General features: G+C 31.0%; 56 protein-coding genes and 2 tRNA genes (1 of these 58 running past the window's edge). 19 read left to right on the forward strand and 39 right to left on the reverse strand.

Features of this window, described 5'->3' with window-relative positions; translation table 11 throughout:
* Window positions 1-221: 221 nt before the first annotated feature.
* The 3 genes from V8G69_RS14855 to V8G69_RS14865 all read right to left on the reverse strand — a co-directional run bounded on the left by V8G69_RS14855 (window position 222) and on the right by V8G69_RS14865 (window position 3492).
* The gene (locus V8G69_RS14855; protein ID WP_394882885.1) at window positions 222-1919 is read right to left on the reverse strand and encodes a reverse transcriptase domain-containing protein; all 1698 of its coding nucleotides are present in this window, start codon (window positions 1917-1919) and stop codon (window positions 222-224) included.
* Window position 1920: 1 nt separating this feature from the next.
* Window positions 1921-2856, reverse strand: coding sequence for a hypothetical protein (locus tag V8G69_RS14860; protein ID WP_394882886.1), 936 nt, complete (start codon window positions 2854-2856; stop codon window positions 1921-1923).
* Between the two features lie 264 nt (window positions 2857-3120).
* A complete protein-coding gene (locus V8G69_RS14865) occupies window positions 3121-3492 on the reverse strand; it encodes a hypothetical protein (protein ID WP_394882887.1) in 372 nt (123 codons plus the stop codon).
* A gap of 33 nt (window positions 3493-3525) precedes the next feature.
* On the opposite strand from V8G69_RS14865, the gene V8G69_RS14870 reads away from it, so the two are divergent.
* Window positions 3526-3756 carry a hypothetical protein gene (locus V8G69_RS14870; RefSeq protein ID WP_394882889.1) on the forward strand — a complete coding sequence of 77 codons (231 nt, stop codon included), beginning with the start codon at window positions 3526-3528 and terminating at the stop codon, window positions 3754-3756.
* Here the strand turns inward: V8G69_RS14870 and V8G69_RS14875 are convergent.
* Both V8G69_RS14875 and V8G69_RS14880 read right to left on the reverse strand, forming a co-directional pair.
* Window positions 3744-3911: a hypothetical protein gene (locus tag V8G69_RS14875; RefSeq protein WP_394882890.1), complete on the reverse strand. Its 168-nt coding sequence runs from the start codon at window positions 3909-3911 to the stop codon at window positions 3744-3746. The genes V8G69_RS14870 and V8G69_RS14875 overlap by 13 nt on opposite strands.
* A gap of 167 nt (window positions 3912-4078) precedes the next feature.
* Complete coding sequence (locus V8G69_RS14880; protein WP_394882892.1) at window positions 4079-5218, reverse strand: tyrosine-type recombinase/integrase; 1140 nt, start codon at window positions 5216-5218, stop codon at window positions 4079-4081.
* 89 nt (window positions 5219-5307) lie between these two features.
* Here V8G69_RS14880 and V8G69_RS14885 point away from each other — a divergent pair, with 89 nt between their 5' ends.
* Entirely contained in the window at window positions 5308-5688 is a 381-nt protein-coding gene (locus tag V8G69_RS14885; RefSeq protein WP_394882893.1) for a hypothetical protein, read from the forward strand.
* An 11-nt stretch (window positions 5689-5699) separates the two neighbouring features.
* Here V8G69_RS14885 and V8G69_RS14890 read toward each other — a convergent pair whose 3' ends face one another.
* The 4 genes from V8G69_RS14890 to V8G69_RS14905 all read right to left on the reverse strand — a co-directional run bounded on the left by V8G69_RS14890 (window position 5700) and on the right by V8G69_RS14905 (window position 8320).
* The gene (locus V8G69_RS14890; protein ID WP_394882894.1) at window positions 5700-6122 is read right to left on the reverse strand and encodes a hypothetical protein; all 423 of its coding nucleotides are present in this window, start codon (window positions 6120-6122) and stop codon (window positions 5700-5702) included.
* Window positions 6123-6169: 47 nt separating this feature from the next.
* Entirely contained in the window at window positions 6170-6868 is a 699-nt protein-coding gene (locus V8G69_RS14895; RefSeq protein WP_394882896.1) for a hypothetical protein, read from the reverse strand.
* Window positions 6861-8192, reverse strand: a complete 1332-nt coding sequence (locus V8G69_RS14900; protein ID WP_394882897.1) for a tyrosine-type recombinase/integrase — start codon at window positions 8190-8192, stop codon at window positions 6861-6863. Before V8G69_RS14900 ends, V8G69_RS14895 begins: the two co-directional genes overlap by 8 nt.
* Window positions 8193-8246: 54 nt before the next feature.
* Window positions 8247-8320 (reverse strand) — tRNA-Met (locus tag V8G69_RS14905).
* Window positions 8321-8453: 133 nt separating this feature from the next.
* On the opposite strand from V8G69_RS14905, the gene V8G69_RS14910 reads away from it, so the two are divergent.
* Complete coding sequence (locus V8G69_RS14910; protein WP_394882898.1) at window positions 8454-8846, forward strand: START-like domain-containing protein; 393 nt, start codon at window positions 8454-8456, stop codon at window positions 8844-8846.
* 68 nt (window positions 8847-8914) lie between these two features.
* Window positions 8915-9757: an aminotransferase class IV gene (locus V8G69_RS14915; RefSeq protein WP_394882899.1), complete on the forward strand. Its 843-nt coding sequence runs from the start codon at window positions 8915-8917 to the stop codon at window positions 9755-9757.
* On the opposite strand, the gene V8G69_RS14920 is transcribed toward V8G69_RS14915, so the two are convergent.
* The 5 genes from V8G69_RS14920 to V8G69_RS14940 form a co-directional block, all read right to left on the reverse strand.
* The gene (locus tag V8G69_RS14920; RefSeq protein WP_394882900.1) at window positions 9754-10314 is read right to left on the reverse strand and encodes a YqgE/AlgH family protein; all 561 of its coding nucleotides are present in this window, start codon (window positions 10312-10314) and stop codon (window positions 9754-9756) included. The genes V8G69_RS14915 and V8G69_RS14920 overlap by 4 nt on opposite strands.
* A gap of 122 nt (window positions 10315-10436) precedes the next feature.
* Window positions 10437-10709: an HU family DNA-binding protein gene (locus V8G69_RS14925; protein WP_394882901.1), complete on the reverse strand. Its 273-nt coding sequence runs from the start codon at window positions 10707-10709 to the stop codon at window positions 10437-10439.
* Between the two features lie 191 nt (window positions 10710-10900).
* On the reverse strand, window positions 10901-11848 hold the full coding sequence (gene fmt, locus V8G69_RS14930; RefSeq protein ID WP_394882903.1) for a methionyl-tRNA formyltransferase: 948 nt from the start codon (window positions 11846-11848) through the stop codon (window positions 10901-10903).
* A complete protein-coding gene (locus V8G69_RS14935; protein WP_394882904.1) occupies window positions 11845-13749 on the reverse strand; it encodes an ATP-dependent DNA helicase RecQ in 1905 nt (634 codons plus the stop codon). Before V8G69_RS14935 ends, fmt begins: the two co-directional genes overlap by 4 nt.
* Window positions 13749-14291 carry an AAA family ATPase gene (locus tag V8G69_RS14940; protein ID WP_394882905.1) on the reverse strand — a complete coding sequence of 181 codons (543 nt, stop codon included), beginning with the start codon at window positions 14289-14291 and terminating at the stop codon, window positions 13749-13751. Before V8G69_RS14940 ends, V8G69_RS14935 begins: the two co-directional genes overlap by 1 nt.
* Window positions 14292-14380: 89 nt before the next feature.
* On the opposite strand from V8G69_RS14940, the gene V8G69_RS14945 reads away from it, so the two are divergent.
* The 3 genes from V8G69_RS14945 to murA all read left to right on the forward strand — a co-directional run bounded on the left by V8G69_RS14945 (window position 14381) and on the right by murA (window position 16712).
* Window positions 14381-14674, forward strand: coding sequence for a DUF493 family protein (locus tag V8G69_RS14945; protein WP_394882906.1), 294 nt, complete (start codon window positions 14381-14383; stop codon window positions 14672-14674).
* Window positions 14675-14742: 68 nt separating this feature from the next.
* Window positions 14743-15387, forward strand: coding sequence for a DUF4290 domain-containing protein (locus V8G69_RS14950; protein ID WP_394882907.1), 645 nt, complete (start codon window positions 14743-14745; stop codon window positions 15385-15387).
* Window positions 15388-15401: 14 nt separating this feature from the next.
* Window positions 15402-16712, forward strand: a complete 1311-nt coding sequence (gene murA / locus V8G69_RS14955; protein WP_394882908.1) for a UDP-N-acetylglucosamine 1-carboxyvinyltransferase — start codon at window positions 15402-15404, stop codon at window positions 16710-16712.
* 3 nt (window positions 16713-16715) lie between these two features.
* Here murA and V8G69_RS14960 read toward each other — a convergent pair whose 3' ends face one another.
* The 6 genes from V8G69_RS14960 to V8G69_RS14985 all read right to left on the reverse strand — a co-directional run bounded on the left by V8G69_RS14960 (window position 16716) and on the right by V8G69_RS14985 (window position 20678).
* Window positions 16716-17639 (reverse strand): TIGR01212 family radical SAM protein, encoded by a 924-nt coding sequence (locus V8G69_RS14960; RefSeq protein WP_394882909.1) that lies wholly within the window; start codon window positions 17637-17639, stop codon window positions 16716-16718.
* A gap of 115 nt (window positions 17640-17754) precedes the next feature.
* Complete coding sequence (locus V8G69_RS14965) at window positions 17755-19059, reverse strand: cryptochrome/photolyase family protein (RefSeq protein ID WP_394882910.1); 1305 nt, start codon at window positions 19057-19059, stop codon at window positions 17755-17757.
* Complete coding sequence (locus V8G69_RS14970) at window positions 19056-19523, reverse strand: SRPBCC family protein (protein ID WP_394882911.1); 468 nt, start codon at window positions 19521-19523, stop codon at window positions 19056-19058. Before V8G69_RS14970 ends, V8G69_RS14965 begins: the two co-directional genes overlap by 4 nt.
* A gap of 3 nt (window positions 19524-19526) precedes the next feature.
* A complete protein-coding gene (locus V8G69_RS14975) occupies window positions 19527-19988 on the reverse strand; it encodes a TspO/MBR family protein (RefSeq protein ID WP_394882913.1) in 462 nt (153 codons plus the stop codon).
* On the reverse strand, window positions 19988-20158 hold the full coding sequence (locus V8G69_RS14980; RefSeq protein WP_394882914.1) for a Lacal_2735 family protein: 171 nt from the start codon (window positions 20156-20158) through the stop codon (window positions 19988-19990). The genes V8G69_RS14975 and V8G69_RS14980 overlap by 1 nt, the downstream gene beginning before the upstream one ends.
* Window positions 20159-20162: 4 nt before the next feature.
* On the reverse strand, window positions 20163-20678 hold the full coding sequence (locus V8G69_RS14985; RefSeq protein WP_394882994.1) for a glutathione peroxidase: 516 nt from the start codon (window positions 20676-20678) through the stop codon (window positions 20163-20165).
* A 297-nt stretch (window positions 20679-20975) separates the two neighbouring features.
* Here V8G69_RS14985 and V8G69_RS14990 point away from each other — a divergent pair, with 297 nt between their 5' ends.
* Window positions 20976-22589 carry a thiamine pyrophosphate-dependent enzyme gene (locus V8G69_RS14990; RefSeq protein ID WP_394882915.1) on the forward strand — a complete coding sequence of 538 codons (1614 nt, stop codon included), beginning with the start codon at window positions 20976-20978 and terminating at the stop codon, window positions 22587-22589.
* Between the two features lie 9 nt (window positions 22590-22598).
* The gene (locus V8G69_RS14995) at window positions 22599-23198 is read left to right on the forward strand and encodes an indolepyruvate oxidoreductase subunit beta (RefSeq protein WP_394882917.1); all 600 of its coding nucleotides are present in this window, start codon (window positions 22599-22601) and stop codon (window positions 23196-23198) included.
* Window positions 23199-23211: 13 nt separating this feature from the next.
* On the opposite strand, the gene V8G69_RS15000 is transcribed toward V8G69_RS14995, so the two are convergent.
* Window positions 23212-24429: a PLP-dependent aminotransferase family protein gene (locus V8G69_RS15000; protein ID WP_394882918.1), complete on the reverse strand. Its 1218-nt coding sequence runs from the start codon at window positions 24427-24429 to the stop codon at window positions 23212-23214.
* A 123-nt stretch (window positions 24430-24552) separates the two neighbouring features.
* Here V8G69_RS15000 and V8G69_RS15005 point away from each other — a divergent pair, with 123 nt between their 5' ends.
* Both V8G69_RS15005 and V8G69_RS15010 read left to right on the forward strand, forming a co-directional pair.
* A complete protein-coding gene (locus tag V8G69_RS15005; protein WP_394882919.1) occupies window positions 24553-26610 on the forward strand; it encodes an acetate--CoA ligase family protein in 2058 nt (685 codons plus the stop codon).
* A 202-nt stretch (window positions 26611-26812) separates the two neighbouring features.
* A complete protein-coding gene (locus tag V8G69_RS15010; protein ID WP_394882920.1) occupies window positions 26813-27661 on the forward strand; it encodes a DUF2911 domain-containing protein in 849 nt (282 codons plus the stop codon).
* 157 nt (window positions 27662-27818) lie between these two features.
* Here the strand turns inward: V8G69_RS15010 and V8G69_RS15015 are convergent, their stop codons facing one another.
* The 13 genes from V8G69_RS15015 to V8G69_RS15075 all read right to left on the reverse strand — a co-directional run bounded on the left by V8G69_RS15015 (window position 27819) and on the right by V8G69_RS15075 (window position 41526).
* A complete protein-coding gene (locus V8G69_RS15015; RefSeq protein WP_394882921.1) occupies window positions 27819-28019 on the reverse strand; it encodes a helix-turn-helix transcriptional regulator in 201 nt (66 codons plus the stop codon).
* Entirely contained in the window at window positions 28009-28479 is a 471-nt protein-coding gene (locus V8G69_RS15020; RefSeq protein WP_394882922.1) for a hypothetical protein, read from the reverse strand. Before V8G69_RS15020 ends, V8G69_RS15015 begins: the two co-directional genes overlap by 11 nt.
* Before the next feature lie 94 nt (window positions 28480-28573).
* On the reverse strand, window positions 28574-29563 hold the full coding sequence (locus V8G69_RS15025) for a Gfo/Idh/MocA family protein (protein WP_394882923.1): 990 nt from the start codon (window positions 29561-29563) through the stop codon (window positions 28574-28576).
* Window positions 29541-31256, reverse strand: coding sequence for a sodium:solute symporter (locus V8G69_RS15030; protein ID WP_394882924.1), 1716 nt, complete (start codon window positions 31254-31256; stop codon window positions 29541-29543). Before V8G69_RS15030 ends, V8G69_RS15025 begins: the two co-directional genes overlap by 23 nt.
* Window positions 31257-31371: 115 nt before the next feature.
* Window positions 31372-33903, reverse strand: a complete 2532-nt coding sequence (locus tag V8G69_RS15035) for a PIG-L family deacetylase (RefSeq protein WP_394882925.1) — start codon at window positions 33901-33903, stop codon at window positions 31372-31374.
* Window positions 33904-34178: 275 nt separating this feature from the next.
* The gene (locus V8G69_RS15040; protein WP_394882926.1) at window positions 34179-34868 is read right to left on the reverse strand and encodes a hypothetical protein; all 690 of its coding nucleotides are present in this window, start codon (window positions 34866-34868) and stop codon (window positions 34179-34181) included.
* Window positions 34869-35031: 163 nt separating this feature from the next.
* Window positions 35032-36906: a helix-turn-helix domain-containing protein gene (locus tag V8G69_RS15045; RefSeq protein WP_394882927.1), complete on the reverse strand. Its 1875-nt coding sequence runs from the start codon at window positions 36904-36906 to the stop codon at window positions 35032-35034.
* A 150-nt stretch (window positions 36907-37056) separates the two neighbouring features.
* Window positions 37057-38124 (reverse strand): magnesium/cobalt transporter CorA, encoded by a 1068-nt coding sequence (gene corA / locus V8G69_RS15050; protein ID WP_394882928.1) that lies wholly within the window; start codon window positions 38122-38124, stop codon window positions 37057-37059.
* 29 nt (window positions 38125-38153) lie between these two features.
* The gene (locus V8G69_RS15055; RefSeq protein ID WP_394882929.1) at window positions 38154-38684 is read right to left on the reverse strand and encodes a mechanosensitive ion channel domain-containing protein; all 531 of its coding nucleotides are present in this window, start codon (window positions 38682-38684) and stop codon (window positions 38154-38156) included.
* A gap of 45 nt (window positions 38685-38729) precedes the next feature.
* Entirely contained in the window at window positions 38730-39317 is a 588-nt protein-coding gene (locus V8G69_RS15060) for a Maf-like protein (RefSeq protein WP_394882930.1), read from the reverse strand.
* Window positions 39317-40234: a geranylgeranylglycerol-phosphate geranylgeranyltransferase gene (locus V8G69_RS15065; RefSeq protein WP_394882932.1), complete on the reverse strand. Its 918-nt coding sequence runs from the start codon at window positions 40232-40234 to the stop codon at window positions 39317-39319. The genes V8G69_RS15060 and V8G69_RS15065 overlap by 1 nt, the downstream gene beginning before the upstream one ends.
* Window positions 40235-40250: 16 nt before the next feature.
* Entirely contained in the window at window positions 40251-40778 is a 528-nt protein-coding gene (locus V8G69_RS15070; protein ID WP_394882933.1) for a KdsC family phosphatase, read from the reverse strand.
* A complete protein-coding gene (locus V8G69_RS15075) occupies window positions 40759-41526 on the reverse strand; it encodes a Rossmann-like and DUF2520 domain-containing protein (RefSeq protein WP_394882934.1) in 768 nt (255 codons plus the stop codon). Before V8G69_RS15075 ends, V8G69_RS15070 begins: the two co-directional genes overlap by 20 nt.
* A 59-nt stretch (window positions 41527-41585) precedes the next feature.
* Here V8G69_RS15075 and V8G69_RS15080 point away from each other — a divergent pair, with 59 nt between their 5' ends.
* From V8G69_RS15080 to V8G69_RS15090, 3 genes are all read left to right on the forward strand, one after another.
* Entirely contained in the window at window positions 41586-41975 is a 390-nt protein-coding gene (locus tag V8G69_RS15080) for a group III truncated hemoglobin (RefSeq protein WP_394882935.1), read from the forward strand.
* A 102-nt stretch (window positions 41976-42077) separates the two neighbouring features.
* A complete protein-coding gene (ccsA, locus tag V8G69_RS15085; RefSeq protein WP_394882936.1) occupies window positions 42078-45266 on the forward strand; it encodes a cytochrome c biogenesis protein CcsA in 3189 nt (1062 codons plus the stop codon).
* Between the two features lie 102 nt (window positions 45267-45368).
* Window positions 45369-45947 carry a TMEM175 family protein gene (locus tag V8G69_RS15090; RefSeq protein WP_394882937.1) on the forward strand — a complete coding sequence of 193 codons (579 nt, stop codon included), beginning with the start codon at window positions 45369-45371 and terminating at the stop codon, window positions 45945-45947.
* Between the two features lie 9 nt (window positions 45948-45956).
* Here V8G69_RS15090 and V8G69_RS15095 read toward each other — a convergent pair whose 3' ends face one another.
* The 3 genes from V8G69_RS15095 to pckA all read right to left on the reverse strand — a co-directional run bounded on the left by V8G69_RS15095 (window position 45957) and on the right by pckA (window position 48328).
* Window positions 45957-46394: a DUF2490 domain-containing protein gene (locus V8G69_RS15095; protein ID WP_394882995.1), complete on the reverse strand. Its 438-nt coding sequence runs from the start codon at window positions 46392-46394 to the stop codon at window positions 45957-45959.
* A gap of 14 nt (window positions 46395-46408) precedes the next feature.
* Window positions 46409-46627: a hypothetical protein gene (locus V8G69_RS15100; protein ID WP_394882938.1), complete on the reverse strand. Its 219-nt coding sequence runs from the start codon at window positions 46625-46627 to the stop codon at window positions 46409-46411.
* Between the two features lie 69 nt (window positions 46628-46696).
* Window positions 46697-48328, reverse strand: a complete 1632-nt coding sequence (pckA, locus tag V8G69_RS15105; RefSeq protein WP_394882939.1) for a phosphoenolpyruvate carboxykinase (ATP) — start codon at window positions 48326-48328, stop codon at window positions 46697-46699.
* A gap of 373 nt (window positions 48329-48701) precedes the next feature.
* On the opposite strand from pckA, the gene bshB1 reads away from it, so the two are divergent.
* Entirely contained in the window at window positions 48702-49421 is a 720-nt protein-coding gene (gene bshB1, locus V8G69_RS15110; protein WP_394882940.1) for a bacillithiol biosynthesis deacetylase BshB1, read from the forward strand.
* 161 nt (window positions 49422-49582) lie between these two features.
* Window positions 49583-49658: transfer RNA gene (locus V8G69_RS15115), tRNA-His, on the forward strand.
* 77 nt (window positions 49659-49735) lie between these two features.
* Here V8G69_RS15115 and pheT read toward each other — a convergent pair.
* Window positions 49736-52162: a phenylalanine--tRNA ligase subunit beta gene (gene pheT, locus V8G69_RS15120; RefSeq protein ID WP_394882942.1), complete on the reverse strand. Its 2427-nt coding sequence runs from the start codon at window positions 52160-52162 to the stop codon at window positions 49736-49738.
* A 124-nt stretch (window positions 52163-52286) separates the two neighbouring features.
* Between pheT and V8G69_RS15125 the strand changes: the two genes are divergently transcribed.
* Both V8G69_RS15125 and V8G69_RS15130 read left to right on the forward strand, forming a co-directional pair.
* Complete coding sequence (locus V8G69_RS15125) at window positions 52287-53498, forward strand: peroxiredoxin family protein (protein ID WP_394882943.1); 1212 nt, start codon at window positions 52287-52289, stop codon at window positions 53496-53498.
* 129 nt (window positions 53499-53627) lie between these two features.
* Window positions 53628-54719, forward strand: a complete 1092-nt coding sequence (locus tag V8G69_RS15130; RefSeq protein WP_394882945.1) for a DUF2911 domain-containing protein — start codon at window positions 53628-53630, stop codon at window positions 54717-54719.
* Window positions 54720-54786: 67 nt separating this feature from the next.
* On the opposite strand, the gene recG is transcribed toward V8G69_RS15130, so the two are convergent.
* On the reverse strand, window positions 54787-56889 hold the full coding sequence (gene recG, locus V8G69_RS15135; protein ID WP_394882946.1) for an ATP-dependent DNA helicase RecG: 2103 nt from the start codon (window positions 56887-56889) through the stop codon (window positions 54787-54789).
* A gap of 211 nt (window positions 56890-57100) precedes the next feature.
* Between recG and V8G69_RS15140 the strand changes: the two genes are divergently transcribed.
* Window positions 57101-57671, forward strand: the beginning of a protein-coding gene (locus V8G69_RS15140; protein ID WP_394882947.1) for a histidinol-phosphatase HisJ family protein. Its footprint extends 1118 nt past the window's final position; 571 of the gene's 1689 nt are visible here — the first part of the coding sequence; its start codon is at window positions 57101-57103; its stop codon lies off the right edge, out of view.

Genomic DNA, 57671 nt, shown 5'->3' on the forward strand with positions numbered 1-57671 from the left:
ATTCCAGAATTTTGAGAGTTTCGATTTATTTTCTTCCATAATCATGGTTGACTAAATTAAATAACTGCTAACGGTTAATATATGAAAAGTAGGCGATTTCGAAGCACGAAACTTTCGGTTAAACACAAAGTTCGATACTAGCCAAATCCCTTGAATTTTTTACTAATGCGCCTATTTTTTATATATATTGTTGTATGCCGTTTTTTATTATTCAAATGCGATTAAAAATAATAACTTGATACTGAACCTGCATTTAGTACATCAAATGAAAGAGATTCATTTTCGTCAAATAAAGTAGTTAACATTGCTTCATGCTTTGAATCATCTCTTCCATGTAACGAAATAAGTTGTCTTAAATAAGTGCTGTCCGTCTCTAAAGCACTGTCTATATCTCCTGAAGCAAAATCATAGAATGAATTTTTGATTTCAGTTGGCTCAGTAAATTCAATTTTTATACCATGAAACTTGAAAATTGATAAAGCAAAAATTACATCTTTGTCAGAAGGGTCTAATTTACATTTTAATGATGCTTCATTTTGTTTAATAACTTGAGCAACTGCTTGAGAAGCGTTTGTTCCAAGTTTAACAATTGTTGAAATATCTCTTGTTATAATAGTTTTTATAATTTCATATTGGATTAGTAATTCTGGTATTTCTACTAAATTCTCCAAAATCACTTTTAAATCTTTTTCTTTTGCTAGATATATTAACCTTCCAACCAGATATTTTATTCTAGTAATTCTTGTTTTACTTTCTAGTTCATTTGAAACTTGCATTTTGATTGCTTTAATAAAAAGTTCAAAATATTTGTTTCTTAGGTTTTCTGTGTATTCAATTATATCCTCTATTGTAGTTTTTTCAGATTTTATATTTCTTTTCAACCATTCAAAAAATTTAAAAGAAGTGAATGCTGACTTTACTTCTCTAGAATAATCTAGAATCTCGAGCCTAACTTCCATTTCGTTAAATATTTTTTTTAATTGATTGATTTTTTCTGGTTGATATATTGCTATCTTTTTTATTGAACCGATTAATTTAGGCCATTTCCATGATAGGTTAGGGTCAATTCCGCTTTCGTTTTCAAGCCATTCATGAGTTGTAAGTCTAAAAAATTTTGATTCGTCGTGCAAATCCAAACCTAAATTATTCATCTTTTGATGAAGTTCTTTTGAAAATAATTCTATCTCCTTTTTATTACCCATAATAACAATGTCGTCAACATACCTCCAATACCTATTTAGTGTAGTTGTTTTCATAAAGCTGTCAATCTCTTTGAGATACAAATTCGCTAATAAATGGCAGAACATAGGACCAATTAATAATCCAGGGTTTTTTACCTCTTTTTGTTCAATCTTATATTTGTTTATGAATTTTTTGCCAAGTTCAAGATAAAGACTAGGAATATTAGAATCACTACAAGCTTTTATCCATATTTTCTCAATTGTAGAAAGGTTTATAGAAGGATAAAAAGATTTTACATCTAGATATAATACTTCTTCATTTGTTTTATCTCTGCATGCCTGTTGTATTGACAAGAAGCGTTTATTTAATCCGTTGGTATAATGCTTATAAATTGATTCATTAGTATCATTTAGTAAATAACTGTATACAGCTGAATTTGTATAAAAAGAATCGTGTTTAGCGCATTCTGATATTAAAACCGATTCAGATATTATATCATTCGGTGATGGGATGTGTATTTCTCGAAATTTTATTTCATTATTAATAAAGCACTTAAAGTGTTTAATTTTTAAAAAATCAGAAGATTCATTCTTTAACGTAAGATTTGTTGCTACTTCCCTTGCCCAAAGATCTGTCTGACTACTCTTAGAATCTAAATAATATCGTAAAGACAAATATGCTATGATATCTCTTTTACGATATTGATTTAATGATTTTAATGCAATATTGTTTGACATGCTATACTCGTTCGATATTAAACTTTACAACTGCCACACTGGTTCTTTGAGTTTCATTTCTTAGTCCATGCTCAAATTTTGCATTCGAAGTCTCAATTTTAATAGTCTCTTTAGCTCCCATTAAATATTTGAAAGTACTTTTAAACCAATTTACTGTCCTAGGCCAAAATTGATTAATTACAATATTTAACTGAGGCTCTAACCAAATAGCGATAGTCGACTTTCCTGAAAAATGCCTAAAAATCTCTTCAAATTTATCTTGAACTTCTTTCCATTTTTTATCCTGTTCAAGAAATCCAGTAAAATTGGCTAATAAAAGTATTTTATCTGTTGAATTTTGACTAAAAAGAGTAATTTCTTTAATAAGTTGAGAAGTTGAATCTGCTTCTCTAACGTTCCATTCTTCAAACTTTAATTCTACTTCAATAAAATAGTGCTTCAAATATGGGTTTATTTCATCAAAAGATTCTTGAAATATTTGAATTGCTGTTTTCGAAATTTCACCTGCAAGAATCTTCACCTTTAAAGGAAGTTTAGGAAGAATGTTTTCTTCGCGAAGTTGGGCTATGTTACTAAGTAGTGATAGGGAAGCAGCTCCTGTTCCAGAAGGAATATCTGCGATGAATACATCATTTCCAGCTAAGGATTTAACAAAGGCATTTGAAACTTCTTTGAGGTCGTCTTTTGGGTCAAGAAAAGTAAGTTGAAACCTTGCGCAGGATCCGTTATAGCGAAATGAATAATGTTTATGCGTTGCTTCTTCATCAATACCCCCTGTTTCTCCATCGCCTATTTCTTCAGTAGCACTTTTTAGTAAATTTCTTTGATTCAATATAGATTTCCAGCATTTCACTAAAGAATGTGGTAATACTAAAGTTTCATCATCTTTTCTCCATAGTGAAACAGGAATGTCTTCTTGTTTAATTAATCTACTCATACTAGTAAATGTTCCATTTTAAGTCAAACTTGATTATCATATATTAGTATTTTGTAGTAATGGCATACAACGTGATTGTATAAGATTAGTTGCGTGAACTGAATATTAACCTTAAAAATAAGCAATACAAAAGAATCACGCAATAGGTTTCAAAATAGGGAACAACCAGCAATTAATTTTATATGGTGTTGTGTGGCGTTTTTATGTCTAATAACATTCAAGACAAGCATGATTTATTTTATATAAGTCAGCAATTAAATGACATTAAAGAGATTCAAGTTCTTTGTCAGCGTATATTAAAGCGTTCAAAAAAGCGAGAAAATTCAGGTCAACCGACAAGAATTTCCCTTGTAGAAGCGATGAACGATGCGATTGAGGAAGAGCTTTCAAGTAAGACATCGTAACTCTGTGTAATTTTTCGAGTTCATCTTTTGTTTTGTAGATTGTTATATTTCCAATCTTAATATTATAAAAGAACTCGAAATCAGATTCCGATAAAACCTTTTTTAGTTTGTCTTTTGATTCAATATATTCGGTTATACTCATCGATGGTATTTTTTCCATACCACGAACAGTTGTATTATTGCCGTCTATTTTAGATTCAAGTTGTTTTAAGTCTTGTTTGGTTATTTTCATTTGATGTTTTATTTAGTTGCACGATATTCTTTTATGCGTTACAATAGTATGTCTGTTGGTATTGAAATATTAAAGTCAAAGCAGCAAGAGGTAAATCAAGCTATTAAGTCAGTTTATGATATTCAGTTTCCGAAAATTGATTCGTTTGCTACTGAAGGACATAAATTACATTATCACTTTGTTCTACACGATTTAATCAAAAGAGCAAAGATTGAACAGGATAATTTGGAAAATATTGAAATATTGGAAAATCAGTCCAAATAAACGACTGGTAATTCTTGATTTGCATCCAATAAAATATTGGTTACTGTATAATCTCTATTTTCTACTGGATAATAATCTCCGACACGAATACTATCTCCGATTGTATGATTGTCAATTTCTTTGTTTTCTTTTGGGATGTAAAGTTTACATTTCATAAAATAAATTTTTAATTATTAAGTGTCTTAAATGGCACACAACTTAGTTATATGAGTTATTGAGTGACCTATAATGTTCCAAATTGGAGGGATATGGATGGTTTTTATAATATTTTATCATTCTTATTAAATTAGAGTAAGTATTCTGAGCTAATATAATAACTTTCTTACAAATTATCAAAAGGATTTTTAATGTTAATTAAGTTAGTTGTAGAAACATGGGTGTATATCATGGTGGTTTTAGGGCTATTATGCCCTAAAAGTTCTTGTATATATCTTATATCCGTTCCACTTTCTAATAAATGGGTTGCAAAGCTATGGCGTAAAGTATGCAATGTGGCATACTTTTTTATACCTGCCATTGCCAATGATTTCTTAATAACTTGCCTGGCACTTACTTGTGTGTAGGGTTCGTTAAAACGTCCTTCAAATAATAATTTTTTTGGATTGTAATGGTTCATGTATGCTTTTAACATGGGTATTAATCCATTTGATAATAATGTGAACCTGTCTTTTCTTCCTTTAGCAGATTCAATATGTATAAGTCCACGCTCAAAATCGATGTCCTTGGGTTGTAAATTTAAAGCTTCACCAATACGTAAACCTGCTGAATATATTAAGCACAACATGGTTTTGTGCTTTAAATTTTGTGTTGCATCGAAAATCGCTTTCACTTCAGCTTTGCTCAAAACATTTGGTAGTTTCTTGTCTTTATCAGGACGTTTAATGTCGATACTTTCTATATCAATATTTTTAAAATCCAAAAAGTGTTTGATACCACTTATACATTGGTTTTGGTAAGAAACAGATTTTTTAGGAGCAAATATAAAATCGTAGTTAAATTGCTCAATGCTTCTGGCAGAGATTGAAGTTATGTTTTTTAGATTTATATAGCGTAAAAATAGTGCTGTGACTTCAACGTAAGTGTCAACCGTGTTTGGGCTAAACCGTTTTTGTTCCAGCCATTTTTTAAATTTTATAATTTGTATTTTTTGTTCATCAATTAAAGATGGCAATTTATTTATTATTACTGGTTTTTGGGAAACAGGAGTGTTGAGTTGTTTTGTGGTAACCTTAAACGCATCATAATTAACAAACCAGCCTTGTTTCCTGAAATATGTAAATAGTTCGTTTATTCGCTCTTTATAATATGTGGTGTAAAACGTTTTATATGATTTGCTCCATTTAACATCAGGGAAAGACATAACATAATTTTTTACGGTTTCATTGTAATCAAAATCGATAGCTATGTATTGATTTTGATTATGCCAAAGAGGTTTTATTGTAATGAATGTATTGGTTTTCATAAGTTTTTTATCAATATTAAAGAATTGTTTTTAAATTGTCGTATGCTATACGAATAGGATACGCATAAAGTTCACTTAATATAAGATTTATGAGAATTTATAAAGAATGTTTGTATTGCAATAAGGAATTAAAAGGGAGGACTGATAAGAAGTTTTGCGACCCACAATGTAAAAGTGCCTACCAATACCAGCAGTCACAGGAGCACCCTGAGCGCTTTTATAATAGGGTAGATAATCAATTAAAATTAAATAGGAGACTGTTGAAGAATTTTAATAAAGCAGGAAAAGCAACTATTAGAACAGAGCAACTCCATTCAGAGGGTTTTAATCCGAACTATTTTACTCATTATTGGAAAAACCAAAAAGGAGATGTATACCTCTTTGTTTATGAATTTGGTTTTTTAAAAAGGTCAGAAAATAACATTGAAAAATATATTTTAGTACAATGGCAAGAGTATATGAACCATTAGTAAAACAATATTTATATATAAACCACATTTCCAGTTTCAATATCGTAGAAAGGAGATTGGTTAAACATATTTTTGTCCGCATTGTTAACAGGAAAATAGCGTTGGCCCATTATCAATGCCTTCAATTCATCTATATCTTGTCTTCTTGCTGGCTTTTTATGTTCTGGAGTTAATGCACTTTTTCCAAGGTCATATAATGCATTCCCAGTTAAAGTATTTTTAACTCCACCTAATGTCATTGCATTTTCATCAGGTACATTTACAACCTCTCCTAATTCATTTTTTTGCTTTTCTGTTACTTTTGTAACCGTAATCTTGGGCTGTTTCAATTGCCAGTACCTGCTTCTGCAAGAGTTGCTGCAAAACTTTTGTGCACCACGTCTTTTTGGTATATAATCAACACCACAATGGGTGCATATTTCGGTTTTTTTCATTTTATGCGTAAATTAAACGTTCAATTTACGTACAATATCCAAATTATTTACAACATATTGACATTAAAAACCTGTTTTAAAATCATTTTTTCTGCATCTTGCTCTGTTACAAGGGGTTGTTTTATTGTTTTTTGTGGCGTTCTATTGGTGGCATTATCAGGGCCAACAACCAATGTTGCATTTTGGTTGTGGCCTTGATCCTGTCTGTTTATTTCTTTTAAGGTTGATTTGATGATCTCTTCAACATTTAATGGGCTCTTGTTTGCATCTATGCTATTTTTATGAAACTGTTTTACAAAAACATTGACGTGCTTGTCAAAATGGTTCAATTGGATCAGGAACAGACCTTTTATGGTTTCATCAATGTAGTTGGCCTGTTCAATGTTTTCATACATCCAACGGGATATGTACTTCAGGCATTCTATCTGCTCCAGATATTTTTCAAGGATGAAGTTAAACCCAGAAGAACTGGTTATGTTTTGTCTGTCCAATAGCCTATAGATATTGTTTTCCAATTTGGAGCCTTTAAGAACGATCTTGTTGTTATTGGTTCCTTTTTCATATATTATAGGTCCTTTATAGGTATCAAATAACATGATCTTGTTAAAGTACTTTTCAATTTCCAGATTTTTGAAGTTATCTATGACACTATCTGGGATATTTTTGTTTGGTATAAAAAAGATAAACTCTTCCCATAGGTTGGGAAGCAGGCTATTGAAAAACGTCTCTAAGGGGGGGCTATCCATTTTTCTTTTTATTTCTAATATCATTTGAATAATCACCAGGTATGTAGGCATCGATGTCCCTTAGATAGCTTTCCAATGCAATCATTGTGGCATGTCCGGTTATTTCCATCAGTTCACTTTTGGCCTCAAAAGGTGAGGACCCTTTCAAGAGTGATCTATAGAGTTTGGTGATGAAGGTATGCCTGAAACTGTACAGACTGTAATTTTTATCCAGCCCAAAATGGTCCTTGACCACTATCTTGAACCGATGGGTAAAGTGGTTTCTCTTGCTATCTGAACTGGCATCCCATGTTCCGCCTATTTTGTTTTTGGAGAATAAGGGCAACTTGCTGTCCATTTGGGAGAGGTCTGGAAGCTCATCCAGTAAAATGCTCGGTATCCTTTTGGTCTTTAACGTTTTGTTCTTGGCCTTGAAAACGACCGTCTGCTCGTTTATGTTGATATCACCTATGTTGAGCCTGCAGACTTCTTTTGGGCGTAAAAAGTTATAGGAAATGAACTTGATGAAAAGTAACAATATGGGATCCTTTTCTTCCAGATAGCTGAATATCTCTTCTTGTTGGATGTCGGTATATTTTTTGTGCATCTGTGGGATGGCCCTCAGTACCGGGATCTTCTTCATATGGTTATGCTCGATGACCTCATTGTCTTCCAGCACTTGTAGGATACTGCTAAGATCTGCCCTAAAATTGTTTCTGTAACGGGGCGATGAACTGGTAAGGACACTGTTGAGAAAATCCATGAGCACTTTTTTGCTTACCGCTTGTATGGTCTTTATTTTAGGGTGTTCGGATGCCAACCATTTTAAAAGGCTGTTTACCTTATATTGGTAGTCCTGCAACGTGCGATGGCTGACCAGTTTTTTCTTTAGCTTTAGGCCATAATCAAAAGCTTCCTTTAGTGCCATGCCAGGTGCTTCTTCTGGTTCTGGCACCGTTTTGGGTTCTTCTGCCTTTATGGTCTTGGTTACTGGAACTTTTTCATTTTCCTTTTGGTTCAGTCGAAGGTAGAGTGCGGTATTGTCCTCAAATGGGTTGTAGCCTTGCCTTAAAAGTTTTAGCAATATCCTTCTATAGATCACCAAAACTGAAAGCCTTTCCTCTTTTGTTTTAAATCTATTGGCTTTGCCATAAAATGGCGTGACCCGCTTCATCCTACCTTTTTGGGGATCGAAAAAGGAAAAATAGACGTACCAGCGTTGTTTTAAATCGCCACCTGCGTTATAGATCTTTGGTTCGGAATAGTTTCTTTTTATTGACAAATCGTATGCAGTTTTGTATGCACTTTCGTATTCAAATGTAATAAATTTCTTTAAATTGGACATAAAAAAACGGTTTAGTGAAGGCTAAACCGCTGTCTTTATGTGTCTTATGTTTTGTAGCGAGAGCGGGGCACGATCCCGCGACCTCCGGGTTATGAATCCGACGCTCTAACCAGCTGAGCTACCTCGCCATAATTTAAGGCTGCAAATATAAAAACAATATTATTGCCTACAAAACTAAAGTTGTGTAAAATATTATTAATTTTTGTTGTTAAACTTATCAATTTATGTATATATTGAGCATCATAAATTTTAATGATACTTATGGACGAAAAAATTAAATTTGAAATAGAATTTCCAATACATTCATCACCTCAACTATTATATCAATATATATCAACGCCATCTGGTTTGTCTGAATGGTTTTCAGATAATGTAAACTCTCGCGGTGAATTATTTACTTTTATTTGGGATGATAGCGAAGAGCAAGCTAAATTATTAAACAAAAAAAGTGGTGAACGAGTAAAATTCAGATGGTTAATTGACGAAGAAGAAGAACTCTCTACTTATTTTGAACTTAGAATTCAAGTAGATGAAATAACAAAAGATGTTTCATTAATGATAGTAGATTTTGCTTACGAAGATGAAATTGATGAAGCTAAAATGTTATGGGAAAATCAAATTTCTAGTTTAAAGCAAGTTTTAGGTTCAGCTTAGATGATATAATTATACTTTAATTTATATTTGTCCTTATCCTAATTTCGGTTGGGCTAAGGATTTTTTTTATGGTTAATTTTAATGGAAACATAACAGACAACAATAATTTTTTATCTGTAAACAATAGAGGTTTTAATTATGGTGATGCCCTTTTTGAAACAATAAAAACATCTTACGGAAAAATACTTTTTTGGGAAGATCATTATTTCAGGCTCATGGCATCTATGCGTATTTTGCGTATGGAAATACCTATGAATTTCACTATGCAGTTTTTAGAACATCAAATACAGGAAACACTTAAATCTAACCAGTTAGAGAACAATTCAGCTAGAGTGAAATTATTGATTTTCAGAAATGAAGGCGGATTGTATTTACCAGAAGTAAATGAGGTAAGTTTTTTAATTAAAACCTCCAAATTAGAAGATGATTTTTATTTTTTAAATAATACTCACTATGAAGTTGATTTGTTTAAAGACTTTTATGTTTCCCCATGCTTATTGTCAACTTTAAAAACCAATAATAAAGCGATTAATGTTGTTGGAAGTATTTTTGCTAAAGAAAATAACCTGCAGAATTGTTTATTATTAAACACAGAGAAGCAAGTAATTGAAGCATTAAATGGAAATATGTTTTTGGTTAAGGATAATACCATTAAAACCCCGCCTTTAACAGATGGTTGTTTAAAAGGTGTTATGAGAAAACAAATTATAAATATTTTAAAAGAATTACCAGATTACGATTTAATCGAAGAATCAATTTCTCCATTTGAACTTCAAAAAGCTGATGAGTTATGGGTGACAAATGTGATTATTGGAATTCTGCCAGTAACAAATTATAGGAAAAAGACTTATGATAATAAAGTTGCTAAATTATTATTGCAAAAGTTGAATGTGAAATTGAGATTGAATTAATTATAATTAGGGTTTTCAGGAGCGTTAGACCAAATGCTATATTCTCCACCAAATTCTAACATTTTTTCTTTCCAAAAAGTCTCATAGTCTTTTTCTATAATGTTTTTCTTGTAAACATTTTCGGTGACAACCCAAGAATTTGATTTAAGCTCTGTTTCTAACTGATTTGATTTCCAACCTGAATACCCAAGAAAAAAACGAATATCATGTTCGTTTATTTCGTTATTAGCTATTAATTCAGCTACTTTATTAAAATCTCCACCCCAATAAATACCAAAGGAAATTTCAATACTATCAGGTATTAATTGTGGAATTTTATGAATGAAATATAAATTATCTTGCTCAACAGGGCCACCATTGTAAACCTTAAAATTTGCTTCAACCTCAGGAACCAAATCATTAATAGTATATTCTAATGGCTTATTTAGAATAAAACCAATAGAACCATCTTCATTATGATCTGCTAGTAAAACAATTGACCGATTAAAAGAAACATCACCAATAATAGAAGGCTCTGCAATCAGTAAATCACCTTTTTTTGGCTTTGTTATAATCATATAAAAACAATTAGTTTTTTAAAGCTAATATTTATTTATTAAAAAAACAATAGTTTCACGCTTTTTTAAAAGAAAAATGCCTTCTTGTTGGAAGGCATTTTTAAATATGAAATAAAGTAAATTTAGTTTATTGCTCTAGATAAATCTGCACCAGCTTTAAACTTAACTACTTTTTTAGCTTTAATTTTGATAGTAGCTCCAGTTTGAGGGTTTCTTCCTTCTCTTGCAGCTCTTTTAGAAACTGACCAAGAACCAAAACCTACTAGAGAAACTCTGTTACCTTTTTGTAAAGCACCTTCGATATCGATTAATAACGATTCCAACGCTTTTTTTGCAGCGGCTTTAGTGATTCCAGCATTTTCTGCCATTCCGTCAATTAAATCTGTTTTGTTCATAATATAAAATTTAATTATTAATAATTTGTTTGTTAAACATTTCTGTTAAATCCTATACAAATTTATACGGATTATGAAATCATGCAAGTAATAGCAAGGGAAATGCAGGTTTCTGTTGATAACTTCTGACATTTGTTAATAAAGCATATGTAATTTATCGATAATTTAAAAATATCAATAAAATTAAGGGTTTACAGCATTTTTGAACTGCTTTCAAATTGATATCCATTTAAGAGTGATTTAATATCCATATTACGCTTTCCAGGTAGCAGCATTTCTTTAATTATTATGAAACCATTTTTTGCGGCAACTTTTACTTCTTGCTTTGAAGAAATAACGGTTCCAATATCAAAATTATGTTGAAAAACTTCTTTATCGGCTTTTAAAATTTTAACCGATAATTCTTCATTTTTATTAATTAACGTGCACCATGCACTAGGATATGGGCTTAAACCTCGAATTTTATTATAAATCGTATCTAGTGAATCTTCCCAGTTAATTTTACAATTGTCCTTATTTAGTTTATAGGCTGTTTTTATATTTTCCGGATCTATCTGTGGAGTGGTTTTTACCGAACCATTTTTAATTAATGAAACTGTTTGAAGCACTAATTTGCTTCCAAGATTCATAAGCTTGTCATGTAAGCTACCAGCATTTTCTTCTGAGTCAATTAAAACCTCTTCTTGTAGAATCATTTCTCCGGTATCTATTTTGTCATCAATAAAAAAGGTTGAAACACCTGTTTTTGTTTCTCCATTAATAATTGCCCAGTTTATGGGTGCAGCACCACGATAATTTGGTAATAGAGACGCATGTAAATTAAATGTACCCAATTCTGGCATTTGCCAAACAGCTTTTGGTAACATTCTAAATGCAACAACAATTTGAAGATTTGCATTAAGGTTTTTCAAGGTTTTTAAAAAATCTTCATCTTTTAAATTAGTTGGTTGAAGTATATTTAAGTTTTTGGAAGATGCGTATTGTTTTACAGCACTTTCATGCAGTTTACGTCCACGTCCTGCGGGCTTGTCGGGAGCAGTAATAACACCAACAATGTTGTAATTATTTTCAACTAGTGCTTTTAGAATGGTTACAGCAAAATCTGGTGTTCCCATGAAAACAATTCTTAAATCTTTCATTTGTGGAAAAGTTTATATGTGTTTGTTTTTGTAACTGAAATAATTTGATGTTCTAATAACAATTGCAATACTTTTTTAATGTCATCTTCAGAACAATCTAATTTTGAAATGATGTTTCTTGATGAAAGGTCGCCATATTCTAATAATTCAATAACACGATTTCTTAAAGTTTTTAAATCTTGAGGGTTTTTGGCTTTTTTTGTGTTAGTACAAACAGAACAAATACCACAAGGCTTTACATTTTTTTCTCCAAAATAGGTGAGAAGTTGTATGCTTTTGCAAATACTATCATTTTTAATATAATCAATCACCGCATTTACTTGAAACTGTTTTAAATTGTTTTGTTGTTCAATAACAGAAGCTATTCTGTTAATGGTTTTATCGTCTTCACGAGGTTGAATAAAAGTAACTTGAGCATCTGTTTTTGATAAATTCAAAGAAATGATGTCGTCTTTTTCAAGTTGCTTTAATGTTGAAATAATTACAGGTTCAGTAGTTGACGCTTTTTCTGCAATGCGAAGTGTGTTTATTTTAGTGTCGTGTTCAAAAATGCCTCCATACATTCGAAGTAATGTTTTTACAATGAGCTCAACATTTTTATGGGTTTCCAAATAATGAAACACCACTTGGTTTGAAGCTATAATTTGAACAGAAACCTGATTGTGAAATTGTCTGGATAAACTTATTACGCTTGTTCTGTCTAATAAAAGCAAGGCATTATAACATAAAATACTACTAAAATTATATACTTTACAAAAGCTGTTAAAATCAAAATCATAAGTAGTAAATTCACCTTCGCCATAAGAGATTTGAAAATAGTTGCAAAGTTTTCTATAAACCTGCTTAATGAAATCTACACCAGGTAAAACTCCCAAAAACTGATTTTTAACTAACAGTTCATCACTATTATTTTTTAAAATAACTGCAAATGCTTTGTCTCCATTTCTACCAGCACGACCAGCTTCTTGGAAATAACTTTCCATGCTTTCTGGCAAGTTAAAATGAATGACGGTTTTAACATCTGGTTTATCTATACCCATACCAAAAGCATTTGTTGCTACCATAACTTGCTTTTGGTTGTCTAACCACAGTTGCATGTAAGAGTCTTTTTCAGCATTTGTAAGACCTCCATGATAATAGGTTGATGTAATTCCTTTCTTTTCTAAAAATGAGCTAATTTCGAGTGTTAATTTTCTGCTTCTAACATAAATTATTGATGAAGCTGTGTATTTTTTTAAGATGCTTTCAATACGATAAAACTTATCGTCTTCATGCAATACCAAGTACGCTAAATTGGGTCGTGAAAATGATTGTTTAAAAACTTTAGGCTTAATAAAATCTAACTCACTAATAATATCTTCAACCACTTTTGGTGTTGCAGATGCTGTAAGTGCAACTACATTAACGCTAGGTTGTAATTGTCTTAACAGTGTAATATTTTTATAAGCTGGCCTAAAATCGTTTCCCCATTGCGATATACAATGCGCTTCATCAACAGCAATTAAATTAACATTCATTTGCTTAATGCGTTCTTGAACCAATTCTTGCTGTAAGCGTTCTGGAGATAGATATAAAAATTTGTAATTGCCATAAATGCAATTATCTAACATAGTATCTAACTGCTGAAGAGAAATGCCACTGGTAAGAGCCATCGCCTTAATGCCTTGGTCTTGAAGTTTCTGCACTTGGTCTTTTATAAGTGCAATCAAGGGTGAAATAACAATACAAATACCTTCTTTTGCTAATGCTGGAATTTGAAAACATAATGATTTTCCACCACCAGTAGGCAATAATACAAAGGCGTCTTCACCTTCCATAACAGCGTTTATTATGTCTTCTTGAAGAGGTTTAAACTCGGTAAAGTTCCAATAACGTTCTAATATGTTTATTGGATGTTGCATTATAGCAGGTTTAAAACCTTTAAAATATGGTTGGTGCGGTTTTCAACAGTATCAAATGGAACATCAAGTAAATTGTAATTGTAGCTTTGGTATGTATAAAGTAAGTGTTCATGAATTTGTTGTGCCTGATCAAAATTTTCATAACGTTCATTATCGCTGATATAAATATCTTCCCAAGGTTTTAAAATAAAAACATAATCATAAACATGATTTTTACAGCTATCTATAAATGTTTCAGGATATACATCACCTATATAATCCATATAAGCTAATATATCTGGAACTCCTCTGTCAAGAAATACGGGGTTTGATATATGGTTACTAGCTTCTATATATTGATTTTGTCTACCTTTAAGCAATAATTCGCTAAACAATAACGGGTTTGTTAAAAACAATTGGTCAACTCCACTTTTTTTTGCTTCTAATGTTACTTGACGCGAAATTTCTTCAAAACAAGTAAAACCCCTTTTAATGAGTTCTTTAATTATAGTTGATTTTCCTGTTCCTGGTCCGCCAGTAATAACAATTTTTTTACTTTCCAATTTGATGCTAATTTGGTGTAAAATTCGGAATTTTAATGTTTAAAAAAAAATGCAATGGAAAACGTATCTTTGCGACTTATTAAATTATTATGAGCACAAGTCCAAACCCTGAAGAATTTTACGAAAAATTAAAAGGCCAGTTATATCAAACTAATAGTTGGCCAGCTGAATATTTATATAAATTTATTATTAAATCTGATATTCATAATATTGCTAAAATTGAAGCTATTTTTAACAATATAGGAGCCGTTATTAATACAACAGAATCTAAAAACGGAAAGTACACAAGTTTATCAATTAATGTACTTATGCGAAACCCAGACACTGTTATTGAAAAGTATAAGGAAGTTATAAATAAAGTTGAAGGTGTTATTAGCCTTTAATTTTTTTTTGTACTTTTGGACATGCATAACAACTACATGCAAAAACTTATAATTCTACACACTTTATTTTGACAGACAATTTAGAATACAACACAGAACGTGAGCATTTAATCATACCGGAATATGGTCGCCATATGCAAAAGATGATTAATTACGCTAAATCACGTGAAACTAAAGAAGAGCGCGATAAATTAGCAAAAGCTATTATCTCAGTTATGGGAAATTTACAGCCACATTTACGTGATGTACCCGATTTTCAACATAAACTTTGGGATCAATTATTTATCATGTCTAATTTTGAATTAGATGTTGATTCTCCATATCCTAAACCTTCAAAAGAAATTTTAGAAGAACATCCAGAGCCTTTAAATTATCCTCAAAACTTTCCAAAATACCGTTTTTATGGAAATAACATCAAAACCATGATTGATGTAGCGAATACTTGGGAAGAAGGAGAGCTTAAGGAGGCCCTAATTTTCACTATAGCAAACCATATGAAAAAGTGTTTTTTAAATTGGAATAAAGACACCGTTGAAGATGACGTTATTTTTCAGCATTTATATGAATTATCAAATGGTAAAATAAATCTTAAAAATGCTGATGAAGATTTATCAGATGCTACAAGTTTAATGCGTACCAAAACAAAATTCAATACTACAAATAAAAAAGGCGGATTTAAAAAAAATACAAATCGTCCAAGAAAACGCTATTAAACGTATAATATAGTATGGGAACATTTAAAATTGAAGGCGGTCATCAATTAAAAGGAAGTATACAACCTCAAGGAGCCAAAAACGAAGCATTACAAATTTTGTGTGCTGTTTTGCTTACTCCAGAAGTAGTAACCATAAATAATATTCCAGACATTGTTGATGTTAATAAACTTATCAATTTACTTAAAAAATTAGGAGTTAAAATTGAAAAGTTATCTCATGGTTCCTATACATTTCAAGCGGATGATGTTAATTTAAAATATTTAGAATCAGACGAATTTAAGGTTGATGGACGCGGTTTAAGAGGTTCCATCATGATTGTTGGTCCATTGTTAGCACGTTTTGGTAAAGGTTACATTCCAAAACCGGGTGGCGATAAAATTGGTCGTCGTCGTTTAGATACTCACTTTGAAGGACTTATTAATCTGGGAGCCAAATTTGGTTACAGTAAAGAAGAACAATTTTACGGTGTTACTGCAAAGCGCTTGAAAGGAGCTTATATGCTTTTAGAAGAAGCATCTGTTACTGGAACTGCTAATATTGTAATGGCAGCTGTTTTAGCTGAAGGAACAACAACTATTTACAATGCAGCTTGCGAACCTTACTTGCAACAACTGTGCAAAATGTTAAACAGAATGGGAGCCAAGATTAGTGGTGTAGGTTCTAATATGTTGATTATTGAAGGAGTTGAAACCTTAAAAGGAACAACACATACCATGTTACCAGATATGATTGAGATTGGTAGCTGGATTGGGTTAGCAGCTATGACCAAAAGTGAATTAACCATTAAAAATGTAAGTTGGGATGATTTAGGATTAATTCCTAATGTGTTTAGAAAACTTGGAATCACTGTTGAAAAACGTGGTGATGACATTCATATTCCAGCACACTTGGATGGTTATGAAATACAAAGCTTTATTGATGGTTCAATTTTAACTATTTCTGATGCACCTTGGCCTGGGTTTACACCCGATTTGTTAAGTATTATTTTGGTAGTAGCTACACAAGCCAGAGGAAGTGTTTTAATTCACCAAAAAATGTTTGAGAGCCGTTTGTTCTTCGTGGATAAGTTGATTGATATGGGAGCTAAAATTATTTTGTGCGACCCACACAGAGCAACCGTTATTGGGCACGATTTTAAATCAACTCTAAAAGCAACCACTATGACATCACCAGATATTCGTGCCGGAGTTTCATTGTTGATTGCCGCTTTATCTGCTAAAGGGACGTCTACTATTCAAAACATTGAACAGATAGATAGAGGTTACGAACGTATTGATGAGCGTTTAAGAGCTATTGGTGCTAAAATTGAAAGGGTAGAGTAAGATTTACTGCTTATAGTATTTTCCTTGCCAAGTATTTTTTTCTAAAATTTTCTTGTCGATTTTTGCGACTATTTCGAAGTTTTTAAAATGCCATTTTGGAGCTATTAATAAATCTAAAGGAGCTTCGCTAACAAAACGTTCTATAATAATATCAGGTCGAAGCAATTCAATAAACTCAGCAATAAAGTCTATATAATTTTCAGAAGTAAATAAATTGAAATTTTCAGGATTCCTCTTATATTGGCTTGCCATTATGGATTGTTTAACAATTTGCAAATGGTGAAGTTTTAGGGTTGTAATTGGAAGTTTAGAAATTTCTATAGCGTGATTAAGCAATTCTTCTTTGTTTTCGCCAGGTAAGCCTAATATTAAATGCGCACCTAAATGAAATCCTTTGTTTTTGCATAAGTTATAAGCGGTTTTGGTTTCTTCAAACGTATGGCATCTGTTGACGTTTTCTAAAGTTCTGTTTATAGTACTTTCAACTCCAAATTCAAGAGAAATAAAGTATTTTTTTGATAAAAATGATAGGTAATCAATAGTCTCTTCAGAAATACAATCTGGCCTGGTACCAATAACCAATCCGACTACTTTTGGTACGTTTAACGCTTCTTCGTACATGCTTTTTAGGGATTCTAAATCGGAATACGTATTGGTATATGCTTGAAAATAAGCTAAATAGTTTTGAGTTTTATATTTTTTAGAAAAGCGATTAATACCTTCTTCTAATTGTTTTTTAATACTTTTTGTAGAAATGCAATAATCTGGATTAAAGGTATTGTTATTACAATATGTACATCCTCCAAAACCTTTAGAGCCATCTCTGTTTGGGCACGAAAAACCAATGTCTATGGATATTTTTTGTACTCGTTCTCCAAATGTGGATTTAATAAAAGATGAGTAATCTAAATAGCGTTTCCCTGTCATTGGTATATAAAGAAGTAGGATGCAAAATTATTAAAAAATAAGCAGATAGGTGGTGATAAAACAGATTGTTATAAAGGTAAAAAGTAAACGGATTGCTTATTTTATGGAAATGACTTTAATTTAAAGCTTCTTTATAAACCTCTAAGCAACGCTCTCTAGCAAACTTATGATCAACAATAGGTTTTGGGTAGGTAAGTTCCTGAAAATCTGGAACCCATTTTTTGATATATTTTAAGTCTTTGTCAAACTTTTCAATTTGTGTAGTAGGGTTGAATATTCTAAAATATGGAGCAGCATCAACACCACAACCTGCAACCCATTGCCAGTTGCCAACATTACTAGCCAACTCATAATCATGCAATTTTTCGGCAAAATATGCTTCTCCCCAACGCCAGTCAATCAATAAATGTTTACATAAAAAACTGCCAACCAGCATGCGAACGCGATTGTGCATAAATCCAGTTTTATTTAATTGACGCATGCCGGCATCAACCAATGGATAACCAGTTTTGCCTTCACACCACGCTATAAATTCCTGCTCATTATTGCGCCATAAAATACGATCATATTGTGGTTTAAAGCTTTGGGTTGTTGTGTGTGGAAAATGCCATAAAATCTGCATAAAAAACTCGCGCCAAATAAGTTCTTGCCAAAAGATCTCATTTTTTTCAGAAATTGCTTTTTCAATTATAGAACGAATACTAACAGTTCCAAAACGCAAATGTGGCCCCAAACGAGAAGTAGAGCCCTGTGCTGGAAAATTTCGGGTTACTTCGTAGTTTTTAATTAAATCAGATGAAACGTTATATTCTTTTATTTTTTGTGAAGACGTTTTAAATCCCATTTCTGAAAGATTACAACCAACTACATTAAAGTCCTTAACAAGCTTAGATAAATTTGATTTTGAATCATAATGTCTTATTTTTTTAGATTGGAATACAGCCTTCCATTGTTTCATGTAAGGCGTGTAGACCACATAAGTTGTGCCATCATTTTTTACAATGTCATTTTTTTCAAAAATGACTTGATCTTTATAGGTTTTAAATTCTATGTTTTGAGTTGCTAAAAAGTCTTTTATTTTTTCATCCCTTTTGGTAGCATAGGGTTCGTAATCATGATTTGTATAAACCGTTTCAATAGAATAATTTGCAATGAGTTGTTTATAAATATCAAAAGGTTCTCCGTAGTAACAGGCTATATCGCTTTGGTAATCTTTTTGAAGTGTTTGCTTTAGGTTTTGTAATGTTTCATAAATGAAAGTGACTCTGGCATCATTTTCTGGAAGTTGTTTTAAAATATTAGAATCAAAAATAAAAACTGGAAGCACAGGATTTTTACCCTTTAAGGCTTCAAATAATCCTGCGTTGTCTTCAAGTCTTAAATCACGTCTAAACCAAAAAATATTTACTGATTGTTTCATGGTTTATAAACACCAAAGAGTTCTTCTAATTTTTTGGCTCTGTAATTAAATATTTCTTCAAGTTTTGGTTTTACCAAAATAGGATGAACTAACTGACCAAGAATTCCAAAAGGTACTTTATAATCTATTATATCTTCCATTTCAATACCATCGTCTATTTCCTTTATAAAGTGCTTGTGATGCCATAATCTATACGGGCCAAAACGTTGTTCATCAACAAAATAATGCTTATCAATTACATGTGTAATTTCAGTTACCCATTTTGTTTTAATGCCTAAAACAGGTTTAACAATGTATTGTATAATTTGACCTGCGAACATAGGTCTTTCTGCACCTGATAGAATATTAAAACCCATATAATCTGGCGAGATAGTTTTTAGATTTTTAGGATCTGACAGAAAATCCCAAGCTTGTTGCATGGTAATAGGTAAATTTTGCTTTTTATGCAAGGTGTAAATCTTCATGGTTTAATTGTAAAGTAATACGTATAGGTTAAGAGAGCAAGCAATACACAACCATAAAAAATAGGGTAGTATTAAAAGAGATTTAAGAGCCATATGTTTTCTGAAATCATATAAAAAAATAGCGATAATTATGGTAAGAGACATAATCACTAAAAGCCCAAAGCCAATGAGGTGCTGATTGAAAAAAATAAAATTCCAACCTACATTTAGTAAAAATTGTATGGTAAAGAGTATTTTAACTTTGGTATTTTGTAATGTCAAAAATAAGTAGGCCATATAGATTGAAAAACATATCATGATGCTTGTCCATGCAAAACCAAAGACCCAACCGGGTGGTGTCCAAGGAGCCTTATTTAAGCTTAAATACCAATCAGACCTTGGGCCATTTTCCATAAACCATATACCTAATGCCAAAGCACCAAAGTTAATAACCAGAAAGAAAATTAAGTATTTTATGAGTCTCATTAATTTGGGTTTAAACGGTCAATTTTATTTAATATATCTTGAGCCTCAGCAAATTTTTTTTCGCTTTCTTTTCTGTTTATATTTAATAAAGTATGCCATTCCTGCATTAACTTTTCATATTTATTTTGAAGTTTTTCTGCTTCTGATTTAGGCTTAAATAATGAAATCATAGTTTTATTGTAAATGCTTTGTTATTTTATCACTCATGGGATTTGTTATTGAAAAATAATAATCAATAAAATCTCCATTTTCATCAACTAAGTATTTTTGGAAATTCCATTTTACGGTTGAACTTGATTTTCCGTTTTTTGTTTTATCTGTGAGCCATTGATATAGTGGATGCTGGTTTTTCCCTTTCACATCAACTTTTTCGGTCATGACAAAAGTAACACCATAATTTGCCTGACAAAAAGATTGAATTTCTGCAGCAGTTCCAGGTTCCTGACCACCAAATTGATTGCATGGTACGCCAATAATCATTAATTTGTCTTGATAAGTATCATATAATTTTTGCAAATCTTCGTATTGACCGGTAAATCCACATTTGGATGCCACATTAACAAACAAGACGTATTTCCCTTTATAAAGAGATAAATCAATTGGGTTTCCTGTTAAACTATTAATTTTAATATCGTATAAAGATTGTGTTGACATGGTTTGAGATATGGATTTAGTGAAAAAAGAGAACATGAGAATATAGAATAATAAGTATTTCATATATTAAATTTTAAAGGTAATCATACTGTGTCATTTTAAGAACTTGATTCAAATTTAAATAATTGGGGTTTGAGTTGTTATGATATGTAGTATCTACTATCATGTTATAAATATACACAAATCTACATAATGTTTAATAATATAATAAAAAAGTTAAACAAAAATTAACATTTATAATTGTTTTATTAAACTTCTTAGTTGCAGTATGACATAAATCATACTCTATTAGTTGAGTTAGATTTAAATTTGTTTTTGAAATAAGAGTATCATATGAAAAGTTTACTGTTAGGTAATGAAGCACTAGCTCAAGGCAGTATTGATGCTGGTTTATCAGGAGTTTATGCTTATCCTGGAACACCTTCTACTGAAATTACTGAATATATTCAAAGGTCAAAAGTTGCAAAAGAATTAAAAATTCACGCTACATGGTCAGTTAATGAGAAAACCGCCATGGAGTCTGCTCTTGGAATGTCTTATACCGGTTTAAGAGCCATGGTTGTGATGAAGCATGTAGGGTTAAATGTAGCTTCAGATGTTTTTATGAATATGTCTGTTTCAGGAATTAATGGTGGACTTGTGGTTGTGGTGGCTGATGACCCTTCTATGCACTCTTCACAAAACGAGCAAGATTCCAGGTTTTATGGGAAATTTGCCATGATTCCAATATTAGAACCTTCAAATCAGCAAGAGGCTTATAACATTATGCATTATGCCTTTGATCTTTCTGAAGAATTAAAGCTACCTGTTTTGTTAAGAATGGTAACCCGTTTGTCACATTCGCGAGCTGGTATTGAAGTGCGAGAAAGAAGAGCTCAAAATGTGATGCAATTACCAACTGATACGTCCAGGTTTGCACTTTTACCAATGAATGCTAGAAAGCAATTTGAAAAACTGGTTAATAAAAAAGCTGTTTTAATTCAGCATTCTGAAAGTTCTTCTTTAAACGATTTAAAATTGAGCCAGCATAAAGATATTGGAATTATTGCTTGTGGTATTGCCTATAACTATGTTATGGAAAATATTGGTGATGATGTTTCTTTTTATTCAATTTTGAAAATTTCTCAATACCCGTTACCTAAAGATAAAATCAAAAAACTTTACAAACATTGTGATAAAATAATTGTGGTTGAAGAAGGATATCCCATAGTTGAGGAATTACTACATGACTATTTTAATAAAAATGATAAAATTAAAGGTAAATTAACTGGAGATATTCCATTAACAGGTGAACTTAATCCAAACACTGTTGGTAAATCTTTAGGTATTTTCCAAAACACTTCTAAATCTATTCCCGAAATAGTATCTGGCAGACCGCCTCAGCTTTGTGAAGGTTGTGGTCACACCGATTTATTTAACACCATTAATGAGTTAATCCCGGAAATAGGAAATAAAAATGTCTTTGGAGATATTGGTTGTTATGCATTAGGAGCTTTACCGCCATTAAATACTATAAACACACTAATTGATATGGGAGCTTCTATAACTATGGCAAAAGGAGCTGCAGATGCCGGACTGGAAAACGCCATTGCTGTAATAGGAGATTCAACTTTTACGCATTCAGGAATGACGGGATTGTTAGATGCTGTTTATGAAAATTCTCCAATAACAATAATCATTTCAGATAATTCAGCAATTGCCATGACTGGAGCACAAGAATCATCAGCTGTTGGAAGGTTACATAAAATTTGTTTAGGCATTGGAGTCCATCCTGACCATTTAAAAACCATGATACCTTTAAATAAAAATCATGAACAAAATGTTGAGCTGTTAAGAAATGAATTGAAATATAAAGGGGTTTCTGTTATTATTTCTGAAAGACCTTGTGTTAGATTATCGAGAGACCAAAAAGAGGATATCAAAGCTAAAATCGCTTCATTAAGCTAAAATAAAAGCATGAAAACAAATATTATATTATCTGGTGTTGGCGGACAAGGAATTTTAACTATTGCAGCAGTATTGGATACGGCTGCATTAAGCGAAAATTTGTTTGTAAAACAATCTGAAGTTCATGGAATGAGTCAACGTGGTGGTGCTGTGCAATGTCATGTTCGAATATCTGATAAAGAAATATTTTCTGACCTCATTCCTGAAGGAAAAGCGGATTTAATATTATCTGTAGAACCAATGGAATTATTAAGATACATGCCTTTTTTAAATAAATATGGTTGGTTGGTTACAGACTCACATCCATTTATTAATACAGATAACTATCCAGAGAAAAATGATTTATTTGAACAAATAAAAAAGCATCCTTACCATATTATTATAAATGCGACAGAAATTGCTAAAAAAATCGGCAATTCAAAAGTTGCAAACATGGTATTGCTTGGTGCTGCGGCTTCTATTATTCCGTTATCAGAAAAAAGTCTACTTGAAGCCATTAAAAAGCTGTTTCAGCATAAAAGTGAAAAAATAATAAGCTTAAACTTAGAAGCCTTTTTTGAAGGAAAAAAAATAGCTAAAGAAATTGCCAATTTAACTGCCAATATTTAAATAAGCATATCAATTAAGTGTTTTTAACTTTTGCGTTTTTAAGTACTTTTTTTACGGCTTTAGCTAAAATAATGACTCCTTTTTCAATGCTTTCTTTTGGCATATTTGAAAAAGAAAGTCGCAATCTATCATCCTTTTTACTGGCTGGATCAAAAGTTCTTCCAGTTACGAATACAACACCATTTTTAACACTTTCTTTGAATATGTCTGTTGACTTAATATGAGATGGCAACTTAAGCCAGATGTAAAAACCACCTTTCGGCTCATTCCAAGTAACTTCTTTTGGCATATATTTTTCCAGACTTTGTTGTAGTAAGTTTTTCCTTTCTAAATATTCATTTCTTAAGAATTTTAAATAGGATTCTAATTTATGTTGTGCTAAAAATTCATTGCCTAATATTTGCATGAAATTAGAAGTACAGGCATCCAAAGCTTGTTTTACGCTTTCTGCTTTTTCAAATATTTCTGGTGAAGAAAGCATATAACCTAATCTAAAACCAGGACCAAGTATTTTTGAGAAGGAACCAGTATAAATAATTTCTACACCCTTAACTCCAAATGATTTCATGGATTTGGTTAGATATTTTTCATCTTCATTAAAATACAAATCACTATAGGCATCATCTTCAAGTAAAATAATTCCTGTATCAGTTAATACATCTAAAAGTTCTTTTTTTCTTTCCAGTGTGTAAATAATTCCAGCTGGATTATGATAATTAGGTGTTACATATAAAAATTTAGGCTTTCTTTCTAAAGTGGCAATTTTATTTTTTAATGCTTTTATATCTATCCCATTATGGTCTATAGGGATACTTACTATTTTAGCTCCAAATGTTTCAAATACAGATAAAGCTCCAACAAAACATGGATTTTCAGTTAATATGATATCACCTTCATTAACAAACTCTTGTGTTATAATTGAAATAGCTTGTAATGAACCCGTAGTGATTAAAATTTTATTATCTTCAACAGGTAATTCTTTATTACTTAAATAATCTTTTAGTGATTGGATTAATGGCGGATAGCCAGAAGTTGGTCCATATTGGAAACACAGTCTTTTTATGTCTTCTGGAAGCGAATTATAAATATCATCAATTTGTTTTACAGGAAATAAATCATTATTTGGCATGCCACCTGCAAATGAAATCAAACTTTTTCCAGATGCTTGAGACATTAATAGTTTTATGTCTTCAGAATGCCTAGAATTAACTGCGTTTGAAAATGCATACATAATTCATGATGTTTATTAGTCTATTCAAAATAACAAAATTTTAATAAAATAGATTGTGATAAATGTCAGCTAAAATCCTATATTAAATTAGTTACTTTACGGTTATTAAAGCAATTTTTAGTTATGCTTCACCCAAAATTAGTTCATCCAAAAAGTATTGTTGTAATAGGAGGTTCTGATAATATTCACAGCCCTGGAGGAAGAGTTTTAAAAAACTTGATTGAACATAAATTTAAAGGGAACCTATTTGTTGTTAATCCTAAGCAGGAAATTGTACAAGGAGTTAAATCTTTTAACAATGTTCTGGAAGTTCCAAATGTAGATCTGGCAATTATTGCAATACCATCACAATTCATTTTAGAGCCTATAAGAATACTTACTGAACAAAAGAATACAAAAGGGTTTATTATTTTTTCTGCAGGTTTTAGTGAAAAGGATGATAATGGAGCAACGTTAGAAAAAGAAATAGTAAAATTGATTGATAGAGCAGGTGGAAGCTTATTAGGACCTAATAATATTGGTTTAATAAACAAATATTTTACTGGTGTTTTTACAACACCTATTCCTAAATTAAGTGATTCTGGAGTTGATTTTATATCTGGCTCAGGCGCCACTGCCGTTTTTATTATAGAGTCAGCTGTAGGTATGGGGCTCAACTTTTCAAGCGTTTATACGGTTGGGAACAGTTCCCAAATAGGAGTAGAGGAGATATTAGAATATTTGGATCTGTCTTTTGAAGAAGATAAAAGTTCAAAAGTAAAACTGCTTTATATAGAAAGCATTAAAAATCCACTTAAGTTTTTAAAGCATACCGCTTCATTAATAAGTAAAGGCTGTAAAATAGCCGCAATTAAAGCTGGAAGTACAGAAGCTGGCAATAAAGCAGCGTCATCCCATACAGGAGCTTTGGCCACTTCAGATGTTTTTATAGATGCCATATTTAAAAAAGTAGGAATCATACGTTGTTATGGCAGAAATGAACTTATTACAGTGGCAGGCATCTTATTACAAAAGGAATCTAAAGGAAAAAATATAGCTATCATCACACATGCCGGAGGTCCAGCTGTCATGCTTACGGATGTTTTATCTAAAAATGGTTTAAAAATACCTTCCTTAAAAGGTACTAAAAGCATTAGTTTATTAAAAGAATTATTTGATGGATCTTCTGTTGTTAATCCAATTGATTTTTTAGCTACTGGAACCGCTCAACAATTAGAAACCATTATTGACTATTGTGAATATAAATTTGATGAGATAGATGCAATGGTAGTCATTTTTGGAAGTCCTGGATTAAAACCAGTTAATGATGTGTATGAGGTTTTAAATAAAAAAATAAAGACTTCAAAAAAACCAATTTACGCCATATTGCCATCAGTTATTAATGTTCATGATGAAATAAATGAGTTTATATCAAATGGAAATATTGCTTTTAATGATGAGGTTTTATTTGGAAAGGCTTTGGCTAAGGTGTTTAATCATAGCATAGTTAATGATACAGTTCAAGCTTTAGAATTTAAAGCATTAAAAAAAGTAAGAAAACTGATAGATGCTCTTCCAAATGGATACATGTCTTCAGAAACAGCTTTTAAATTATTGGATTGTGCAGGCGTCAAAATTGCTGCTCAAAAATATGCCAGAACTAAAATAGAGCTTAACAAAGTTTCAGAGACAATAACATATCCGGTTGTATTAAAAGTTGAGGGACCTTTACATAAATCAGATGTTGGAGGCGTTATTTTGAATATTTCAAATGACAAAGAACTGCATGATAATTTTGATAAATTAATGCAGATTGAAGGCGCTAAATCTGTGTTAATTCAATCTATGGTCAAGGGGATGGAACTATTCATTGGGGCTAAAAAGGAAAATAATTATCCACATGTCATATTATGTGGGCTAGGAGGCATTTTTGTTGAAGTATTAAAAGATATAAGCGTTTCCATGGTGCCAATAACATATACAGATGCTTTAAAAATGATTTCAAGTTTAAAGGCATATCCCATATTAAAAGGAGTGAGAGGTCAACAAGGCATAAACCTTGAAAATTATGCAGACATCATTATAAAAATATCTCAACTGCTTTGTATTGCTCCAGAAATTGCTGAGTTAGATATAAATCCTCTTTTAGCTTCTGAAAATGATATTATTGCTGTTGACGTTAGAATAAGAATAGACAAGTAATCTATTTATTTTTCAGCCAAGTTTCTAATTAAGCATAAAAAATTAAATTATTTTTTAAATGTTGCATTCTATTGACAAGAATTATTCAAATATTTATATAATAACAAATTTCATCATTTTAGGCTTTTGTTAACAATAAAAAGCTATTTCATTGATTATTTTTATGTTTTAAAATATGCTATTAACTAAATAAACTTAAAACATGAAAAAACTAGTATTATCAATTTTAGTACTTGCCGTATCTTTTGTTGGATATTCGCAAATAGAAACGCCTCAACCCAGTCCTACAAGCAAAATTGAGCAAAAGGTAGGATTAACAGATGTTACTTTAGAATACTCTAGACCAGATATGAGAGGACGCAAAATCTTTGGTGATTTGGTGCCTTATGGAAAAATTTGGAGAACTGGAGCTAATTCTAATACAAAAATTACTTTTAGTGATGATTTTACAGTCGGTGATCAAAGTTTAAAAGCAGGAACTTATGCTATTTACACTATTCCTGGAGAGACTTCATGGGAAGTTATTTTTTATAATGATGCCACTAATTGGGGTACTCCACAAAATTGGGATGATTCAAAAGTAGCAACAAAAGTATCGGCAGAAGTTTATAAATTGCCTATGAGTATAGAAACATTTACCATGACTTTTGATGATTTAAATAGTGGTGGTGCTACATTAGGAATACTTTGGGAAAACACCTATGTTGGTGTTGAATTTAAAGTTCCTACAGATGACAAAGTTTTAACCAGTATTAACGATGTTATGAATGGAACTCCAACAGCAAATGATTATTATGCAGCTGCAGTTTATTATTCCCAAGAAAATAAAGATATTAAAACAGCTTTAAAATGGATGGAAAAAGCCATGTCTATGACAGAAAAACCAGCTTACTGGCAATTAAGACAACAGTCTTTAATTTATGCAAAAGATGGTAATAAGGAAGCTGCTATACAAAGTGCTAAAAAATCATTAGCTGGTGCTGAAGAAGCTGGCAATGAAGATTATGTAAAATTGAATAAAGACTCTCTAAAAGAATGGGGAGCTATGTAATTTGAAAGTATAATTTTAAAAAAGCGCAACAAAATGTTGCGCTTTTTTTATCTCTCATTACCAGAAACTAATCAACCTTTATGTTTTTAGTAATCAATCAAAAAGATTACTTTATGTAGTTCGTAATAACAACAATTATCTTATTACAGAAAGTTTCCTAGTCTTCATTTTCTAAAATAAAAATATCTTCTACAGGAACATTAAATAGCTTTGATATTTTAAGAGCAAGAACGGTTGATGGCACGTATTTGTTTTTTTCCATAGCATTTATGGTTTGCCTGCTAACACTTATTTTTTCGGCTAAATCTGCTTGTGTCATGTTATGTATGGCGCGTTGCACTTTAATATTATTCGTCATGACTATTAGATTTAAATTTTAAAAAGTTAAAGCGTACTACGAAAAAGATAAGTGGTGTGAACATATTATAGACTAATACATCAAAGAAAGCCATATCATACACAAATATTATTGTGAAAAGTAAAATTAAATAGTTTAAAATAATGGCCCAGATTAAAGAGTCTTTTCTAAGTTTAAAAATAAATTCATCTTCAATTTTTTCTTTTGAAAAACCAACTATTAGCCCACCTATAATGATTAAAATTGCTATAATTTCATCAAAAATTTCGTTGTCTATAATTTTAAAAAAATGATTTTCGCTATCAATAAATGATTCACTGTAAATAGATAGAACCTTTATTGAGGGCCCAGTTGATTCAAAATTATAGGCACTAATAATAATACCTCCAATTAATCCGATAATGAATAAAACCCATCCAAAGGGCTTGTACTTGTTTGGTAATAAATAATTTGTTTTCATCTGTTCGATTTTTAAATTGATTAATCAAAAGTAAAATAAACTTTACAAATAGACAAATAAAATTAACAAAAAGTAATAAATTCCAATCTATTTGTTATTGATAATCTAATTTTATTAATTCTCTTACAGCATCTAAAATTGAAATTAATTGGTTACTGAATTCAAATGACATGGTAGGACTTTCTGTTTTTCCTTGTTGGATAAGTTCATTAAAATGAATGATTTCATAATTGTAACCAATAGTATTGTATCCAAAATCTTTTATATCTTCTTTGCCATCAAAAATTATTGAAACTGTTGTTGGCATATGAAACATGGTGTTGATTTTAATGGTTGCCTTTTCACAATAAAAAATGGCTTCAGTAGGTAAATTTTGAAGGAGAGAACTTTTTAAATAGGCCTTTGCATCATTTTTATAACTGAAAACCATATTGCACGTAGAATCTGCTCCGTTATCAAAAAATGTAGCATTAGCTTCAATATTTTTTGGTTTTCCTAAAGTTGATAAAGCCGCAAAAATAGGGTAGATGCCTATATCTAAAAGGCTTCCGCCACCTAATGATTTTCTAAAAAGCCTAGCGTCATTATTAAACTCCCTAAAAAAACCAAAATCAGCCTCTAGTTTTAAAATATCTCCATGAGTTTTGTTTTTCAATAATTGTAATACATATTGATAATGAGGAAGAAAATAGGTCCAAAGTGCTTCCATAAGCAATGTGTCGTTTGCTTTAGCACAGGCAATCATTTCTTCAACTTCAGTTGAATTCATGGCAAAAGGCTTTTCACACAAAACGGCAATCCCTTTTTTTAGGCATAGAAGAGTGTTTTCTTTATGTAATACATGAGGAGTAGCAATATAAACAGCATCAATATTTGGGTCTTCAGCTAAATCTTCATAGCTACTGTAAGCTTTAATTGCGTTGTATGAAGAAGCAAATTCATTAGCTTTTTCTTGCGAACGAGAAGCTACCGCATATAATTGGGCATCTTTAACAGTTAGTAAATCTTTGGCAAATTTATGAGCAATGCTTCCTAAACCAATTATTCCCCAACGTATGGTTTTATGTTGTGATTTTTTTGTCATTTTTATAAAATAATTGAATTATGCATGAAATGGCAATAACTATAATACAACCCACAAAATTTAACCATAAAAAAGGAAGATTAATTATTTCATGTTCATTTAATAAAAATAAGGAAATAACTATAATTTGAGTGATAATAGCAGCCATAAAAACAGCATGACCTTTTACATATTTGAAGAAAAAAGCGATGAAGAAAATACCCAATACATTTCCATAAAAAATGGAGCCTATAATATTTACTAATTGAATTAAATTTTCGGCAAGATTAGCAACACAAGCAACACAAATAGCAATAATTCCCCAAGCAAATGTGAACCATTTTGATGCTTTCACCATTTGCTCTTCTGTTTTTTCCTTGGTATTTCTTTTGTATAAATCTATGGTGGTTGTTGACCCTAAAGCATTTAATTCACTCGATGTGCTAGACATAGCAGCACTTAATATAACAGCTAACAGCAAGCCTATTAATCCACGAGGTAAGTTGTTTAAAATGAAATGAATAAAGACATAATCTTTATCATTACTTTCAACTTTGATATTTTGTTTTTCTGCCACTTTATCTATTAGTAATTTGGCTTCATTTGAAATATTTTTACTAATATGATTTGCTTTAGAAATTGATTCAATTGTTGATTCTGAAGCTTCCGAATTAATGAAATTTTTAATCTCAATTTGTTTGCTTTCAAAATTATCTTTTTGTGCTTCTTGAAGTTTTATATAATCTGAAGCAAATTCAGAATTTAAAACCAGTTCTGTAGCTGTTGGATTAAAATTCAAAGGAGCTTCATTAAACTGATAGAATACAAACACCATAACACCAACCAATAAAATAAAGAACTGCATGGGCACTTTTAGTAAACCATTGAAAAGTAACCCTAATTGCATTTCTTTTACTGATTTACCTGAAAGATAGCGTTGTACTTGACTTTGGTCGGTTCCGAAATATGATAGCATTAAAAAAGTCCCACCAATAATACCACTCCAAAATGTATAACGATTATTTAAATTAAAACTAAAATCAAGAATTTTCATTTTTCCACTGGCTCCTGCAATATCAAGTGCTTTAGTAAAAGTGATATCTTGAGGCAGTTTAGAAACAATTATGAAAAAAGCTACTAGCATTCCAACGAAAATGACAATCATCTGATGCTTTTGTGTAACGTTTACGGCTCTTGTTCCGCCAGAAACTGTATATATAATCACCAAAAAACCAATAACAATATTAAGGGTTAGTAAGTCCCAGCCTAAAACAATTGACAAAATAATAGCTGGTGCAAAAATGGTTATTCCTGCTGAAAGCCCACGTTGAATTAAAAATAAAATTGCAGTTAAAGTTCTGGTTTTTAAATCGAATCTATTTTCTAAAAATTCGTAAGCAGTATAAACTTTAAGTCGATGATACAAAGGTATAAAGACCATACAAATAACAATCATGGCTATTGGCAAACCAAAATAAAATTGTACAAAACCCATTCCATCATTATAGGCTTGACCAGGTGTTGATAGAAAGGTAATAGCACTGGCTTGAGTAGCCATAACTGATAACCCAATAGTCCACCATTTAGAAGTGTTTCCACCTTTTAAATAATCTTGAACGTTTTTACTGCCACGAGTTTGCCAAGTACCATAAATTACTATTGCTAATAATGTAACGGCTAAAACAACCCAATCAATCCAGTTTAATATTTGCATAATTAAAAGGATTTCATGATTAAGTAAAATGCAATAATATAAACAAGATTAGCTATTAAAATAATAGAATACAATTTAAGCCAAGGTTGTTTAGGTTGCTTTTCTTCTGTCATTATTAATCATTTAGTTTTGCTTCAATCTTAATATCTTCTTTTCCAATTGAAAGCATATTAGCAAACAATCTGTAGGCGCCTGCTACACCTTCAGGAAATTCTCTAAAAAAGCTTAATCCAGTGTAGATATAATAACCTTTACCATATTTTGCAACTAATAAACTGCCATCTTTAGGAGATTCCCCTTTATCATTCATGGATAGAATAGGAGTGAAGTCACTTGACCATTTATCAGGGAAATATAATCCACGTTCCTGAGTCCATCCTTCAAAATCTTTTTGAGTGATTTTATTCGGATAATTTAATAAAGAGTGATTAGGATTTAAAAACCGAACTTCAGAATTTTCATTGGTAACTCTATCTCTCGAAAGGGTTAAATCATAAGGAGCTAATTTATCCACTTGTAATCTAGAATTTGTGTTGTATTGCACAATCATATTACCACCTTGCTCAACAAAATCAAATAATATTTGTTGTTTATACTTTAAATCTTCTACCGTATTATAGGCTCTTATCCCAACTACAACGGCATCAAATCTGTTTAATGTTTCAGCATTAATATCTTTTGGTGCAATGGTAACAACATTGTAACCAATTTGCTTTAAACTTTCTGGCAACACATCGCCAGCACCTTCAATATAAGCTATGTTTTCACCTTTCTTTTGAATACTTAATCTAACTACTTTACTTTCGCTAGGCAATAAAACAGTTTGAAATGGAATATGGTCATAGTCTATTTCAATAAGTTCTCGTGTATAAATATTATCTCCAATATGAACCATAGGTGATATTAAACCTTCACTTTGATTTTTTGGTGGAATGACTGTGAAAATAACTGTTTGCTCCTCTCCTTTATGAGCTATAGAAACAATCTGTTTTTCTGGATAAACATTCCAATCATTAGGATGTGCAATTGAAACAAAACCTTCTAAATTATCTTCTCCAGCTTTAACAATAATAGGGATTTCTTTTTGCTTATCATTTTCAAAAATGATGACTTTTTCTGCAATTTTAGCTGAAGCTTCAGGAATGATAACAAAGGGCTTGTAAACTTCTCCTTTCACAGGATCGTTTGTTTTAAAAACTATAGGTTTTGTAAACTCAATAGGCGAGTTGTCTATTTCTAATTTAAAAGTGGCGGTATAAACAATAGGTGTTTCAGGTAAACCAATTAAATTAGGATTAGTTACCTTATACATCCCTAAAGTTCCTTTACTAGTAAGCCAATAAGGCGTTGTTGGTTCTTGGTTTTTGGAAATTACTATAGTGCTTTTTAATTGCTCTTTTTTGTTATTTTTTAATTCAAGGCTATTAAAAGCTTCCTTACTATCACCATCTTTTAAAGTTAATCCAGTAAATACAATATTAGTATTACTTCTATTGATCATTTCTACGGCTATATTTACTTTAGAATTTTTTGTTGTATGGTTTGTATCAGCAACTGCTTCTAAATACAAGCCAGCACAAGCATAAATAATATCCTTGATTTCTTTAGATTTAACCGATCTCCAATGTTCGTCTTCTAAATTTTCAATTAATTTATATGCTTCTAAAAGTTTAGGAATAGATGCTGATGGATTTGTGAAATCGAAATCTGTTTCTACTTTTGAAAGGATATTTCCAATAGCATTTCCACCTTTTACTCGATTCCAAGTGGTGTCAATACCATCAAAAATGTTTGATTTATCAATAGGTAAATCGCCATTAATGAGTTCTATATATTCTAATTCTTCGCCGCGACTACCAGTACTACCAAAGCCTTGTGATTTGTGATTACTTCTACTTAAAGCAGCAATTTCTGGATTACTTAAACCTTTTAAGGGAAAATAAACACCCGTGTCGATACTTAATAAATTTGTTTTATCTGCTTGATCAAATTTTTCTTGACTGCCATAAAACCACCAGGATGTATTGAAAAATTGTCTTCTGGGTTGCCATAAACTGGTTTGCTTAAGTTGTTCAGGGTATACCGAAGCGTTATTTGATAAATCAAATGCTTCTACACTTAACATGGCAGAACTGGTATGATGCCCATGTGTGGCTCCTGGACTTCGATGGTCAAACCGGTTGATAATGATATCAGGTTGAAATTTTCTGATGGCTAAAACAACATCACTTAAAACATCATTTTTGTTCCATATAGCTAAAGTCTCATCTGGATGTTTTGAGAATCCAAAGTCGTTAGCTCTTGTAAAAAATTGTTCTCCACCATCAATTTTACGTGCTTCTAATAATTCTTCTGTTCTTATAACACCCAATAATTCCCTAATTTCCGGGCCAATTAGGTTTTGCCCGCCATCACCTCTTGTTAAGGCTAAATATGCTGTTCGAGCTTTTACTTCATTAGATAAATATGAGATAAGGCGTGTATTTTCATCATCTGGATGAGCGGCAATATACATAACAGAGCCTAAAAAATTTAATTTCTGAATAGATTCAAAAATTTCTGTAGCATTTGGTTTTTTGGGTTGTTGTGCTTGTTGTAAGAAAGGAAAAGAGAATATTAAAAGTAGATATAGTATTTTTTTATGCATTATTTGTTAGTTTGGAATTATCCAAATATAGAAAAAGATACTACCTAAGTTAATGCTTTTAATGTTTCTTTAACGAATTGTTTGAAAATTAAATTTATTTGATAATTAATATTTTTTTGTTGTTTGTTATAATAGTTTAGTTGCTAAATAAATATGAATGAGTAAAAAAGCTATGGTAATCAATTAGCTTTTTTACTCATTGCAAACAAAGTAAATGGTTGTTTTTTGGTTGGAAACCACAAAAGATAATAGTTTATAAAAATAAAATCCTTTATTTAAATATTACCAAATCCAACCCAATTTGGACAAACATAATCGTCTGGCATAACTGCTGGAACATACATATTATCTCCAGTATTTATTACTTGTTTAATGATAAGTGTATCACTCCAATAATAAGATTGTTTTCCAATTTCTTGCCCTTCTGAATTGTACCAAATACCATCAATAAGTTCATCTCCTGTTGATATAGAAACTAACTTGCGTACTTGACTCCATCTTTCGGTTTCTGTGTTCATTTTATATTTAAACATGATCCATGCATCTGTATCAAACCAAGTAATTGGATATGTTCCTTTTGAATTTAACATTGCATCATTCCATTTCATTTCCAGTTTGCACTCTAGAAGGCCGGCTGGCATTATTTGTGGAAAATATGGATATTGAGCTACAAGGTCTTCCCAGAATTGTGGTCCTTCGCCATGATAAACCAAACCAGGTTGTCTGTAATGTGGCATACCTTCAAAAGCAGGGTCGCCTAACATGGCATTTATTAGGTAACTATTAAAAAGGTGAGCTTTAAAGTTAAATCCCCATTCATCAAATCCTGTGAGATTATCGTTTGTTTTTGCGGTCATATTTTCTGATTTCATATTGTTTACAGGATCATCAATAAGTTCATTATTACATGATGTAAAAAATAAAAACAAAGCAAAACTTGCTGAAATTAATACAAATCTTTTCATGATATTTAGTTTTATTGTTATGATATAAAGTTCAATTTTTATATCAATATCAACATATCAACCATGAAGCAAATTCTTTCATTTTTTTAAAATTGTTTTAAATTTTGACGCATGCATTTTTTTAACTTTTTAAAAGCACCATATTAGCATTTGAAAATGAGTATTAATTTGGAAAAACAATTCGCATTTTATGAGCTAATTCTTTAAATTGAGCATTTTTATGAAGAGGATAAAAATCAGGATACGTTATCATTATTGGTAAATCTTCATTTTTATTGTCATAGGCAATCTTAATGTATTGAAGCGCATCAAAATTTTCATTTACCATCATCTGGATAGATGAAATTACTGCCGGATTTGAACAAAATCCAGGTGTATTTAATTTAGCTTTATCTATGTAATAAAATAAACCTTTCTCAAGGCCATTATTATCATAATATGTACCAAGAGAATCATTTTGCATAATGGTTTGAAGCTTTCTCCACGAATGGAATGTTTCATCAAGGTTTCCCTTTTGAAAATAAGCATACCCAATGCCATTTAGTGCAAAACCGTAATCTGGTTCTAACTCTAAAACCTCGTTATACTCTTTTATTGATTGGTCAAAATCCCTTGAAATATAATATCTTTCTGCAACTAAACATCCTGTGGCTGGATTTAACGGATCTAAAGATTCTGCTATTAAAGCCTCTTCAATTGCTTTTTGATAGTTGCCTTTTATGGTATAATAATTTGATAATATTTGATGTCCTCTAGCATTGTTAGGGTCGAGAACTAAACCTTTTTCAGTGAGTGCTTTCATTTTCTCCCAATTCCAATCAAATTTTCCAACCAGATTACCTTTTGTAAAATAAGCTTCGGCCAACGCATCATCTAAACCAAAGGCGATGTCTATTGTTTTTCTTGCATTTTCCCGGTTAGATATTCTTTCATTATTATCTCCCAATAATTTATTTAAGGCAATGTAAGTTTCTGTTAAAGTTACATATGCAGGTGCAAAATTCGGATCAATTTTAATGGATTCTTCTAAATATTCTTTAGCATTAACCAACGATTTGTACTGCGTTTTTTGTGTATACCATAAATGCTTTCCTTTTAAATATAATGTGTAAGCTTCAGGATTTATTTTATAGACTTTTTCTCCAGACACATTACTTGTTAAAGTCGTAGAAATTTCGTTTGCAATTTCACTTGAAATATTTTGAACCAATTGCAATATGTTTTTGGTGCTATGGTGATAATTGTTAGACCAAACATGTTGCTCTTTAGGAAAAGGTTTAATTAATTGGGCAACAACAAGCAAACTATCATTATTTGGAAATACCGATCCTCCCAGAAGTAAAGTCACTCCTAATTCTTTTGCAATTTCTCCATATGATAGATTGTTGTTATCTTTAAATCTTTCACAGGAGCCTCTTGAAATGACACGGATGGATTTGTTTTTAGATAACTCTAGATTGATGGCTTCTGTTATCCCAGAAGCAAGATAGTCGTAATCTCTGTTTTCTGAATAATCATCTATTGGTAATACAGCAATTGATACATTTGGAGGTTGAGATGTTTTGACGACCTTATTGTTTGCATCTTTATTTTTGTTATATAATCCGGTAGCCAAAATAGCAATAAGAAGAATCGTAGAAATCAAAACCCATTTTTTCTTTGTTTTTTTTTGTTCAGGTTGTTCAACTAAACTAAAATCAAATGTTCTATCGTCTTCATGGGTTTTCTTAAATTCGCCTGGTGTTTGATTGTAATAATCTAAAAAGCATTTATTAAAATAGGAAGGGCTGCGAAAACCAACTTTATATGAAATTTCAGATGCTGTAAGTTCAGTATTTAAAATAAGTCTTACAGCCTCCCTTAATCGTATTTCTCGAATATAATTATTGGCAGATTTACCTATCGATGATTTTATTTTTCTAAGTATCTGAGAACGACTCAAGTTGATTTCCTTAGCTAATTCACTGACACCAAATTTTTCATTTTCAAGGTTAGATAAAATAATTTGCTCTATTTTATTTATGAAAGCTTTTGACATAAAACTTAAAATCTTTCATATCGGATGGTTGAAAAGCTATTAAATTTACAATTTATTTGCTATAAATCAATTAATTATGAGGGAATAATTTGTTAGATTGCAGTGATTATTAAGAAATATCTTAGAAAATATAGTATATGGGTTTTAAAATTAAAACCACTTTTTCTTTTTGAAATAATATAACATGGAAAGAAATAAAATAATCATGATGCCCCATAAAACGAAATAAGCATATTTGTAATGGAGCTCGGGAATATTATCGAAGTTCATACCATAGATACCAGCCATAAAAGTAAGAGGAATAAAAATGGTTGAAATTATAGTTAGCACTTTCACAACTTCATTCATCTTATTGCTTATAGTAGTCATGTACATATCCATAAGGCCCCAAATCATCTCCCTGTAAATTTCAATATTCTCTGAAATTTGAACGACATGATCGTAAATATCTCTAAAATAATGTATGGTTTTATCTTTTATAAAATTGTTTTCATTCTTTTCAATTTTACTAATAATCTCTCGTAAAGGAAAAATGGCGCGACGAACTTTTAAAACTTCTCGTTTTAAATTTTGAATTTGCTGGCTTATTTCTTCTTGTGAAAATCCATTGAATAAATTGTCTTCCAGATCTTCAATTTTATTGCTAAGAGTTTCAATCACTATAAAATAATGATCTGTTACTGCATCAATTAATGCGTATAATAAATAATCAGGACCTAATGTTCTAATACGTCCTTTCGCGTATCTAATGCGTTCTCTAACAGTATTAAAAACATCTCCTTCAGCTTCCTGAAAACTTAACACATAACTTTCTCCAAGAATAAAACTAACCTGTTCGGTAATAACTTGTTCGTCTTTGTCATAATAAAGCATCTTTAAAACAACGAACACGTAATTATCATAGTCATCTAGTTTTGGCCTGTGAGACGTGTTTACAATGTCTTCAAGCGTTAGCGGATGTAAATTATAATGAGCACCTATTTTTTCAATAGCATCCACATGATTTAATCCATTGATATTTACCCAGCTAACAGATTTAGTTGTTTTAAAATGAAAAACATCTTCAATTTGACCGTGTGTTTTCTCATCAACAGATTCACTGTTATAATCAAAGGACTCAATGGAGAGATTTTGTGTTTCCTTGTCTCCTGTATAAATAACGGATCCAGGACTTAAACCAATTTTCTTATTGTATTTTGAAGTTCTATTTTTTGCCATAACACTGTTGATGTTATAAATATAGCGTTTTAATCGTACTCTTCATCAATTGCATCTTTTTGAACAAGAGTGACGGCTTTTTGCAACATGAGGTTATTAGGATAGGTAACTAGGTTGCCATTGTCTAGTCTTAAATGAAGTTGGAAAGCTCCAATGTCTTCAATGATGGCTTCTAAAGGAAAATCTTTATCATGTATCATTATTTTATCGCCTACTTTATAAGGAAAGGAGAAAAACATAATAACGCCAGATGTTATGTTGCTTAGAATTGACCAAATAGCAAATAAAGCAATACCTACTACTGCAAAGACAGAAGAAAACACCAAAGCAATTTGATCGCGTTCTGCACCAAGTACAAAGGCTTCAATTAATAAAGCAATTAAAATCAAGGTAACGGTAATGTATCGGTTTATAAGTTTTACCCTTGCAATGTTTATATTACTTCTTTTTCCAACTCCTTTTAAAACCTTTTTCAGTATAAAATTTAAAAGGATAAAAAATAATATAACAATAACTGTGTTTATTATTTCCCAAAAATAGGCGTCGAATGTTGTTTTCATTTTTAAAAATATTAACCAACATAAATATACGCTGGTTTTTGGTTTTTATTTAGTGATTTCTGAAAGCACTTTATATACAAGGTGTACAGGTAACCCCATAACATTAAAATATGAGCCTTCAATTTTAGTAACACCTATTTGTCCAATCCATTCTTGAATACCATAGGCTCCAGCCTTATCAAATGGCTTGCAGGTCTTTATGTAATAATTAATTTCATCATCTGTAAGGTTTTTAAAAGTCACTTTAGTAACATCGCTTAAAGTTTTTTGCGTTGTTTTTGTAGTAAAACAAACAGACGTAATAACTTCGTGCGTAGCATTACTGATTGATTTCAGCATATCAAATGCATCGTTTTCATCAATAGGTTTTCCTAAAGCTTTGTTGTTATGCCAAACAATAGTATCACTGGTGATAAGTACTTCTTTGTCTTTTAAATCATCTTTAAAAGGCAAAGCCTTTAATTGAGCTAAGTAATCACTTATTTCAAAATGACGTAATCTTAATGGGTATTCTTCAATTACAGGTTTTAACCTAATTTCAAAATCTAAACCTAAATCTTTAAAAAAAGATTGTCTTCTAGGTGACCCAGAAGCTAAAATAATATGATGGTCTTTTAATTTTTCGTTTAGCATTATGGTATTAAAATGATTTTGTATAACAAAATTGATAACATTCCAAACAACATAACTAATTTAAGAAGGTTGCTAATAACATGAAAATCCTTTTTTGTTTTAGCATTAAAAATTAATATGCTTAAATAAATAAGAGGAGCTATTATAAAAATCAAAAAATAGATGACAGCAATTGGTTGTTTGTAAAGATTACTGTTAACATAATAAATTACTGTTCCTAAAGGAATAAAAGATAATAGAAATAAAACTTTTGAAGCTTTTTCCTTGCCAATAACAATAGGTAATGTATGCATTCCAGATTTATAATCGCCATCAAAATCTTCTATGTCTTTAGTTATTTCGCGAATTAAATTTATAATGAAAGCAAACAAAGCATAGTCTAGCAGAATTCTGAAAAAAGCTAATTGAATACCTTGGTTTTGTGTTGTTATTGCTGGAATTAATTCAAAAATCCCAACGATTATAATGCTCAAAGCAACTAAAGCAGAAATAATTATGTTTCCAATTAAAAACATTTGTTTTAAATAACTGGCATATACATAGAGTAGTGCGGATACAACTACAAAAATTGAAAACAATTCACTTTTACCAACGGCATAAGAAACAAAAAATCCTAAGCCAACACCTAAAACATTGAGTATAATAAACAGGTTATAAGCTGTTTTTTCTGAAATTAATTTGCCTATAACTATTTTATCTGGTTTGTTAATAACATCGGTATCAATATCATAAATATCATTAATAATATTTCCTCCGGCTGCGATACAAAGAGTTGAAAATACCAATAGTGAAAATTCTAAAACATTTAGAGAAGTACTTATACCAAAAGGAAGCAAAAGACCATACTTAATTAGAATTTGAACTAAAGCAATCATTAACAGGTTTTTCCAACGGATAAGATTTAAAAAACTAGTCATGATTTTATTGTTTTAATCATACTTTAGCATCATAATTTTTATTCCATTTTTCCTGAACTTTTAAAACCTGTTCAATAACATCTCTAACCGCTCCAAAACCACCATTTTTATGGGAAATGTATTTAGAAATACTCTTTATTTCGGGTGCTGCATCTTGTGGGCAACATGGTAATCCCACACATTTCATCACAGGTAAATCTGGAATATCATCACCCATATAGAGCACATTTTCAGGTTTAATATTGTTGTTTTCAACATATTCGTTGAAATGCTCAATTTTATTATGTGAACCCAGATAAATATCTTTTATGCCCAATCCTTTTAATCTTGAACTAACACCTTTATCTGAACCACCAGTTATAATGCAAAAATTATATCCTAAATCTACGGCAGTTTTAATGGCGTATCCATCTCTAACACTCATTTTTCTAAGCAAGTCTCCTTTATCTGTGATTAGTACGGTACCGTCTGTTAATACACCATCTACATCAAAAATAAAAGTAGTAATATGTTGCAGGTATTCTTTATAGCTTTTTTCCTCCATGGGTTTTTTGTATTGATTTGGTTAATAGTTCATAAATAGCTTTATGTTCAGAACCTTCTAATTTTTTTAAATGCTTCTTTATTGTTTTTTTGTCATTCCTTTTTGCTGGACCCGTTTGAGCCATGTATGGCGAAATGGTTTGAACTTTATTGGCTGTTTCTAAAATAAGGGGTTTTAATATATCAAATTCAGTGCTCGTTGCTTCTGTAATTTCGTGTGCAATTCTGTATAAATGATTTGTGAAATTGTTTACAAATACAGCCGCTAAATGCAAAGAGCTTCTTTGATCGCTATTAACTCTGTAACTAGTACTTCCAATGGATTCCGCTAAAAGCTTCAATATACTAAAGTGTTCTTTGCTTGCTGTTTCAATACAAATGGGCACATTTGAAAAATTTATTTCTGCTTCTTTACTAAAAGTTTGAAGCGGATAAAATACGCCACGATGAAGTTTTTTATCTAAATCATACAAACCAACACTTCCAGAAGTATGGACTACAAGCTTGTTTTCAAATGGGAGTTGAGCAGAAACTTTTGCAACAGCATCATCACTAACAGCTATAATATAAACATCTGCTTCTTTTAAATTGGATAGGTTATCTGTTACCTCAACCAAGTTTTTATAATAATCAATAGATTTTAAATTTCTATTAAACCATTGATTTACAATTATATTTTCAGCCTTATTGAAAGCTTTAAATAAGTGTGTGGCAACATTTCCAGCGCCTAAAATAACTACAGAAATCATAATGCTAAAATAAGTAAGTATTGTGTTATATAAAAGCTATTCATGTATCTTTGTTTGATATGGAAAAAAAAGATATTAAAACTCGTGAAGACGTTTTTTTGTTGGTTTCATCATTTTATGATAAAGTTAGAAAAAATGAATTATTAGCTCCTTTTTTTAATGAAGCTATTAAGGATTGGGATGAACATTTAAATAGATTAACAACTTTTTGGGAATCAAATTTATTTTTAAAAACCAAATATTTAGGAAATCCATTAGAAGCTCATGCAAAAGTAGATCAAAATAACAATAACTCAATTTCTGAATTACATTTTGGTATTTGGATAAACCTTTGGTTTGAAACCATTGACGAATTATTTGTTGGTGATTATGCCGAAAACGCAAAAAGACGTGCTAGAAAGATGAGTACATTTTTATACCTTAAAATTTTTGAAGCAAGACAAAAATGAGCATTTAAAAATAAAATTTTAAGAAGTTTTTTATGATTTATATCATTTCTAAATAAACTAAATGCCATAAATTTGTTGAACTTTTAATAGATATCAATCACCATGTTAAACAAAATATCCAAAATTCTTTTTTCAACCCGATTAACCGCAGTTTTATTCCTAGTATTTGCAGGAGCAATGATAGCTGGAACATTTTTAGATGCCGGACAAAAAACATCTCCAACGCCTTTTACAAGAACATTAATTTATAATGCTTGGTGGTTTGAAGCTATTTTAGTGTTTTTTGTAATAAATTTTGCAGGTAATATTTTTAAATACAAACTTTATAAGAAAGAAAAATGGGCAACATTTTTATTGCATTTAGCCTTTGTTTTTATTCTTTTAGGTGCGTTTATAACAAGATATACAAGTTTTGAAGGCATGATGGCTATACGAGAAGGAGCCACCGAAAACAAATTCTTAACTCAAAAAACATATCTAACAGTCTATATTGATGGTGATTATAAAATTGATGGCGTTGCGCAACGTTTGCCTATTGAAAAAGAGGTAGATTTTTCGCCAAGACTAAATAATAAGTTTTCAATTAACACGAAGTACGATCAGCAACCGGTTAAAATCGAATTAGAGAAGTTTTTACAGGGAGCAGAAGAAGATATTGTTCCAGATGAAGCAGGTGATAATTATTTAAAAATAGTTGAAGCCAGTGATGGTGGTGCTCATAATCATTTCTTGAAAGAAGGACAGATAATGATTATTCATAATGTATTGTTTTCACTTAATTCTCCTACTAAGGGAGCCATAAATATTACTAATAATGACGATGGTATTTTTATTGAATCACCATTTGATGGAGAATACATGACCATGGCAACCATGGCTAAAGGTGATTTGGTTAAAGATAGTATTCAGCCTTTACATTTAAGATCTAGATATGTTATTGGTAATTTTCAAATGGTATTCCCTAAACCAGTTATTAAGGGTAAATTTGATTTGGTTAAAAAATCTCAAATGTTAAACACTTTTGATGAAGACGGTTTGTTGCTTAAAATAACAACAAATGGAGAAACTAAAACAGTTGGCGTACTAGGAGGTAAAGGCTCAAATAATGCTTTTAAAAAGGTTAAAATAGGAGGGTTGGACATAAATCTACAATATGGTGCAAAAGTACTTGAACTGCCATTTTCAATTAAATTAAATGATTTTGAAGCTGAACGTTACCCTGGGACAGAAAGAGGATATTCTTCGTATTCAAGTAAGGTAACAGTATTTGATAAAGAAAAAGGTGATTTTGATTATAAAATTTTCATGAATAACATCCTTGATCACAGAGGTTATCGTTTTTTTCAATCTAGTTTTGATCAAGATGAAAAAGGAACTGTATTATCTGTAAACCATGATTTTTGGGGAACATGGGTTACTTATATTGGATATTTTATGTTATTCTTTGGACTATTGGCTATTTTATTTACTAAGCATACACGTTTTGATTTCCTTAAAAATCAATTGGATGCAATTAAATCTAAAAAATCAAAGTTTCTTGCTATTCTTTTATTTTGTTTTGGATTGAATGCATTTTCCCAAGGACACTCTGAAAATGATGGTCATAATCATTCAAAACCAACAAAAACTCAAATAGATTCTGTTTTAAAGGCTAACATAACGCCAAAGAAACATGCCGATAAATTCGGACATTTAGTTATTCAAGACCTTAGTGGAAGAATGATGCCGATTAATACATATGCCTCAGAAATGCTTAGAAAATTAAGCAAAAATGATGCATATGAAGAGTTTGATGCTAATCAGGTATTTCTATCTATACAAGAAAGCCCAATGTTATGGTACAATACACCAATCATCTATTTAAAACTTCAAAAAGCAGATTCAATTAGACATTTAATTGGTCTTCCTAAAGAAGAAAAGTTTGCTACACTAGCCGATTTTTTTACAGAAAAGGGAGAATATAAATTAGCTCCGTTTCTTGATGAGGCTTATAAAGCTCAAGTACCAAATGCTTTTCAAAAAGAATTTAAAGAAGCTGATCAACGTGTAAATTTATTATATAATACCATTGAAGGTAGATCTCTTAAAATATTTCCTATTCCAGATGATGCTAATAATAAATGGACTTCTTCAACAGAATTTAGAACCAAAAATTACAATATAAAGGATTCTTTATATGCTAATTTTATCAACAATGGTTTTAGAGCATATTTAATGACTTTAAATGAAGCTAAACAATCTGGAAATTTTAAAGAAGCAGATAAACTTTTAAATGCATTTAAAAAGACTCAACATCAGTATGGTGCATCAGTAATGATGAGTGATAAAAAAGTAAAGACCGAAGTGTTATATAACAAGTATGATATCTTTAAAAAACTGTTTAGTTGGTATATGTACGCAGGTTCTTTACTTTTTATAATTCTTATAATTCAGATTTTTAAAAGCAAAAGTAAGCTACTAAAAGTATTGATTAATATATTTAAAATTTCAATCCTTTTATTATTTATTCTTCATACAGCAGGTTTGATTGCTCGTTGGTATATATCTGGTCATGCGCCTTGGAGTGATGCTTACGAATCCATGATTTATGTTGCTTGGGCAACTATGTTATTTGGTTTATTGTTTGGTAGAAAAAGTGATCTTACTATTGCATCAACTGCATTTGTTGCTTCAATGATATTAATGGTGGCACATTGGAACTGGATGGATCCTGCAATTGCTAATTTACAACCAGTTTTAAACAGTTATTGGTTGATGATTCACGTAGCTGTGATTGTTGCTAGTTACGGGCCGTTTACATTAGGGATGATATTAGGATTAGTTGCTTTGTTCTTAATGATATTCACTAATAAAGAGAATAAAGAAAAAATGATAGTTAACATCAATGAACTATCAATAATTAACGAAATGTCCTTAACAGTTGGTTTAGTTATGTTAACAATTGGGAACTTTTTAGGAGGTATGTGGGCCAATGAAAGTTGGGGACGTTATTGGGGCTGGGATCCAAAAGAAACTTGGGCTCTTATAAGTATTATGGTTTATGCTTTTGTAATTCATATGCGATTGGTTCCAGGTTTAAGAGGACGTTGGTTTTTTAATCTTATGTCTGTAGCAGCCTATTCAAGTATTATGATGACTTATTTCGGGGTTAATTTTTATTTAGCAGGATTGCATTCTTATGCCAGTGGTGATCAAATAGTGAGTGTTAAATTTATAGTTGGCGCTGTTTTATTTTTAGCTATTGTTGGCTATTTTGCTTACAGAAAATATATTAAATACTTGAAAAAGTAATTAAAACAATCAATAAGCATCAAGGTTTAGCTTGATGCTTAACTTACTTTGTTTTTGTTCAGATTAAATTTATAAATTAGTAATTTATAAAACATTAATTTGATGACAAAAGGACGTTTAGAAGCATTTACCGATGGGGTTTTGGCCATAATCATAACAATTATGGTTTTAGAATTGAAAGTTCCTCATGGAGGGAATTTTGAAGATTTGAAACCATTACTGCCTATTTTTAGCAGCTACGTCTTAAGCTTTATTTATTTAGCAATTTATTGGAATAATCATCATCACATGATGCAAACCGTTAAGCAAGTTAACGGAAGAATGCTTTGGGCAAATATGCATCTATTGTTTTGGTTATCTATTATACCATTTGTAACAGGCTGGATGGGTGAAAACCATTTTACCATTGCTTCTGTATTTTTATATGGTATTATATTGCTTTTTGCTTCAATTGCTTATTGGATTTTGCAAACCATAATAATAAAAAGCCATGGAAACGAGTCTATATTAGTAAAGGCTCTTGGCAAAGACTTAAAAGGAAAAATGTCTCCAATACTATATATTATTGGTAGTTTGAGCGCTTTTTATAATATATGGATTTCTGGTGCTGTTTACATTTCAGTCGCAATTATTTGGCTTATTCCCGATAAAAGGATTGAGAAAGCTTTAAAAGGAAATTGATTTCTAATTTTAGGCTTTATAACGATTGGTTTTAATATTAATAACTACTTGAAGTCTATTTATAAAAGCACCATTTATTTTTTGATTCAAATAACCCAATTCTATATTATTGAATTTTGAAATGTGAATTCCAAGGGCTGTGTAAAAACGGTTTTCTGTAAACACTTTGCTTTCTAAGTTGGCAAAAACCTCATCATTAATTAAAACAAACAACGATTTATTCAGATTTACCGAAGCCCCAAGTTGATAGCGAATTCTATTAAGGGTTGTATTTTTATCCAAATCATTCAAAAATCTGTTTTCAAGCCTTAATCTATTTGTAATTGTTAAATAATCAATATTATGTTTATAGCATATCTGTTCGTATAATCTATTTTCAAATAGATGGGTTTCTCCAGTAGCTTCTATGCTTCTGTCAACATCTAAATGACTATAATTTAATGTAATCGAAGTTTTAGGTGTTAAATGTAATTGATTCCTGAAGAAAGCAGCATGAGGTTAAAATTACTTGTTGGTTCAAAAAAACGAAATTGTACACCGGTTTTAAAACTCACCTTGTTTGAAATGGCGTGTGTACCATCATATATATACCATGAACCAAACTTGTTTTTTGTGTTAACTTGTGCGTAAGATTGTGTAATAAAGACAAGTACTAATATAAAGAGTCTTTTAGTTGTCATTGAAATTTAAATGGAAATAAAAAAAGGAGCTTATCATTTTAAGCTCCCTTCTTTTTTTAAACTAATCTATTATATGTGTTCTTCTAAATGGTGGTGTTCATCAATTAGTGGACCACCTTCCATAATTTGTTGTGAAGCTTCATTAGCAAATTTTTCAAAGTTTAAGTGGAATGAATGTGCTAATTGAATGGCTTTACTAATATATCCACCTTTTTGTAGCCAAGTGTTTATTGGATCTAAAATCTCAATAGGCACATTTGGACAATATTTAGGCATATATAAACCAAAGATTGGGTGTTGATGGAATTCTACGTTATCTAATTCACCTTTTAAAATAGAGGTAATCATAGCACGTGTATATTTCAATTTAATTCTAGAACCAACTCCGTGAGGTCCACCGCTCCATCCGGTATTGATTAACCAAACATTTACACCAGCATCTTGCATTTTTTTACTTAACATTTCAGCATATACAGTTGGGTGTAATGGCATAAATGGTGCTCCAAAACAAGCAGAGAATGATGGTACTGGTTCAGTGATTCCTGCTTCAGTTCCTGCAACTTTTGCTGTATAACCAGAAATAAAATGGTATGCAGCTTGACCAGGTGTTAATTTAGAAACTGGAGGCAATACACCAAAAGCATCTGCAGTTAAGAAGAAAATGTTTTTAGGATTTCCTGCGTAAGAAGGTACTTGAATATTGTCTATGTGATCAATTGGGTAACTTACTCTCGTGTTTTGAGTAATAGTTCCATCAATATAATCAACTTCTTTGGTTCCTTTTTTGAATACTATATTTTCTAATAAGGCCCCAGGTTTAATAGCTCTAAAAATGTCTGGTTCTTTTTCTTCTGTTAAATCAATCACTTTTGCATAACATCCGCCTTCAAAATTGAATATTGTATTTTCAGCAGTCCATCCGTGTTCGTCATCACCAATTAATTTACGATTTGGATCTGCAGATAAAGTTGTTTTTCCTGTTCCAGATAGACCAAAGAAAATAGCAGTATCTCCTTCTTCTCCATAGTTTGCAGAACAGTGCATTGGTAATACATTTTTATCAGTAGGTAAAATCATGTTCAAAGCAGAGAAAATACCTTTTTTAATTTCACCAGTATAAGCAGAACCACCTACTAATGCAATTTTTTTAGTAAAGTTTAAAATAGAAAAATTACCTTGACGAATACCATAAGCTGCAGGATCAGGACACACATAACCTGGAGCACAAAGTACCAACCAATCTTCTTCAAAACTCTCTAATTCTACAGGATCTAAACGTAAGAACATGTTGTAAGCAAATAGGTTAGACCAAGCATATTCTGTAATGGTTCTAACATTCATTCTGTATTTAGGATCAGCACATACTGCAGCGTCTCTAGCGTAAATTTCTTTTCCTGAAAGATAATTTAATATTTCATTTTCTAATTTTTCGAAATTTTCTGGAGAAACAGGTTTGTTAATGTTACCCCACCAAACCCTATCTTTAGTGTAATCATCCTTAACTATAAAACGATCTTGAGGAGATCTTCCAGTAAATTTTCCAGTATAAATAGCTAAAGTACCGTTTTCTGTTTCTACACCACCTTCTTTTTCAACTGCAATTTTTTGAAGCTCTTTTGGTGATAAATTCCAATGTGCATTAACATTTTTTAAACCATACTTTTCCAAGTTTGTATTTAATAAGGTTGCTGATTCATTCATGTTGTTTAAGTTTTTAATTTGTATTAATTGCCCTTTTCTTGGCCTCTGTAATTAATTATTTTTTTTACATTATAAAATTACAGAGCATGAATGCTTTTATTTATGACAAATATCATAATTCACTTAAGTGCCTCATTTTTCAATAATTATCAAAATTTTTGATAATTAAATTTTAAAAAAATTAGCGAAAACGTAATAGAATTATTGAGTTATTATTAAACTTGTTTATTTTGTATGAAAATTTAAACTTTAATTGATATTCTAATAAAAAAAATGATGATTATTGAATAAAAAAACATCAAGTAGTAAATTATTTTGCAATAATTATTGACTTTTGTATTGCTCTTTTTAGGGTTTAATAAAATTATAATATATGAAATTAGATATTCTCGCCATTGGTGCTCATCCAGATGATGTAGAGTTAGGTTGTGCCGCTACTTTAGCTAAAGAAATTACTAATGGAAAAAAAGTTGGTATTATTGACTTAACACAAGGCGAACTAGGAACAAGAGGTAATGAAAAAACAAGGTTTGAGGAAGCTCAAAATGCAGCAAATATTTTAGGAGTTGATATTAGAGTCAATATGAAGTTTGCTGACGGGTTCTTTAAAAATGATAAAGAGCATCAATTAGCAGTGATTAAAATGATTCGTAAATATCAACCAGAAATTGTTATCTGTAATGCTATTGAAGACAGACATATTGACCATGCAAAAGGAAGCCAGTTAGTTTGTGATGCTTGTTTTTTAAGCGGATTGTTAAAAATTGAGACAAAAGATGATGAAGGAAAGTTGCAAAAACCATGGAGACCTAAACAAGTTTACCATTATATACAATGGAAGAACCTTGAACCGGACATCATTGTAGATGTTTCTGGTTTTATGGACATTAAAATGGATTCTGTAATGGCTTATAAAACGCAATTTTACGATGCCAATAGTAAAGAACCAATTACTCCAATTGCAACAAAAAATTTTACAGAAAATATAAAAAACAGAGCTATTGATATGGGAAGATTAATAGGAGTGGAGTATGGGGAAGGTTTTACTGTTGATAGAAATATTGCTGTTGAGAGTTTATTTAATTTGAAATAGTACGTATAATTAAGTTGAATAATTAAAAATTAGTAACAAAGTTTTTTCTAATTTATTGATTTACTGAAGTATTTAAAATTCCTTTTAAAATATTAATAAAAATCTTTGTAGAAAAACTGAAATCAGTTACATTTGCACACGCATTCAAAAATGCGCTACATGGTGGTTGTAGCTCAGCTGGTTAGAGCATTGGTTTGTGGTACCAAGGGTCGCCGGTTCGAACCCGGTCTTCCACCCAAAAAGATAAAGCCTTTCAATTTATTGAAAGGCTTTTTTTGTGTCTGTAATCAAATAATATTGCAAACTGTTGTTTGTTATCTGAGTTCTGCTCCAAGTTCTTTTTCAAAATTGCCCTGAAGATTTTTCATTATTTTATCAATTTGACTATCGGTAAGTGTTTTGTTTTCATCTTGTAATGTAAAACTAACAGCATAACTCTTTTTGCCTTGTGGTAAGTTTTTACCTTGGTAAACATCAAACAGACTCACTTTTTTAAGCAATTGTCTTTCTGTTTTATTTGCAATACTATGAATGTCTTTAAAACTTACATTGTCATCTAAAAGCAAAGCAAAATCACGGCGAACCTCTGGATATTTGGCAATAGCTTTAAATGTAATTTTGTTACGTTTTATAATATCAAGTATAGATTCCCAATTAAAATCCGCAAAAACAACTTCTTGCGAAATATCAAAATGTTTTAAAATAGGTTTTTTAACCAAACCAAAGTCAACAAGCTTCATTTTGCCCAATCCTATTTCTAATCCTTCACTGAATAAATCATTACTTATTGGAGATTCTTGAACTCTATTGATTCCCAAACGTTCTAAAATTGCACAAATGATTCCTTTCATAAAGAAAAAATCACTTTTTTTATTTGCGTAAATCCAAGTGTCATTATTTTGATTTCCAGAAGCAAATAAGGTTAAATGCTTGTGTTCTTCACGGTTATTTTCAAAATTATGATATGTTTTACCAAATTCAAATAGTTTCAAGTCTAAACGCTTTCTGTTTAAATTATAAGAAACAACTTCTAAACCAGAGAAAAGTAATGATTGCCTCATTACTGATAAGTCATTACTTAAGGGATTTAAAATAGTTACATTATGCTCTTCCTTTAATTGTTCACTAAGACTGATGTAATTTGGAGTGGTTAACGAATTAGCCAATATTTCGTAAAACCCTTGCGATACTAATTGGTTCCCTACTATATTTTGAATTTTATGATCTTCAAATTTTGAAGTACTTGAAATTGAAGCATTTAATTTATCGGTAGTATTAATGTTATTGTAACCGTAAATTCTTAAAATTTCTTCAATAATATCAGCTTCCCTTTGTACATCATTTCTATAGGAAGGAACGGTTAGACCTAAACCAGTTTCGGTAACATTGTTTATTTTTATTTCTAAAGAAGTTAAAATGCGTTTAATAATGTCTCTTGGGATTTCTTCACCAATTAGTTTTTTGGCGTTATCGAAACTTAATCGAACTTGAAAATCTTCAATTTTATTAGGATAAATATCAACAATATCACTAGTAATTTCTCCACCAGCAATATCCTGTATTAAAAGAGCGGCACGTTTTAAAGCAAACTCTGTTAGATTAGGGTCAATCCCTCGTTCAAATCTAAAAGATGCATCTGTATTTAATCCATGTCTTTTTGCCGATTTACGAATACTTACTGGATTGAAATAGGCGCTTTCTAAAAATATGCTTGTAGTTGATTCTGAAACACCTGAATTTATACCACCAAAAACACCAGCAATACACATTGCTTTTTCGGAATCACAAATCATTAAATCTTCATCAGATAACGTTCTTTCAACACCATCGAGTGTTGTGAATTTTGTACCATCTTTAACAGTTTTAACTTCAATTTTATTTCCTTTTATTTTCACTGCATCAAAAGCATGAAGCGGTTGACCTAAATCATGTAGAACATAGTTTGTTGCATCAACTATATTATTGATAGGGGAAAGCCCAATTGCTTTTAATCTGTGTTGCAACCATTCAGGTGAAGCTTCAACCTTTATTCCAGAAATAGTAACTCCACAATAACGAGGTGCTAATTCTTTATTTTTAACATCAACATCAATTTTTAATAACCTATTGTCAGTATGAAAAGCACTAACAGAAGGAGTTATAAGTTCAAGTGATAAATCTTTTTGAAGTAAACCAGCTTTTAAGTCTCTAGCTGTTCCTAAATGACTCATGGCATCTGCTCTGTTCGGTGTTAAACCAATCTCGAAAACATGATCATTTTCTACTTTAAAAACTTTAGAAGCTAATGTGCCCACAGGAATGCTTTCGTCTAGAATCATAATGCCATCATGAGATGCACCTAGACCAAGTTCGTCTTCAGCACAAATCATTCCATGACTTTCCTCTCCACGAATCTTGCCCTTTTTTATGGTCCAGGCTTCGCCTTCGGCAGAATATAAAATTGTTCCAATAGTAGCAACAGGTACTTTTTGACCTTCTGCAACATTTGGAGCTCCACAAACAATTTGTAATGGTTCGGTTTCCCCTATATCAACGGTTGTTAGTTTTAGTTTATCTGCATTTGGATGCTGAACACATGTTAAGACTTTTCCAATAACGACACCTTCTAAACCACCTTTAACTGACTGATAAGCTTCAATGCCTTCAACTTCTAATCCTAAATCTGTAAGTAACTCTGCAGTTTGTTCTGGCGACCAATCAATCTTTATAAATTGTTTCAACCAATTATATGAAATCTTCATTTTCTATTTTTAAATAAGGTCACAAAGATAAGAATACTGAATAGTAATAGAAATGGTAAATTATTTTTATTTATAAGTTTTTTAGATATCTTTCGAATAATTATTGAAACTTATGAAAATTGCAATGAAAAATACATTCATTTTAGTAGTTGTACTGATTTTTTGTTCGTGTAAAGAAGTACCCGAAGCGTTGCAATTAGGTACTTACAGAGCAACTCTAAAAGTGAATGACACTTTAGATTTACCATTTAATTTTGAAGTTACTTCAAGCACTTCCTTAAAAATATTTAATGCTGATGAAATTATATCTGTAGAAGATATAACTTATGAAAATGATTCAGTTAAAATACAAATGCCCGTATTTGAAGGCTATATAAAAGCAAAAATTTCAAAAAACATGCTGAATGGCAGTTTTATAAAGGAAAGCTTGAACAGAATAGTTCCTTTTAAAGCAGAATTCAATAAAGAAAACCGTTTTGAAGTTGCTAATGAAACCCCACAATATGATGTTTCAGGAAATTGGGAAACTGTTTTTAGCCAAGGAATAGAAGAGGATGAATATGCAGCCAAAGGCATTTTTAAGCAAACAGGTAATGTTGTTACTGGGACTTTTAGAACAACAACAGGTGATTACAGATACCTTGATGGTGTTATGGATGGGAATATACTAAAGCTATCTGCTTTTGATGGATCTCATGCCTTTTTGTTTGTTGCAATAGTTAAGGACAGCACCATGGAAGGAATTTTTTATTCTGGTAACCATTTTAAAGAACCATTTGTAGCAAAACGAAATGCTACGTTTGAATTACCAGACGAAAACGAGCTAACTTTTTTAAAAGAAGGATATGATCGTATCGATTTTACGTTTCCTGATGCAGATGGTAAGATGGTGTCTTTAAATGATGATGAGTTTAAAAATAAAGTTGTTGTACTACAAATTATGGGAACTTGGTGCCCTAACTGTTTAGATGAAAGTAAGTTTTATTCAGAATACTATAAAAACAATAAAAATAAAGGTGTAGAATTTATTGGATTGGCTTTTGAATATGTTAAATCGCCTGAAGCTGCTTTTAAAAATATATCACGTTTAAAGGAACATGTTGGAATAAATTATCCTGTATTACTAGCTCAATATGGTAGTACAAATAAAAAATTAGCCCAAGAAAAACTACCAATGCTTAATCATGTATTGTCTTATCCAACTTCTATTATTATAGACAAAACAGGTAAGGTTCGTAAAATACATACAGGTTTTAATGGGCCAGCTACAGGTGAAAAGTATATTGAGTTTAAAAATGAGTTTGATAGTTTTATAAATGTTTTATTGAACGAGTAATCTCTTCCTTTTACTTTTTCTTAATAAATAGTTAATTAACAGTTTATGCCTTTGCTTTAACAAATCCATAACAAGGAGCAAACATATTAGTAATTAAATTGTTGGTGTAAATCAATAAATCTAACTAAAATGAAAACTAACAGTATTACAAATTTTATTCTTGGTATATTTTGTGTTTTTAGCTTAAATTCCTTTGCGCAATTAAATTTACCAAGAAGTAGTCAAATGGCAACCACATCTCAGCGTGTAGGCATTACAGATATTACAATTAATTATTCACGACCAAGTGTAAATGGAAGAGAGGTTTGGGGAAAATTGGTTCCTTACGGAATGAATAATTTAGGATTTGGTACAGCTACAGAAGCTCCTTGGCGAGCTGGTGCTAATGAAAACACAACCATAACATTTACGGACGATGTTCAGGTTGAAGGACAGCCTATTAATGCTGGTACATACGGATTTCATGTAGAAGTAAAGCCAAATGATAAAGCAACTGTTATTTTTTCAAAAGACTCAAAATCTTGGGGAAGTTTTTTCTATGACAAAAATAATGACGCATTAAGGGTAGATGTAGATACAAAAACAGTCATTAATACAGATTTGTTAACTTATGAGTTTACTTCAGTTTCACCAACAACCACAACAGTTTCATTATTTTGGGAAAAAAAGGAAATTCCATTTACTATAACTGTTCCTGTTTCTGAAATTGTTTTAAAAGATATTAGGGAAGAATTAAAAGGACAGCAGGGATTTATACGCCAAAACTGGGAACAAGCTGCAAATTATGCATTAAATAATGGAGATAATTTAGATGAAGCTTTAGGTTGGATTGATAATGCCATTGCTGGTCAGTTTTTCAGCCAAAAGACTTTTAACAATTTAGCCATTAAAGGACAAATACTTAAAAAACAAGGTAAAACTCTTGAATATGCTATGCTTATGGATGAAGCTTCTGAAATGGCTAATAAAGCACAATTAAACAATTTGGGCTATCAAATGTTAAACGCAAAAGATTATGATCGTGCGCTTAAGTATTTTAAAGCAAATGTAAAGAATAACCCTAATGACGCTAATGGATACGATAGTTTAGGAGAAGCTTATAAAACAATGGGAGACAAGAAAAATGCTATAAAAAATTTAAAGAAAGCTTTGTCTTTAAACCCACCTGCTAATGTAAAAGCTAATTCAGAAAAATTATTAACAGAATTAGATGCACTATAAAAACAACAAAAATTTCATCAATCAAAAAAGAATACTGTGTTCTTTGCCCGATTTAATCGGGCTTTTTTTAGCTTATGTAATTCCAAATATTCTTGTATTTACTTAGTTGTTTGTAGGTCTCCAATAAAACTTTGTTTTCATTTTGGATTAATGCAGGGTCATTATTTAATATTTTTTTAGCATAAAATCTTGCTAATTGTAAAATATCTTTATCTTTTATAATATCTGCAATTTTTAAATTTAAAACGCCACTTTGTTGTGTTCCCATAAGATCTCCAGGTCCACGCAATTTTAAATCTACTTCAGCAATTTCAAAACCATCATTGGTTCTTACCATGGTTTGTAATCTGGTTTTGCTATCATCACTCAGCTTGTGGCTGGTCATTAAAATACAATAGCTTTGTTCTGCACCTCTACCTACACGTCCTCTTAATTGGTGCAATTGGGATAAACCAAAACGTTCTGCACTTTCGATAATCATAACAGAGGCATTTGGAACATTTACACCAACTTCAATTACTGTGGTTGCAACCATAATTTGTGTTTCGCCTTTAATAAAACGTTGCATTTCATAATCTTTATCAGCAGGTTTCATTTTTCCGTGTACAATGGATATTTGATAGTCTGGCAACGGAAAGTCTCTCACAATACTTTCATAACCATCCATTAAATCTTTATAATCCATAGCGGCGCTTTCTTGAATTAAAGGATAGACAATGTATATTTGTCTGCCTTTAGAAATTTCATCTCTAAGAAACTTAAAGACGTTAAGTCGATTTTTATCATAACGATGCACAGTCTTTATAGCCTTTCTTCCTGGTGGTAATTCGTCTATAACTGAAATATCTAAATCACCATAAATAGACATGGCCAAGGTTCGAGGAATAGGGGTAGCTGTCATTACCAAAACGTGTGGAGGTGATGAATTTTTGTGCCATAATTTACTGCGTTGGGCAACTCCAAATCGGTGCTGTTCATCAATAATTGCAAGCCCTAAATTTTTAAATTTGACCTTGCTTTCAAGTAAGGCATGTGTCCCAATTAAGATGTTTAATTCGCCATTTTCTAAAGATTCATGAATTTTGTTTCTTTCTGAAGTTTTAGTTGAACCAGTTAATAATGATATATTGATATTCAATTGTTTACATAATTCATATAATCCATTAAAGTGTTGTACTGACAAAATTTCAGTCGGAGCCATTAAACAGGCTTGAAAACCGTTGTCAAGTGCCATTAACATTGACATTAACGCAACTATGGTCTTTCCTGAGCCAACATCACCTTGTAGTAATCTATTCATTTGTGCATTACTACCTAAATCGGCTCTAATTTCTTTAATAACCCGTTTCTGAGCATTGGTTAATTCGAAAGGTAGATGCTCTTTGTAAAAGGTGTTAAAAAGAGTGCCGACCTGAGTAAATGGAAATCCTTTGATTTTAGATTTATGGATTAGATTTTTTATGATAAACTGCAACTGAATATAGAAGAATTCTTCAAATTTTAACCGATATTGAGCTCGCGCTAAAAGCTCTTGATTTTTTGGAAAATGAACATTAAAAAGCGCTTCACTTTTTCCGAGTAGCTTTAATTCATCAAGTAAATTATGGGAAAGTGTTTCAGTAAATCTGCCTTTGGTTTCTAAAAATAACTGTTGCATGATTTTTATGATCACGCGGTTTGTAACACCTTTATTGGTTAGTTTTTCTGTAGAAGGATAAACGGGCTGCATAGCGGATTGAAGATTTTTTTGATGGTTTTCAATAAATTCCATTTCAGGATGTGGCATGTTAAACTTGCCATTAAACCAGTTGGTGCGTCCAAAAATTACATATGGCTTATTTAATTTCAGTCCTTCTCGAATCCACTTATGACCTCTAAACCAAACTAATTCCATAGCGCTAGAATCATCTTTAAAAGTAGCCACAAGTCGTTTTGATCTGCCTTCACCAACTTCTTCCAGCTTCACTATTGTTCCAATAATTTGAACATCGGCATTATTACGTTGCAACTGGCTTATTTTGTAATAGTGTGTCCTATCTATATATCTGTTTGGAAATAAATTAATTAAATCTTGATAGGTATGAATACCCAGTTCCTTTCGCAACAAATCTGCGCGATTAGGACCAACGCCTTTTAAATAATCAATAGGAGTTTGTAGAGTAGTATTCATGAAACTAAAATAATTCTTTTGTTGGTAAGTACAAGAAAGAATTAGAACTCAAATTTATTAAATTCACAATAACTACTTTGATTTTGATTATTTTTATTGATAATAAAGATTTCTTTTTAAAAATTGTTTAAATCAATTAGTATCTTGCTTATAATTCTATTGCAATAGCTAAATTTGGCAATTTAAAAGCATAATTTATAGCATTTGATTAATGAGAAAACTCAACGAATTTATTTGGGAAACACATGGTATTCATGCTGGCACAGAGCAGGATCACGTAAAACATGGTATTGATAGATTAGAAGATATTGTAGATAAAGCCATAGAGGCAAAACATCCGAGTATCACTTTTATTATTCATTCACCTAGACTGACAAGTTTCCGTTACATTGCTGAAAGAGATACTAATGTAAAATTTATTAGGGGAAATAAATCGTATTTAAATTATCCAAAACGTATTGCTAATCTTCGTAAAAAATATGAAGGTCAAATTAATATCAAATATGGTGTTGAATTAGAATGGATGGGACCGGATTTAGGTTTGCAATGGAGTCGATCAAAAATATTTCAAGCTGAAGATGCCGACTATGTGATAGGTTCGGTTCATTTTGCCCCTGAAGGATTGCCTTACGATGGGACTAAAGAAGAAGCTCTTGAATTATTGAAAATGAGAGGTAGCTTGGAAGCTTATTGGGATGGCTATTTTAACGAAATGATTCAGATGATTGAATGTTTTGGAGATATGATTCAAATTATTGGTCATATAGATTTACCAAAACTGA

This window comes from Gaetbulibacter sp. M235 (assembly GCF_043876835.1).
Classification (GTDB): domain Bacteria; phylum Bacteroidota; class Bacteroidia; order Flavobacteriales; family Flavobacteriaceae; genus Yeosuana.

Excerpts from the sequence above, each read along its gene's own strand:
- bshB1 (WP_394882940.1), top strand. The coding sequence starts at position 48,702 with ATGAAATTAGATATTCTCGCCATTGGTGCTCATCCAGATGATGTAGAG.
- V8G69_RS15130 (WP_394882945.1), top strand. The coding sequence starts at position 53,628 with ATGAAAACTAACAGTATTACAAATTTTATTCTTGGTATATTTTGTGTT.
- V8G69_RS15070 (WP_394882933.1), bottom strand. The coding sequence starts at position 40,778 with ATGGAGGAAAAAAGCTATAAAGAATACCTGCAACATATTACTACTTTT.
- V8G69_RS15030 (WP_394882924.1), bottom strand. The coding sequence starts at position 31,256 with ATGCAAATATTAAACTGGATTGATTGGGTTGTTTTAGCCGTTACATTA.
- V8G69_RS15005 (WP_394882919.1), top strand. The coding sequence starts at position 24,553 with ATGCTTCACCCAAAATTAGTTCATCCAAAAAGTATTGTTGTAATAGGA.
- V8G69_RS15080 (WP_394882935.1), top strand. The coding sequence starts at position 41,586 with ATGGAAAAAAAAGATATTAAAACTCGTGAAGACGTTTTTTTGTTGGTT.
- V8G69_RS15075 (WP_394882934.1), bottom strand. The coding sequence starts at position 41,526 with ATGATTTCTGTAGTTATTTTAGGCGCTGGAAATGTTGCCACACACTTA.
- V8G69_RS14880 (WP_394882892.1), bottom strand. The coding sequence starts at position 5,218 with ATGAAAACCAATACATTCATTACAATAAAACCTCTTTGGCATAATCAA.
- V8G69_RS15100 (WP_394882938.1), bottom strand. The coding sequence starts at position 46,627 with ATGACAACTAAAAGACTCTTTATATTAGTACTTGTCTTTATTACACAA.
- V8G69_RS14990 (WP_394882915.1), top strand. The coding sequence starts at position 20,976 with ATGAAAAGTTTACTGTTAGGTAATGAAGCACTAGCTCAAGGCAGTATT.
- V8G69_RS15020 (WP_394882922.1), bottom strand. The coding sequence starts at position 28,479 with ATGAAAACAAATTATTTATTACCAAACAAGTACAAGCCCTTTGGATGG.
- V8G69_RS15040 (WP_394882926.1), bottom strand. The coding sequence starts at position 34,868 with ATGAAAAGATTTGTATTAATTTCAGCAAGTTTTGCTTTGTTTTTATTT.
- V8G69_RS14980 (WP_394882914.1), bottom strand. The coding sequence starts at position 20,158 with ATGATTTCATTATTTAAGCCTAAATCAGAAGCAGAAAAACTTCAAAAT.
- fmt (WP_394882903.1), bottom strand. The coding sequence starts at position 11,848 with ATGAAAGATTTAAGAATTGTTTTCATGGGAACACCAGATTTTGCTGTA.
- V8G69_RS14860 (WP_394882886.1), bottom strand. The coding sequence starts at position 2,856 with ATGAGTAGATTAATTAAACAAGAAGACATTCCTGTTTCACTATGGAGA.
- V8G69_RS15125 (WP_394882943.1), top strand. The coding sequence starts at position 52,287 with ATGAAAAATACATTCATTTTAGTAGTTGTACTGATTTTTTGTTCGTGT.
- murA (WP_394882908.1), top strand. The coding sequence starts at position 15,402 with ATGGGAACATTTAAAATTGAAGGCGGTCATCAATTAAAAGGAAGTATA.
- V8G69_RS14945 (WP_394882906.1), top strand. The coding sequence starts at position 14,381 with ATGAGCACAAGTCCAAACCCTGAAGAATTTTACGAAAAATTAAAAGGC.
- V8G69_RS14965 (WP_394882910.1), bottom strand. The coding sequence starts at position 19,059 with ATGAAACAATCAGTAAATATTTTTTGGTTTAGACGTGATTTAAGACTT.
- V8G69_RS14995 (WP_394882917.1), top strand. The coding sequence starts at position 22,599 with ATGAAAACAAATATTATATTATCTGGTGTTGGCGGACAAGGAATTTTA.
- V8G69_RS15010 (WP_394882920.1), top strand. The coding sequence starts at position 26,813 with ATGAAAAAACTAGTATTATCAATTTTAGTACTTGCCGTATCTTTTGTT.
- pheT (WP_394882942.1), bottom strand. The coding sequence starts at position 52,162 with ATGAAGATTTCATATAATTGGTTGAAACAATTTATAAAGATTGATTGG.
- V8G69_RS14890 (WP_394882894.1), bottom strand. The coding sequence starts at position 6,122 with ATGAAAAAAACCGAAATATGCACCCATTGTGGTGTTGATTATATACCA.
- V8G69_RS15060 (WP_394882930.1), bottom strand. The coding sequence starts at position 39,317 with ATGCTAAACGAAAAATTAAAAGACCATCATATTATTTTAGCTTCTGGG.
- corA (WP_394882928.1), bottom strand. The coding sequence starts at position 38,124 with ATGGCAAAAAATAGAACTTCAAAATACAATAAGAAAATTGGTTTAAGT.
- V8G69_RS15000 (WP_394882918.1), bottom strand. The coding sequence starts at position 24,429 with ATGTATGCATTTTCAAACGCAGTTAATTCTAGGCATTCTGAAGACATA.
- V8G69_RS14865 (WP_394882887.1), bottom strand. The coding sequence starts at position 3,492 with ATGAAAATAACCAAACAAGACTTAAAACAACTTGAATCTAAAATAGAC.
- V8G69_RS14870 (WP_394882889.1), top strand. The coding sequence starts at position 3,526 with ATGCGTTACAATAGTATGTCTGTTGGTATTGAAATATTAAAGTCAAAG.
- recG (WP_394882946.1), bottom strand. The coding sequence starts at position 56,889 with ATGAATACTACTCTACAAACTCCTATTGATTATTTAAAAGGCGTTGGT.
- V8G69_RS14875 (WP_394882890.1), bottom strand. The coding sequence starts at position 3,911 with ATGAAATGTAAACTTTACATCCCAAAAGAAAACAAAGAAATTGACAAT.
- V8G69_RS14935 (WP_394882904.1), bottom strand. The coding sequence starts at position 13,749 with ATGCAACATCCAATAAACATATTAGAACGTTATTGGAACTTTACCGAG.
- V8G69_RS15045 (WP_394882927.1), bottom strand. The coding sequence starts at position 36,906 with ATGTCAAAAGCTTTCATAAATAAAATAGAGCAAATTATTTTATCTAAC.
- V8G69_RS14885 (WP_394882893.1), top strand. The coding sequence starts at position 5,308 with ATGAGAATTTATAAAGAATGTTTGTATTGCAATAAGGAATTAAAAGGG.
- V8G69_RS15025 (WP_394882923.1), bottom strand. The coding sequence starts at position 29,563 with ATGACAAAAAAATCACAACATAAAACCATACGTTGGGGAATAATTGGT.
- V8G69_RS14900 (WP_394882897.1), bottom strand. The coding sequence starts at position 8,192 with ATGTCCAATTTAAAGAAATTTATTACATTTGAATACGAAAGTGCATAC.
- V8G69_RS14915 (WP_394882899.1), top strand. The coding sequence starts at position 8,915 with ATGGTTAATTTTAATGGAAACATAACAGACAACAATAATTTTTTATCT.
- ccsA (WP_394882936.1), top strand. The coding sequence starts at position 42,078 with ATGTTAAACAAAATATCCAAAATTCTTTTTTCAACCCGATTAACCGCA.
- V8G69_RS14920 (WP_394882900.1), bottom strand. The coding sequence starts at position 10,314 with ATGATTATAACAAAGCCAAAAAAAGGTGATTTACTGATTGCAGAGCCT.
- V8G69_RS15090 (WP_394882937.1), top strand. The coding sequence starts at position 45,369 with ATGACAAAAGGACGTTTAGAAGCATTTACCGATGGGGTTTTGGCCATA.
- V8G69_RS14970 (WP_394882911.1), bottom strand. The coding sequence starts at position 19,523 with ATGAAGATTTACACCTTGCATAAAAAGCAAAATTTACCTATTACCATG.
- V8G69_RS15015 (WP_394882921.1), bottom strand. The coding sequence starts at position 28,019 with ATGACGAATAATATTAAAGTGCAACGCGCCATACATAACATGACACAA.
- V8G69_RS15055 (WP_394882929.1), bottom strand. The coding sequence starts at position 38,684 with ATGAAAACAACATTCGACGCCTATTTTTGGGAAATAATAAACACAGTT.
- V8G69_RS14985 (WP_394882994.1), bottom strand. The coding sequence starts at position 20,678 with ATGTTCTCTTTTTTCACTAAATCCATATCTCAAACCATGTCAACACAA.
- V8G69_RS14910 (WP_394882898.1), top strand. The coding sequence starts at position 8,454 with ATGGACGAAAAAATTAAATTTGAAATAGAATTTCCAATACATTCATCA.
- V8G69_RS14975 (WP_394882913.1), bottom strand. The coding sequence starts at position 19,988 with ATGAGACTCATAAAATACTTAATTTTCTTTCTGGTTATTAACTTTGGT.
- V8G69_RS14895 (WP_394882896.1), bottom strand. The coding sequence starts at position 6,868 with ATGGATAGCCCCCCCTTAGAGACGTTTTTCAATAGCCTGCTTCCCAAC.
- V8G69_RS15035 (WP_394882925.1), bottom strand. The coding sequence starts at position 33,903 with ATGCATAAAAAAATACTATATCTACTTTTAATATTCTCTTTTCCTTTC.
- V8G69_RS14925 (WP_394882901.1), bottom strand. The coding sequence starts at position 10,709 with ATGAACAAAACAGATTTAATTGACGGAATGGCAGAAAATGCTGGAATC.
- V8G69_RS15065 (WP_394882932.1), bottom strand. The coding sequence starts at position 40,234 with ATGACTAGTTTTTTAAATCTTATCCGTTGGAAAAACCTGTTAATGATT.
- V8G69_RS14960 (WP_394882909.1), bottom strand. The coding sequence starts at position 17,639 with ATGACAGGGAAACGCTATTTAGATTACTCATCTTTTATTAAATCCACA.
- pckA (WP_394882939.1), bottom strand. The coding sequence starts at position 48,328 with ATGAATGAATCAGCAACCTTATTAAATACAAACTTGGAAAAGTATGGT.
- V8G69_RS14855 (WP_394882885.1), bottom strand. The coding sequence starts at position 1,919 with ATGTCAAACAATATTGCATTAAAATCATTAAATCAATATCGTAAAAGA.